48 protein-coding genes, 1 tRNA gene and 1 pseudogene are annotated in these 57671 nt (G+C 35.5%); 15 read left to right on the forward strand and 35 right to left on the reverse strand.

Annotation, left to right across the window (positions count from 1 at the left end):
- The 9 genes and pseudogenes from BOQ64_RS17085 to BOQ64_RS17125 form a co-directional block, all read right to left on the reverse strand.
- A partial coding sequence (locus BOQ64_RS17085) for a hypothetical protein (RefSeq protein WP_164975831.1) occupies window positions 1–2762 on the reverse strand: 2762 nt, incomplete at its 3' end.
- Between the two features lie 13 nt (window positions 2763–2775).
- On the reverse strand, window positions 2776–4395 hold the full coding sequence (locus BOQ64_RS17090) for a T9SS type A sorting domain-containing protein (RefSeq protein WP_129058393.1): 1620 nt from the start codon (window positions 4393–4395) through the stop codon (window positions 2776–2778).
- Between the two features lie 739 nt (window positions 4396–5134).
- Entirely contained in the window at window positions 5135–5548 is a 414-nt protein-coding gene (locus BOQ64_RS17095; protein ID WP_129058394.1) for a hypothetical protein, read from the reverse strand.
- Window positions 5549–5848: 300 nt separating this feature from the next.
- The gene (locus tag BOQ64_RS17100; protein WP_129058395.1) at window positions 5849–6238 is read right to left on the reverse strand and encodes a hypothetical protein; all 390 of its coding nucleotides are present in this window, start codon (window positions 6236–6238) and stop codon (window positions 5849–5851) included.
- Between the two features lie 96 nt (window positions 6239–6334).
- Window positions 6335–8661, reverse strand: a pseudogene (gene bglX / locus BOQ64_RS17105) (beta-glucosidase BglX).
- 77 nt (window positions 8662–8738) lie between these two features.
- The gene (locus tag BOQ64_RS17110; protein ID WP_228448436.1) at window positions 8739–9440 is read right to left on the reverse strand and encodes a prolyl oligopeptidase family serine peptidase; all 702 of its coding nucleotides are present in this window, start codon (window positions 9438–9440) and stop codon (window positions 8739–8741) included.
- Window positions 9441–9567: 127 nt separating this feature from the next.
- Window positions 9568–10959 carry a glucoamylase family protein gene (locus BOQ64_RS17115; protein ID WP_129058398.1) on the reverse strand — a complete coding sequence of 464 codons (1392 nt, stop codon included), beginning with the start codon at window positions 10957–10959 and terminating at the stop codon, window positions 9568–9570.
- 67 nt (window positions 10960–11026) lie between these two features.
- On the reverse strand, window positions 11027–12442 hold the full coding sequence (locus tag BOQ64_RS17120; RefSeq protein ID WP_228448437.1) for a RagB/SusD family nutrient uptake outer membrane protein: 1416 nt from the start codon (window positions 12440–12442) through the stop codon (window positions 11027–11029).
- Between the two features lie 12 nt (window positions 12443–12454).
- Entirely contained in the window at window positions 12455–15268 is a 2814-nt protein-coding gene (locus BOQ64_RS17125; protein ID WP_129058399.1) for a SusC/RagA family TonB-linked outer membrane protein, read from the reverse strand.
- 348 nt (window positions 15269–15616) lie between these two features.
- Between BOQ64_RS17125 and BOQ64_RS17130 the strand changes: the two genes are divergently transcribed.
- Entirely contained in the window at window positions 15617–16288 is a 672-nt protein-coding gene (locus BOQ64_RS17130) for a DUF4197 family protein (protein WP_129058400.1), read from the forward strand.
- A 42-nt stretch (window positions 16289–16330) separates the two neighbouring features.
- A complete protein-coding gene (locus tag BOQ64_RS17135; RefSeq protein WP_129058401.1) occupies window positions 16331–16636 on the forward strand; it encodes a DUF493 family protein in 306 nt (101 codons plus the stop codon).
- 122 nt (window positions 16637–16758) lie between these two features.
- On the opposite strand, the gene BOQ64_RS17140 is transcribed toward BOQ64_RS17135, so the two are convergent.
- The 20 genes from BOQ64_RS17140 to BOQ64_RS17235 form a co-directional block, all read right to left on the reverse strand.
- Window positions 16759–17109 (reverse strand): ArsC/Spx/MgsR family protein, encoded by a 351-nt coding sequence (locus tag BOQ64_RS17140; RefSeq protein WP_129058402.1) that lies wholly within the window; start codon window positions 17107–17109, stop codon window positions 16759–16761.
- A gap of 87 nt (window positions 17110–17196) precedes the next feature.
- Window positions 17197–17811, reverse strand: coding sequence for a deoxynucleoside kinase (locus BOQ64_RS17145; protein WP_068943809.1), 615 nt, complete (start codon window positions 17809–17811; stop codon window positions 17197–17199).
- A 27-nt stretch (window positions 17812–17838) separates the two neighbouring features.
- Complete coding sequence (locus tag BOQ64_RS17150; protein ID WP_129058403.1) at window positions 17839–18804, reverse strand: hypothetical protein; 966 nt, start codon at window positions 18802–18804, stop codon at window positions 17839–17841.
- Window positions 18805–18894: 90 nt separating this feature from the next.
- Window positions 18895–19917, reverse strand: a complete 1023-nt coding sequence (locus BOQ64_RS17155; RefSeq protein WP_129058404.1) for a glutaminyl-peptide cyclotransferase — start codon at window positions 19915–19917, stop codon at window positions 18895–18897.
- A gap of 35 nt (window positions 19918–19952) precedes the next feature.
- The gene (locus BOQ64_RS17160) at window positions 19953–20336 is read right to left on the reverse strand and encodes a VOC family protein (protein WP_129058405.1); all 384 of its coding nucleotides are present in this window, start codon (window positions 20334–20336) and stop codon (window positions 19953–19955) included.
- A 5-nt stretch (window positions 20337–20341) separates the two neighbouring features.
- Window positions 20342–20842 carry a GNAT family N-acetyltransferase gene (locus BOQ64_RS17165; RefSeq protein ID WP_129058406.1) on the reverse strand — a complete coding sequence of 167 codons (501 nt, stop codon included), beginning with the start codon at window positions 20840–20842 and terminating at the stop codon, window positions 20342–20344.
- 4 nt (window positions 20843–20846) lie between these two features.
- The gene (locus BOQ64_RS17170) at window positions 20847–21272 is read right to left on the reverse strand and encodes an SRPBCC family protein (protein WP_129058407.1); all 426 of its coding nucleotides are present in this window, start codon (window positions 21270–21272) and stop codon (window positions 20847–20849) included.
- Window positions 21273–21512: 240 nt separating this feature from the next.
- Window positions 21513–23123 (reverse strand): Na+/H+ antiporter, encoded by a 1611-nt coding sequence (locus BOQ64_RS17175; protein ID WP_129058408.1) that lies wholly within the window; start codon window positions 23121–23123, stop codon window positions 21513–21515.
- A 156-nt stretch (window positions 23124–23279) separates the two neighbouring features.
- The gene (locus BOQ64_RS17180) at window positions 23280–24284 is read right to left on the reverse strand and encodes a bestrophin family protein (RefSeq protein ID WP_129058409.1); all 1005 of its coding nucleotides are present in this window, start codon (window positions 24282–24284) and stop codon (window positions 23280–23282) included.
- A gap of 86 nt (window positions 24285–24370) precedes the next feature.
- Complete coding sequence (locus tag BOQ64_RS17185; RefSeq protein ID WP_129058410.1) at window positions 24371–25048, reverse strand: DUF2490 domain-containing protein; 678 nt, start codon at window positions 25046–25048, stop codon at window positions 24371–24373.
- 137 nt (window positions 25049–25185) lie between these two features.
- Window positions 25186–25581, reverse strand: coding sequence for a DUF1398 domain-containing protein (locus tag BOQ64_RS17190; protein WP_228448438.1), 396 nt, complete (start codon window positions 25579–25581; stop codon window positions 25186–25188).
- A gap of 134 nt (window positions 25582–25715) precedes the next feature.
- The gene (locus tag BOQ64_RS17195) at window positions 25716–26165 is read right to left on the reverse strand and encodes a VOC family protein (RefSeq protein WP_129058411.1); all 450 of its coding nucleotides are present in this window, start codon (window positions 26163–26165) and stop codon (window positions 25716–25718) included.
- A 42-nt stretch (window positions 26166–26207) separates the two neighbouring features.
- Window positions 26208–26579, reverse strand: a complete 372-nt coding sequence (locus tag BOQ64_RS17200) for a VOC family protein (protein ID WP_129058412.1) — start codon at window positions 26577–26579, stop codon at window positions 26208–26210.
- 30 nt (window positions 26580–26609) lie between these two features.
- Window positions 26610–27080 carry a hypothetical protein gene (locus tag BOQ64_RS17205; protein ID WP_129058413.1) on the reverse strand — a complete coding sequence of 157 codons (471 nt, stop codon included), beginning with the start codon at window positions 27078–27080 and terminating at the stop codon, window positions 26610–26612.
- 10 nt (window positions 27081–27090) lie between these two features.
- Window positions 27091–27546 (reverse strand): DUF1569 domain-containing protein, encoded by a 456-nt coding sequence (locus tag BOQ64_RS17210; protein WP_129058414.1) that lies wholly within the window; start codon window positions 27544–27546, stop codon window positions 27091–27093.
- Window positions 27547–27876: 330 nt separating this feature from the next.
- On the reverse strand, window positions 27877–29085 hold the full coding sequence (locus tag BOQ64_RS17215; protein WP_129058415.1) for an ABC transporter permease: 1209 nt from the start codon (window positions 29083–29085) through the stop codon (window positions 27877–27879).
- A gap of 77 nt (window positions 29086–29162) precedes the next feature.
- Window positions 29163–30119: an HlyD family secretion protein gene (locus BOQ64_RS17220; protein ID WP_129058573.1), complete on the reverse strand. Its 957-nt coding sequence runs from the start codon at window positions 30117–30119 to the stop codon at window positions 29163–29165.
- A gap of 11 nt (window positions 30120–30130) precedes the next feature.
- Window positions 30131–31549, reverse strand: a complete 1419-nt coding sequence (locus BOQ64_RS17225; RefSeq protein WP_129058416.1) for a TolC family protein — start codon at window positions 31547–31549, stop codon at window positions 30131–30133.
- Between the two features lie 559 nt (window positions 31550–32108).
- Window positions 32109–32597 carry a serine protease inhibitor ecotin gene (gene eco, locus BOQ64_RS17230; RefSeq protein ID WP_129058417.1) on the reverse strand — a complete coding sequence of 163 codons (489 nt, stop codon included), beginning with the start codon at window positions 32595–32597 and terminating at the stop codon, window positions 32109–32111.
- A gap of 43 nt (window positions 32598–32640) precedes the next feature.
- Window positions 32641–38544 carry an alpha-2-macroglobulin family protein gene (locus BOQ64_RS17235; protein ID WP_129058418.1) on the reverse strand — a complete coding sequence of 1968 codons (5904 nt, stop codon included), beginning with the start codon at window positions 38542–38544 and terminating at the stop codon, window positions 32641–32643.
- Between the two features lie 18 nt (window positions 38545–38562).
- On the opposite strand from BOQ64_RS17235, the gene BOQ64_RS24095 reads away from it, so the two are divergent.
- The 11 genes from BOQ64_RS24095 to BOQ64_RS24910 all read left to right on the forward strand — a co-directional run bounded on the left by BOQ64_RS24095 (window position 38563) and on the right by BOQ64_RS24910 (window position 45034).
- Window positions 38563–39051 (forward strand): hypothetical protein, encoded by a 489-nt coding sequence (locus BOQ64_RS24095; protein ID WP_228448439.1) that lies wholly within the window; start codon window positions 38563–38565, stop codon window positions 39049–39051.
- The gene (locus BOQ64_RS24100) at window positions 39048–39317 is read left to right on the forward strand and encodes a hypothetical protein (RefSeq protein ID WP_228448440.1); all 270 of its coding nucleotides are present in this window, start codon (window positions 39048–39050) and stop codon (window positions 39315–39317) included. Before BOQ64_RS24095 ends, BOQ64_RS24100 begins: the two co-directional genes overlap by 4 nt.
- Window positions 39318–39320: 3 nt before the next feature.
- Complete coding sequence (recF, locus tag BOQ64_RS17245) at window positions 39321–40400, forward strand: DNA replication/repair protein RecF (RefSeq protein ID WP_129058420.1); 1080 nt, start codon at window positions 39321–39323, stop codon at window positions 40398–40400.
- A gap of 165 nt (window positions 40401–40565) precedes the next feature.
- On the forward strand, window positions 40566–40940 hold the full coding sequence (locus BOQ64_RS17250) for a four helix bundle protein (RefSeq protein ID WP_089736874.1): 375 nt from the start codon (window positions 40566–40568) through the stop codon (window positions 40938–40940).
- 97 nt (window positions 40941–41037) lie between these two features.
- Window positions 41038–41331 (forward strand): hypothetical protein, encoded by a 294-nt coding sequence (locus BOQ64_RS17255; protein ID WP_129058421.1) that lies wholly within the window; start codon window positions 41038–41040, stop codon window positions 41329–41331.
- Between the two features lie 95 nt (window positions 41332–41426).
- Window positions 41427–42008, forward strand: a complete 582-nt coding sequence (locus BOQ64_RS17260; RefSeq protein ID WP_129058422.1) for a Crp/Fnr family transcriptional regulator — start codon at window positions 41427–41429, stop codon at window positions 42006–42008.
- A gap of 267 nt (window positions 42009–42275) precedes the next feature.
- Window positions 42276–43163, forward strand: a complete 888-nt coding sequence (locus tag BOQ64_RS17265; protein ID WP_129058423.1) for an MBL fold metallo-hydrolase — start codon at window positions 42276–42278, stop codon at window positions 43161–43163.
- An 82-nt stretch (window positions 43164–43245) separates the two neighbouring features.
- A complete protein-coding gene (locus BOQ64_RS17270; protein ID WP_129058424.1) occupies window positions 43246–43635 on the forward strand; it encodes a nuclear transport factor 2 family protein in 390 nt (129 codons plus the stop codon).
- Between the two features lie 224 nt (window positions 43636–43859).
- The gene (locus tag BOQ64_RS17275; protein WP_228448441.1) at window positions 43860–44486 is read left to right on the forward strand and encodes a DsbA family protein; all 627 of its coding nucleotides are present in this window, start codon (window positions 43860–43862) and stop codon (window positions 44484–44486) included.
- A gap of 142 nt (window positions 44487–44628) precedes the next feature.
- On the forward strand, window positions 44629–44793 hold the full coding sequence (locus BOQ64_RS23175) for a bacteriocin-like protein (protein ID WP_164975832.1): 165 nt from the start codon (window positions 44629–44631) through the stop codon (window positions 44791–44793).
- A 76-nt stretch (window positions 44794–44869) separates the two neighbouring features.
- Complete coding sequence (locus BOQ64_RS24910; protein ID WP_410494474.1) at window positions 44870–45034, forward strand: bacteriocin-like protein; 165 nt, start codon at window positions 44870–44872, stop codon at window positions 45032–45034.
- 55 nt (window positions 45035–45089) lie between these two features.
- Here BOQ64_RS24910 and BOQ64_RS17280 read toward each other — a convergent pair whose 3' ends face one another.
- The 3 genes from BOQ64_RS17280 to BOQ64_RS17290 are packed head-to-tail and all read right to left on the reverse strand — an operon-like array spanning window position 45090 to window position 48877.
- Window positions 45090–47129, reverse strand: a complete 2040-nt coding sequence (locus tag BOQ64_RS17280) for a recombinase (protein WP_129058425.1) — start codon at window positions 47127–47129, stop codon at window positions 45090–45092.
- 13 nt (window positions 47130–47142) lie between these two features.
- Complete coding sequence (gene mtgA, locus BOQ64_RS17285) at window positions 47143–47787, reverse strand: monofunctional biosynthetic peptidoglycan transglycosylase (RefSeq protein ID WP_129058426.1); 645 nt, start codon at window positions 47785–47787, stop codon at window positions 47143–47145.
- Window positions 47788–47830: 43 nt separating this feature from the next.
- A complete protein-coding gene (locus BOQ64_RS17290; RefSeq protein ID WP_228448442.1) occupies window positions 47831–48877 on the reverse strand; it encodes an ABC transporter substrate-binding protein in 1047 nt (348 codons plus the stop codon).
- Window positions 48878–48936: 59 nt separating this feature from the next.
- On the opposite strand from BOQ64_RS17290, the gene BOQ64_RS17295 reads away from it, so the two are divergent.
- Both BOQ64_RS17295 and BOQ64_RS17300 read left to right on the forward strand, forming a co-directional pair.
- Window positions 48937–49010, forward strand: a tRNA-Arg gene (locus BOQ64_RS17295).
- Between the two features lie 570 nt (window positions 49011–49580).
- Complete coding sequence (locus BOQ64_RS17300) at window positions 49581–50276, forward strand: leucine-rich repeat domain-containing protein (protein ID WP_129058470.1); 696 nt, start codon at window positions 49581–49583, stop codon at window positions 50274–50276.
- 358 nt (window positions 50277–50634) lie between these two features.
- Here the strand turns inward: BOQ64_RS17300 and BOQ64_RS17305 are convergent, their stop codons facing one another.
- The 3 genes from BOQ64_RS17305 to BOQ64_RS17320 form a co-directional block, all read right to left on the reverse strand.
- Window positions 50635–51954: an aspartate kinase gene (locus tag BOQ64_RS17305; protein WP_129058471.1), complete on the reverse strand. Its 1320-nt coding sequence runs from the start codon at window positions 51952–51954 to the stop codon at window positions 50635–50637.
- 657 nt (window positions 51955–52611) lie between these two features.
- On the reverse strand, window positions 52612–56220 hold the full coding sequence (locus BOQ64_RS17315; RefSeq protein ID WP_129058472.1) for a T9SS type A sorting domain-containing protein: 3609 nt from the start codon (window positions 56218–56220) through the stop codon (window positions 52612–52614).
- Between the two features lie 451 nt (window positions 56221–56671).
- On the reverse strand, window positions 56672–57463 hold the full coding sequence (locus tag BOQ64_RS17320) for a helix-turn-helix domain-containing protein (protein WP_129058473.1): 792 nt from the start codon (window positions 57461–57463) through the stop codon (window positions 56672–56674).
- Window positions 57464–57671 lie beyond the last annotated feature (208 nt).

The following is a 57671-nucleotide window of genomic DNA, read 5'->3' on the forward strand; positions in this document are numbered from 1 at the left end:
GCATCGTTTTGATTCTGTTTCTTGATAACCGTTGTCTCTAAAGGAATACCTATTATATTAGCATTGATCAGTTTTTGGTTGCCTTTCTCAGAAGCATACAGGTAAGATGTTTCTGTAGAAGAGCCATTATTAACATCGGTTGCAATTTGCTTCATCAGATTAATCGGTTTTTGGATATTGTCAGTGGAATAATTACTATTAACTCTTGCAATAACCTCATTTCCATTAATATAATCTTTTGTTGTACTTTCAGACAGTAGAAATTTCCCTGATTCTACAGGATATGATTCCTGTACTATTGTAGAATAAAAACTACCCGATGCTTTGCTTACATTTCTGTCAAGCACGATAAGCTTTCCATAGGGAACTACCATGAGTGGATTTCCATAAGAATTTGATGATAAAGCATTTTTAGAATACGTAAGCGTATAATTATAAATAATTTCTTTTATAGGACTTGTTCCGTTATCTGTATAATATTTTTCATTAATCAGGTTTTTGTTGACAAAACGAAACGGATTAAAGCCATATCCAATGTTGGATAAGTCAAGTTCACCACCCTCCGGGATAAACTGATAGACTTTTCTGCCTTTCCCCAAAGTATACTCTGTTACGTATTCATAATTCACTACATCTTTCCCAAGAAGACTGGAGTTCACTGCCTGATCTGCACTCAAACCATACATATTGCAGAATATTGATTTTCCATCAACTTCAAATGCTTTTGGGACAAGGTTTAAAAATTTTAAAGGTGAGGCAAGCGATGCTGAAGACCGTTCACCAGCAAGATTAGGGTTATGGTATTCAAATCTTCGTTTAGTGTATTTGGTTGTCCCGTCAAAGTCCTCTATGCTTTTTATTCGGAGTCCCCCTACAATCGTATTTTGATTGCTTATTTCTTTGATGTATTTTATTTTTGAAACTTTCAGCGTCGTAGAACAATTCCCCATTCTTCTTACCCGGATTCTTTTAGGTGCCAGAGGATTTTGAAAAAATTTATTGTTTGCAGGTGCTGCATAGCCATCTGTTAATGGTCCAATAACATCAGTACCACTAAATGTTGCCAGAGTATTCCATTGATTATTCACAAACTCATCAATGTAGGCCGTCCCCATGCTGCTTCCATTTTCAGGAATTTGATTAGGAATCTGATTAGAACATGAATTAAGAAACTCAACCCATAGCTTTTCATCAGGGTTTACGGGATTTATATCAAAATAAAAGTATTCATTGGAAGGAGTAGTCATCAGGATATTCTCATACTCGTCCTGATCACTGGTATAAGAATTGTTGATATAACCGTATATAACTTCCTGCTTTTGGGGAATAATCAACTTGCTCCATAGGGTATTGTTTTCATAGGAAAAAGCAGATGATCCACCTGTAGGATAAGTAATTTTCTTTAAAATATAGGTTTGGGTGTACGCTGGATCTACACTTCTGTCACTCCCTTCCGTATAATCTTTATTAAAATAATGCATATTGGGAATGAGCCCTATTCCCCCAGTCTTTCCATTAGAATATCCCCAGATATCCTGCGAATAGCTGCCTATAGACGGCAGGTCTTTTTCATTATATTCAAAAGAATATCTGTTGTTTTCCAACAGGTTTTCTACCCCAAGAAGTTTGAGCCTATAATGTCTATATTCCGAACTTGAAATACCCGGACGTGTAAAATAATCCTGAACTAATCTTAAGCTTCTTACTACCCTATCGCTTTTATTATCAATTACTTTAATTCCATCTAACGCATAAGTATTCTCAGGATTATCTGCAAAAATATCTTTTCTGCCAATTGTTCCATTAAGAGTATTGGTATAATTAAATTTTATACTTTCGTTGTTGTAAGTAATCTCTGTAAGCAGTTTATCAAGATAATGATTCGTGGTAGTAGAGTGAATATTCTTTTGTCCTGCTACGCAATTATCAACTGCTGTGGGAACGGGATAGTATATATCGGTATAACCATGAGTGATATTTTTATATGACATGTATTTATCATATTTAAATATAATTTCTTCTTTATTCGGAAGCGTAATTTTGTCTAATAAAAATGATGCTCTATAGCCAAAACTAAAAAAAGGTGTACTCTGCAAAAGAAGAGAACTTCCTACTTTCAAAGTATAAATAATCCCCTGGGGATCTGTAATGGTAAATTCATTATTAGCATCAGAATAAGAAATCTTGATATTCTCATAAGGAATGGTATGAAAGTTTCCATCGGTATCTCTTGTGAAGGAGCCCGAAATGGTAGGAAGACTGTAATGATAAATATCGGGTTCCGTATCTACTACATCATCTCTGAGGGCCTGTAACTTAGCAAGCATCTCTGTAGGAAAACTTTCAAAATTGACAGGATCAACATACTGATAATCATAAATGTTGCTGGGAAACCATCGTGCACTACTATTTAAATCTTCTTTTCCGTGCACTTCCACAGAAATACTGTTTGGAATTGATAATGCCCAACCCAAACCTACTGTACTTGATGTCTCATCTACTTTTATTCCACCGGTATTGTAGGTTAAGTTAATAGGAATGGAAACACCGAATTTAGTAGAAATGGCATGTAATGGTACAGAAATGTTAAGTTTCCCGGTTCTGTAATCTACCGGGAAGTCTCCAACTTTGAACATGCTGTAAGTTTCAGGTGTCGTTGGAAATATTTTCTGAATATCATTTTTAGCACTGGGATCTATAGAAGTTTGTCCCAATGTCATAATGCCTGACAATGCAGATGCCAGCAGTATTATTTTCTTCATGATTAATGTTTTTTTATTTTTTGATCAGCTTTGCATTCGCCGTTTTGTTATTATCTGTTTTTATAGTCACCAAATAAGCTCCCTGTATTAAAGCCTGGGTATTAATTTTAGTCACTCTGTTCTTGGTTTTGAAGTTCTGAAGCTGTCTTCCACTCATATCATACAGCATAATATCAGCTTCTTTGAAATCATAGCCAATTTCTATATAGGCATAGTCTGATACTGGATTTGGATAGATCTTGATGTCATATTTTTCTATCAGGTCATTCACCTGCTTATCTCCCAGCTTTACAATCTTCCAGTTCTCCTTGCCTAATTCTTTAGCACTCGTTCCGGCTAGAACAATAGAGCCGTCTTTATTTAATTTTACATCTGAAAGCCGTTCTTCTTTTTGTCGGGATTCTCCTGCTACATATTTTCGCCACTGTTCATTTCCGTTGCCATCTAAATACAGCATCCAGAAGGTTTCATCATCTTTTTCTATTCTTCCTTCTGCCTGAGTGTAACCACCTAATAAAATTCCTTTTGAGGATTTCCCATCTGCAGAATGAATCACGCTTGCTCCCATCAGAATGTCTCGGTTCTTGAAATTGTAGGACTTTTGCCACTGTTCATCACCTTTTTCATTTAAAGAAATCAGCCAAAGGTCTGTGCCTTCTTCAATCCCTACTGTTTTGTTTCCGGATCTTTCGGAGCGGGATTCGCCACCAATGATGTAACCGTTTGAAGTTAATGCCAGGGTTCTGATATGATCGTCTCCCTTCCCTCCAAAGTTCTTTTCCCACTCTACTTTTCCGGTTTTGTCCAGTTTGATGATCCAGTAATCACCTTCACCGAAATTTTCTGTGGATTTTGCAGTACGAGATGCGGGGTTCGGGGTGCGAGGATCAGAAGGTGATACATTTCCACGAGGGTTATCCCCGGATCCCGAAACACGAACCTCGGAACTCCTTGAATAAATTCCCAATAAGGCTCCACCATCTTTCGTTGGAATCATTTTCTCCACTTCATCTAATCCTTTTCCGCCTAAGACAAGTTGTGAAAGTTCTTTTCCATCTTTGTCAAGTCTGGTGATCCAGACATCTTTGGAACCATAACCTTTGGATGAGTTCTGTACATTTCCGGCTATAAAAAAGCCAAGATCGGTAGTCTGAATAACAGATCTTGCTTCTTCATCGGAAGTAGTTCCCAACGTTTTCTGCCACAATTCATCTCCAAACTCATTAATTCTGATGAGCCAGATATCTGATCCGCCTTTGGAATCTTCCTTTTTATCCAGTCCTTTTCCAGAATACGACGTTCCCGCCAATAGGAATCCTCCATCCTGAGTAGATACCGTAGCGGATAAATAATCATGATTATTTCCTGAGAAATACTTTTCCCAGGCTTCTTCTCCCTGTTGGTTCAGTTTAACAAGGTGGAAATCGTAGCCGTTGTTCTGTCTGCTTCCCTGTTGAAGTTTATCGCTCTGTATTGAGCTTCCCGTAATAAGATACTGCTGATCTATTGTTGTAGTAACCTGGCTTAGAAAATCCTGAGTTGAGGATTTGATATCTTTCTGCCAGAGAACTTCCTGAGCAGATAGCCCAAGAATGGTGCATACAGTACATGCACTGAGATAAAGTTTTTTCATTAACATTTGTTTTCCGAAGATAATATTATCTACTCACAATAAAGTGATATTAATTGTATTTTTATTGCAAATTGAAATATAATATTTGTACACATTAATCCTTAGTTTGAAGGAGTAATGAAAAAATGATGATTAAATAGTGAAGTTATGGTTGATAAGGCTTTCGTAAACCTTCTAAGAATGCTCTTTTCATTCATGTTGCTTTTAGTTTCTGTCATTAGTTTTGCTAATTTTTCGCAAATTTATCATTTTTAAAATCACGTTAATACGATTTAATATAAAATATTTATAAACATGAGGATATCTTTTTGCATTTTATGGTCTTGTATTGCCTTCTACAAAGCTAATAAAGCGGTACGACAGAAAGTGTCGTGTTATTTTTATGAAATGAGAAATACGGGTTTTGGCTAAAGCCCGGTCCTATTGATTTAACCACAAGATATTTAATACGAAAAAAAGTAGTTCAAATAGATTTAGAAAAGTATCTACATAACATCATATAGAATACGTAATATTGAATCTTAAAATTGTATTATCATTTATTGCCTATTCCTTATTACTCATAAAATTAGCCCCGATAGTAACGGTTACCCCGCAGCAGGTATGGAAAGCTTAGGCGCGAGGAGTATGAGTGGATAGCGGGTAAAGCTTCAAAAAAATAGATTTAATTACCCTCTGTGCATATCCATAAAAAAAGTCATTCTTTCGAATGACTTGCTTTTTCTTTGATAATCTGATTTTACTGATAAATGACTACATCATCTTTTTTAATCTGATAGCCTGTTTTCTTGTAAGGAACTAAAACATAGGTTTCTTTAATATAGCTTCCGCTTTTCCAGATTTTGTTTTTTCCTTCTTTTTCAAGAATAATGCTTTTGGCGTTGCCTTCTGGTATAAAAATTTCAGCTCGTTTCATGTCTTTACTAAAAATAACGGCCGTCATTGTATTATAGCTTTTATCCGAGCCTACTTCCTTTAATTTGATCTTCTGCTCGAAAACCCTCACACAATTATTTCTGATTTGTGAGTAAGTATACCCTGCTGAGCCTATACACCCATGAACATCCCGGTCTCCTCCCAAAGCCGGAGCTTTCTGTTGAGCAAAAACTAAAGAGCCAAGGAACATCGCAGTAAATAAAATTGGTTTTTTCATATTTAAATTATTAATGTTTTCAGTTTGGTAAAAGTATTTGGTAATAAAGATATTAATTTCATTTTGAGTTACAAAAACATTATCTCTGAATAACATATACCGTTTTATATTAGAATAATTTTAATAAAATACTTTTATGTCATTAAAATTAATATCAGCTATTCTGAATATCTATTGATCACTATAAAAATCCCAATAATGGGAACTATTGCAAATTAATACTTATTTCTTAAACTTCTTATATATCTACAAAAAAAGTCACTCTTTCGAGTGACTTAATTTTTATTTGAAAATCTGATTTTATTGATAGATTACAACATTATCCTTTTTAAGCTGATATCCGCTTTTTTTGTAAGGAACAAGTACATAACTATCTTTTTTCCAAGCTTTTGATTTTCCTGCTCTGGTAAGAATTACGCTACCACCTTCTGCATCTTTTACAAAAACCTCAGCTTTCTTTTTGTCTGTACTGAAAATAACCGCTGCAATATAATCTCCTTTTGTAGCAACCTCTTTTAATTTGATCTTTTCTTCAAAAGTTCTTACACAGTTCTTCTTGATCTGCGAATAGGTATACCCTGCAGAACCGATACATCCGTGAGCATCTTTATCGCCACCTAATGTTGGGGTCTGCTGTGCAAATACTAAAGTACCAAGGAACATTGCGCTCAATAAAATTGTTTTTTTCATGTTGTCTGTATTAATATGATAACTGGGCTGGGTATTAATAAAAATCATGCCAAAAAAACCATAAAACACATTACTGTGAAAATCTTTTTTACTTTTCTATTTTGTCCAGTTTACTTTAGAATGCTTCACCTCATCGGAGCTTGTTCCGATCATAATATCAAATTCTCCTGATTCCCAGTCGTATTTCAACTCTCCGTTATAGAATTTCAGGTTTTCCGGAGTGATATCAAAGGTTACTTTTTTCGATTCTCCTTTTTTCAAGAATATTTTCTGGAAACCTTTCAATTCTTTTACAGGTCTTGTAATACTTCCCACCATATCTCTGATGTATAACTGAACGACTTCAGCACCATCATAGTTTCCGGAATTGGTTACGGTTACTGATGCCTGAACGGTCTGGTTACCTTTCGGATTGGAATTGGAAATACTGATATCTGAATAATTGAACTTAGTATAGCTTAACCCATACCCAAATGCATATAACGGGGTATTACATTCGTCCATATAATTGGAACGGAATCTTTGGTACTCACATTTATCCGTAAGCTTCTGATCCAGCGGGCGGCCTGTGTTTTTGGCATTGTAGTAAATAGGGATCTGTCCCAGACTTCTTGGGAAAGTCATTGGAAGTTTTCCTGATGGGTTTACTTTTCCAAAAAGAACATCAGCCATAGCATTTCCTGCTTCTGAACCAGGAAACCATGCATTAACAATGGCATCAGGAGTATCTTTTACATTCGTTAATGCTAACGGACGGCCTGTGAAAAGAATCATTGCGATTGGTTTCCCTGTCTTTTTCAATTCATTTAAAAGGTCAACCTGTGATTGAGGAATAGTGATTTCTGATCTTGATGAAGATTCACCACTCATTTCTGCAGATTCTCCGATTGCCAGGACAATAACGTCAGCTTTATTGGCTACATCAACTGCTTCTTTTAATAGCTCTTCTTTTGAACGATTGTCTCTATCCGTTTTCTTTCCGTGAGCAGCATAGATTTCTTCCAGTTTTGCATCATAATCAATGTTAGCTCCTTTTGCGGAAAGGAATTTCACTTCTTTACCATAATTCGCCTGAAGCCCCTGCATTAAATTAACGGAAACATTATGCTTTGTAGCAACACTCCAGGTTCCGGACATATTGATTGAATTATTCACCAAAGGGCCAATTACAGCAACCGTTCCTGATTTTTTTAAAGGCAATACCTGGTTTTCATTTTTCAGTAAAACCATAGACTGAGCAGCAACATTTCTTGCAATGTTACGGTTTTCCAGATTGTACACTTCTTTGGCAGCCAGTTTTGCATCCCCATGTTTGTAAGGATTATCGAAAAGACCTAAATCATATTTTGCTTCCAGGATTCTTCTGGCAGCCATATCAATTTCAGCCTGTGTAACTTTTCCTTCTGATAAGGATTTTTTTAAAGTGGTTAAAAAACCTTCTCCTACCATGTCCATATCAACACCTGCTTTTAAAGCCAGTGCAGAAACCTGTTGAAGATCTCCCATTCCGTGGTCAACCATTTCATTGATTCCGGTATAATCTGTTACTACAAAGCCTTTGAATTTCCATTGATTTCTCAACACTTCGGTCTGAAGCCATCTGTTTCCTGTTGCAGGAACACCGTCCACTTCATTGAAAGAAGCCATTACTGAAGCTACACCTGCATCTACAGCGGCTTTATAAGGTGGAAAATACTCATTGAACATTCTTACGTGGCTCATATCAACCGTATTATAATCTCTTCCGGATTCTCCGGCTCCATATAAAGCAAAGTGCTTCACACAGGCTAATATATTGGTTCCATTAGCTAAATCTTTACCTTGATATCCATAAACCATATTTTTGGAGATCTCACTTCCTAAATATGGATCTTCACCGGAACCTTCGGAAACTCTTCCCCATCTTGGTTCGCGGGAGATGTCCACCATTGGAGAAAATGTCCAGTTAATCCCATCAGATGCAGCTTCTCTTGCGGCAACTTTTGCAGACTGCTGTACCAGATTCATATCCCATGAAGCAGCAAGTCCTAGTGGAATAGGAAAAGTTGTTTCATATCCGTGGATAACATCCATTCCGAAGATCATTGGAATTTTCAGACGGCTTTTTTCAACAGCTACTTTCTGAACGGCTTTAATTTTATCTGCTCCTTTTATATTGAATAACCCGCCTACTAATCCCTGTTCTACTTTTTTTCCGATATCTGAACTCTGAGCCATTCCGGTAGTAAAATCCCCGGAAGTTGGAAGGTTCATCTGACCGATTTTTTCATCTAAGGTCATTTTAGATAAAAGATTGTCTACAAAGGCTTTTCTTTTAGCCTGATATTGTGCAGTCTGATAGGACTGTACAGGCTTATCTACCATTCCTGAGCGGAAAACACCGGCGAAAGGGCCAGGGTTGCTAGTACAATTAACTTTTTCATAAATCTATCTTCTTATATTATTGTTTTGATTTCGTTTCATTTTATTTTATTTTTTGCCACTACACTTCTGTTGCTATCTATTTTTCCTTCTTTTTAGAAAGCATCCATTCATATAACTGTGGATTTGAGTAGGCTGAATCCCATGAATTGTGATTATCATTCGGGAAGATCACCAATTCTGCTGTTGGGTTTACAGGGTGAAGCTTCTGGTAAAATTTAAAAGCATTTTCCGGCAATACGATATCATCCATTCCGCCGTGAAATATTTTCATATTCAAATCTTTAAACTGCTGTATATTGGCCGTCATCACCTGATCTGTAGGCGCACAAACCGAAGCTACAGCTGCAAACATTTCAGGATGTTCCATAGCCAGTTTCAAAGTTCCCCAGCCGCCCATAGACAGCCCTGTAAGATAAATTCGGGAGGCATCTATTTTATATTTTTTCTGAATTTCTTTAATCAGATGATATACTGTAACAGTATCCCACCAACCATCTGCCGGGCATTGCGGTGCCAAAATAGCGACCGGTTCCTTGATCAGATTTTTATAAGTGAACGGGCTGTGTGCTTTTACCAGTTCAAGGTTATTTCCTCTTTCTCCTGAACCGTGAAGAAAAACAATCAGAGGAACATTTCCTTTTGTATTTTTAGGATAGTCCAGGATATAAGACATTTTCTCCTGTCGTTTAACTTCTTTATTCAGTTCTGCTTTTATTTCCTGAGCATTAAGCTGTAAGGAAAACGGAAGCAATAAAAGGGGAAGATGTTTTAATTTCATAGTGATATCAGGTTTTGGCTAAAGCCTTTGGTTTTTATTTTTTTCTCTCGCTGATTATTCAGATTGAGCAGATTATGGTGTTTGAGTTATCCTATAAATTCTGCAACATCAGTTAAATCAGTGAAAATTATTTTATTCCATATTTAGTAGATTGAAAGCTCAGTTTTTTCAGTCCCTGTTGAATTTCAGGAGCATTCATAAACAGCTTCCATAAGAACCCGGTTCTGTAATTTTCAATCATCGGAGCTATTGTTCCCTGATCAATGGCCAGGTATCTTGGGGTAAACCAATTGTTATAATTGATGGATGTTGCATCATAAGGACCTGCTGATCCTATGAATTCAGGTTTTTGAGTATACATGAATCTTAAAAAATCCATAGATTCTTTTGGAGTGTATGGGAAACTGCTTAAAGCAGCTGTAGGTGTTATTACTCCATTGTCATTTCCAGGCATGTGAGCAGTGTAACCTGTACCTCCGTCCTCGTTTCTTGTATATCCGGCTGTTAATCCCCAATAATTTGGGCCATAGCCTTTCCATTGTTTAGGGTTTTCAACACAGTATTTGTAATCAATAAGGGTTTGATTTTTATTGATATCAAAATAGTTTTTCACTAACTTGTCTGATAGTCCTGTCGGATCAAGTCCAATGTATGAATATTGAGCCCAGAAAAGCGGCCCGCCGTATTCTTCGGCATAGTTGTGTTTTACATACAGAGGTAATCCGTATTTAGTTTTGTCTGTAAGGTAAGTTCCATTTCTGGTCCAGCCTTTATAATAGGTTTCAGCATCTATAGAATAAGTTGGTGAGGATGCTGCAAGAATATAAGTGATCAGACATTCATTATAACCTTCTAATGGAAAGTTCATTTCCCATTGATATTCCGGTGACCAGTGCCAGTACAGAACTTTTTCTCCGCCTTTGGTATACCAGTTCCATTGAATTCCTTTCCAAAGTTCATCACATTTTGCAGCTAAAGCTTTTTCTTCTGCATTTCCGTTTTTAAAGTACTCACGAACCATCAGTATCCCTGAGGTAAGGAATGCTGTTTCTACAAGGTCTCCACCATTATCTTTCTTTCCAAAAGGAACTGTTTTTCCAGTTTCGCCATTGATCCAGTGTGACCAGGCACCTTTATGACGGTCTGCTTTTGCCAGAAAATCCATGATGTGCGTCAATCTTTTCACTGCTTCTTTTCTTGGAATAAAGCCTCTCTCCACTCCTACCAGTAAAGTTGCCAATCCAAATCCTGAACCGCCTGTTGTAATTACATGTTTATCATTATCAGGATAAATATTGTCCTCATGATAACGTTCTCTCCCCAGCATAGAATTAGGTTCAGCATAGTCCCAAAAGTATTTTAGAGCATCTTTCTGCACTTTATCCATCAGCTGTTCATCAGTAATGGTATTTTTTACAATACTATTTTTTACGGGTTCCTGTTTTGAAGCCTGAACATTTTTGCAGGAATAGGTAAAGAATAAAGAAGTTACGGCAATTGACAGTAGGGTCCTTTTCATTGGTATCGGGTTACGGGTTATAAAATTAGAGGAGAATTTTCACTCTCCTCTAGCTTATGGTTATTGATTAATATCCTGGGTTTTGTGTAAATACTCCGGCACTTTCTGTGATGGCATCAAATGGAATTGGAAATAATTCATTTTTTCCCGGTTTGAATCCATAAGAAGCAAGTACAGTTGCAGCCTGTCCTGTTCTTACAAGGTCTACAAAACGGTCTCCTTCCATGGCTAATTCTACTCTACGCTCATGCCAGATTGCATTTCTAAGAGCTCCTTGAGTTGAAGCAGTAGTTCCAGCAAGCTTAGCTCTGGTTCTCACTCTATTAAGATTAGTAGTAGCTACAGAAGTATTTCCTAATTCATTAGCTGCTTCGGCATTAATTAAAAGAATTTCTGCAAATCTTAATATTCTGATATTCTGGATAGATCCATAGCCACATGCACTCTTGTTCAAAGCTTTTGGCACATATACTTTTTGGTTATAAGTAGTTACAGACTGAGCATCTCCCATAGCAATTAAATCGCCCTCCGGAGTTGTTTCCCCATTTCTAAGAATGGTAAGCTCTTTTCTGATATCACCAGGTTCAAATGCATTTTCAAGAGCACTGGAAGGCGTGAAGAAGCCCCATCCAAACTGATCTCTTACTCCCTGTACTTCCGCATACTGACTTCCTTTCAATGGAGGAATACAATCACAGTTCACTTCAAAGACAGATTCTTTTCCAAATTCGCCTGATGGTCTGAATACATGGTTGAAGTCCGGATCTAAATCATATCCCATTGCCATTACCTGGTTAGAGGTGTCATAAGCTTTCTGCCAGTCTTTCTTATAAAGATATACTTTTGAAAGTAAGCCTAATGCTGCCCCTTTCGTCACTCTTCCCAAGTCTGAAGCAGGATAACTCTGCGGAAGAATTTCTGCTGCACTGGTAAGATCAGAGATAATAAAGTTATATACCTCCTCTACTGAGTTTCTCGGAATATTATAATTGCTCTGAAGTCCGTCAAAGATAGGAACACCACCATATATCCTAACTAAATTAAAATAAAGATATGCTCTCAGCATTTTTGCTTCTGCAACGAGTCTTGTTTTTAATGCAGCATCCATATCAATTTTTGGAACATTCGTAATCACCTGGTTACAGCTATTTAAGCCTTGCCACTGCCCGATCCAATATCCTCTTACTCCCTCATTACTAACTGTATACGTGAAGTTGTCATATTCATTGATAAAAGAAGCATCTCCGGGGTTAGATCCTTTAACCACATCATCAGCAGGTACTCCAAATACAAACTGATATGGGAAAGCTGAATTCTCCCAACTTCTCAAAAAACTATAGATAGCACTGGTTGCCTGTATTGCATCATCCTGAGTCTTAAAAAATGACGCAGCCTCTTTATAACCTTCCTGCTTTACATCTAAATAATCATTGCAGCTGGCTGCAAGTGACAATAATGCGATTGATAAAAATATCTTTTTCATAATTCTTTCTTGTTAAAATGTTAAATTAAGACCCATAGTATAAATGGCTGAAATTGGATAGATGTTATTATCCACCCCCATTTGTACTCTGTCAGTATTTAAGATTTCAGGTGAGAATCCATTATATTTGAAACTCGTCCAAGGATTCTGTGCACTTACATATAATCTTAATTTGGTAATTGACATCGATTTTGCAAATGATGTAGGTAAAGTATACCCGACCTGAATATTTCTAATTCTTATATAACTTCCATCTTCTACATAGAAACTGTTCGGTAAAATAATAGCCTGGTTGTTGGTTGCCATAGGATAAGCATTAGATGTTCCTGCACCATGCCATCTGTTATTATAAAAATCTAAATCCCAACTTTCATTTCCATAGCGTTGTTCTCTGTTGTAATTGTAAATTTTGTTACCAAACACTCCCTGGAAATCAATAGCGAAATCAAAATCATATACATTCATATTCACACCAAATCCATAAGTTCCTTTAGGAATTGGGCTTCCTAAGAATGTTTTATCTCTAACATCTATCACCCCATTTCCGTCAAGATCTGCAAATTTAAATCCACCAACCTGAGATCCATTTTGAATTGCAGCTGCATCTACTTCAGCCTGATTCTGGAAAACACCTGCTACCTGATAACCATAATATGAACCTACTGCCTGCCCTTCCTGCAGCCTTATGATTGAATTACCAAATAAGCTTGCTCCGGCATTTAAATAGGAATTATTAGCAACGGAAGTAATTCTGTTTTTAAGGGTAGTCATATTTCCATAGATACCCAACTTTATATGATCATTGATCTTAGTATCATAACTGATTGAAAATTCAAATCCTTTATTATTAAAAGAATAAGCATTCGTAACATAATTATTCCAGTTAGAAGCTCCAGAAACCATCCCCTGAACAATACCGTATACTACATCTTTGGTATCTTTATCAAAGTAAGTAGCATCAATTTTCAGTTTATTATTGAACATGGCCATTTCCAATCCGAAATCTTTACCTGTAGTTGTTTCCCAGCCGATATTCGGATCTATTACCCTGTCTATTGTTTGTGCAGGAGAACCTGAGTTTCCAAAATATGCACCAGCATCCAGGATCGTTGTATTTAATGTATAAGCTCTCTGTACATCCGGATTCCCCAATTTACCCCAGCTTGCTCTTAATTTTAAAAGATTAACAACATTCTGCTCACTCATAAAGTTTTCTTTGGAGATTACCCATCCTGCACTTACTGCAGGAAATACACGAGATCTGTCATTCGCAGAATATTTGGAAGTTCCATCTCTACGAACCGAAGCATTCACTAAGTATTTCCCATCATAATCATAATTAACCCTTCCGAAAAAAGATTGAATTCTATCCTGGTATGGAATAACATCTCTACCGCCCAGTTCAAAATCTGTTCGATAAATATCTGTTCCCTGAGAAATGTCCAGAGAAGCATTGTTTCCGTTGTAGTTTACATTTAATGCTTCTGCATACGCCTGAGAGTAAGAGTTTCTTGTTCTGGAAAAACCAGCTAATACTTCTACATTATGCTTACCAAAATCTTTTTTCCAGCTTAATGTATTATCCCAGATGTAATTTCTGGTTCTGGAATCTCTCGTTATTAATTTATTTGGTTTTTGATCAGCAATAGGAGCATAAAAGAATGTTGGAGTATATTCGTACTTATTCGAATTAATATTGTCCGTACTATAACTGATTCGTAAAGTAAAATCTTTTAAAAATTTATATTCTCCCCAGATATTATTCAGCATTCTTTCTTCTCTGGTTTGAGATCTGAATAAATCCATTTTTGCTCTGGAATTAGGAATTTTAAAATATTGATAATCTCCAGTAGCCGGATTGATAATTGGATAAATTGGTGGTGATGAATAAGCATCTAATAAAGTATTCTGTACATAATCTGTACGCATTTTGGAAAAAGTGAAGTTATTTCCAATAGTGATATTATCCGTAATTTTATAACTCAAATTCACTTTGGTCGTAAATCTGTTAAATCCACTTCCTGAATTAATACCTTGTCCGGCTGCCAAATTTCCTTCATCCTGAAGATTTCCGGCGCTTAGATAATAATTCAGTTTTCCAAGAGTACCTGAAGCCGAAATATCATTTGAATTAATAATACTAGTTCTAAAAATCTCTTTGAACCAGTCTGTATCGGCAGGATAATCTGATCTGTTTAAAAATACAGGATCCTTTACCTTATCATTAATTAGTTTTTCATTATACAACTGGATATACTGATCAGAATTAACCATTTTAGGAACGTTCGTTACTGTTTTAATCCCTAAATAAGAGTTAAAATTGAAAACCGGTTTTTTACCTCTTCCTGCTTTGGTCTTAATGATCACAGCACCATTAGATGCTCTTGCTCCATAAATTGCCAAACTTGAAGGATCTTTCAAAACACTCATCGATTCAATATCCTGAGAGTTTAAGAAAGAAATATCATCAGTAATCATTCCGTCCACAATAAAAACGGTTTTACCAGTCAATGAACCAATACCTCTGATATCGACTCTTGGAGAGCCTCCCGGTGCTCCAGAGTTTAATATCTGTACACCTGCTACTTTCCCCTGTATAGAACTAAGCGGGTTAGCATTAGGTTTATTCGCTAAATCTTTAGCAGAAACGATCCCGATACTACCGGTCACGTTTTCTTTTTTCTGAGATCCATATCCAATCAGGACAACCTCATCGATCTTCTGCTCTTTGGCAACAGTATCTTTTGGTTGTGTCTGAGCATTGACATTCATACCGAAGTATAAAACAGCAATGAGACATGAATATTTCAAATTACTTTGTTTCATATAGTTTCAATTTTATTCGTACAATCAGATTTTCAACATTGTCTCATTTTGAAGCAATTAATTTCTCAAATGAAGACATTAGCCAAAAATAGAAAAAAAACCGAAACATGTTAATATATCTTAAAAATTCAAAAACAATTATATTTTATTAAACAAAATATTCAATAAAATCACATTTTATAAATTTAAAACCAAAATAACCATCAATTCAATATCATATCTCCAATAACAAAAACGTGTTTTTAACAAAAAAATCACCAAATAATTCACTAATCATTAATATTTTGTTAAATAGATAATAGTATTTACCTTTGGTGCAGTTTTTGAAAAAAGCAATAAAAAAGATCAATGAAAAAATATATCATTGCAGCGGCTCTTATAATGGGAACCGGTGCCGTTATTACCACCACTGTACAATCCTGTACAACGCTTGCCACTTCGGACATGGGACTTTCCATTATTAAAAGAATGTTGCTTAATGGTATTGACAAAGGAATGGGTGTTTACACTAATAAAGAAGCTTTTTTACAGAATAATATGGTAGATAAGGCTCTTCCCAAACAGCTTAGAGAAATCAACTCTATGTTAGAAAAAATTGCTCCGTCACTGGTTGCTAAGGAAAGAGATTTCATTGCCCAGACAGCTGCTTATACTGTAAATACTTCGAGACCTATTCTACAGGGCGCTGTAAACAGCCTAAACGCTCAGGATGTAACCCGAATTATTGAAGGCACTACTGCTACACAAATTCTAAAAGAGAAAACATCACAACAGCTTATTGCAGCCATTGCTCCCAAAGTAGATGAAAAACTGAATGAATATGGTATTGTAAAAACCATCAACACTGCTTTAGCCGGAAATAATTTCCTGGGAAGTCTTTTAGGGGGTAATCAAAATACAGTTAACGCAGGCGGATTAAGCCAACTTGCTTCTGAACAACTGGTAGCCGGACTCTTCAATATCATTGAAGATTATGAACATCAGAACTCCAAGTCTCTATTAGGGCCATTTGGAAAATAGGAAAAATTTCGTTATATTTATATATTATATTAAGAACTGCAGATGGATATATTACAAGGAAATCAACACGCAAGTCCTGAAGATTTCTATAAATCTTTAAAGGAAAAACTGGAAGGTCATCATGATTTTCCTGAGGATTATTTATTTAAATTTATTATTCCTACAGACCAATCAAAACTTACTGAAATTTACAAAGTTTTTGATGGTATTAAATTTACATTAGGAAACCGCGAAAGCAAAAATGGGAAATACACTGCCTGCAACATTAATGCATTTGTTTTAGATGCTGATCAGGTTGTGAAAATTTATCAGGAAGTAGCAAAAATAGAAGGCGTAATTCTATTGTAAAATAAAAAAAGGCTGTCAGATGACAGTCTTTTTAATTTTAACCCTGATTCCCAATCAGGGCATCTCTAAAAATAAATCTGCGGCTGTTTCTTTGAAACAGCCGCAGATTTTATGTATATTTATTATTTCTCAATAAAGAACTTTACATTCTCAATAGGTCTTCCTAACATGGCTACTGAGCCTTTTACCAGAATAGGTCTCTGGATCAGGGATGGATTTTCAGAGAGAATTTTGATCCATTCTTCTTCTGAATAGTTTTTGTCTGCATAGTTTTCAGTGTACAGCTTATCTGTCTTCCGAATGATATGAAAGACACTCTGATTAAGCTTTTTCAATACGGTTTTGATCTCCAGAATACTTAACGGATCTTCAATAATATTAATAATCTCGAAAGACACTCCGTTTTCATCAAGATACTCCAATACTGCATTTGATTTTGAGCAATTTCCGTTATGTAAAACCTTCACTAACATTTCTAATTATTTTAAAAATTAAACTTGCTTATCACAAATGTAACAAGAATTGAATGGACGTTGTCTTAATGTTCTGATAAAAGTTTGTTAAAACAATCCGTGCAGTTCTGTTTCAATTTTTTCCAAAATTAATCCGAAGTCTTCCGGTTTTTCAACGAAATCCAAATCGTCCACTTCAATAATCAACAGTTTTCCTTCTGTATAGTTGGAAATCCATTTTTCATATTTCTGATTCAATTTTGAAAGGTATTCTATGCTGATAGACGCTTCGTACTCACGTCCTCTTTTGTAAATCTTTTTTACCAGGTTCGGAACGTCAGATTTCAGATAAATTAAAAGATCCGGTGCTGAAACAAACGATTTCATCAGATCAAAAACAGATGAATAGTTATTAAAATCCCTGTCTGAAAGAAGATTCATATCATTTAAGTTTTCAGCAAAGATGTGTGCATCTTCATAAATGGTACGGTCCTGAATAATGTTTTTACCACTTTCTCTGATCTCTTTTACCTGGCGGAATCTGCTTCCCAGAAAATATACCTGCAGTGCAAAACTCCACTTGCTCATATCTGAATAAAAATCTTCAAGATAAGGGTTGTGATCTACGTCTTCAAACTGTGCATCCCATCCGTAATGCTTAGAAAGCATAGTGGTTAAAGTTGTTTTTCCGGCTCCAATGTTTCCTGTAACTGCAATATGCATAATAATCTTTTTCCTTGTATTTACTGATTAATTGATAAGTTTTTCTACGCCTGCTGCCTGAACTTCGGAAGTTTCTTCAATCAGTTGTTCCAATGTATTATCAGAAGGTTTCTTGTCTACCTCTGTTTCGTTGGACTTTTCTTTCACATTTTCTAAAGGTTTCCCGCTAGATTGTTCTATGATTTGAAGTTCAAGTTCCTGTTGTTTTTGCTGTCTGGCTTTCTTTACTTTTTCAAGGCTGTAAAGATAGAGCTTGTTTCCCTTGATTTCAAAATAAGAAAGGATGTTTTTATCCACAATTTGCGCTTCAGGATCGTCAAAAACAATACTCAGCCCTTTCTCAGGAACATATTTTAAGATGGAATTATTGGCAACAACCAATATATTATCATTCTCTCTTCTGAATCTTTTTCCGTTATCCACCGGGGCTTCAAACAGTTTTTCAAACTTCAGATTATAAATTCTGATATGTTTTTTGGTAAGAACATATACCTTGGTTTCATACACCAGCAAATCCATCAGATCCTCGAAACTGATGTCAAAAGGAAAAGAATTGATGGTTGTATCATTTCTGAAGTTATATTGTATCAGACGTTTTGTACTGTCGTCCAATAACCATAACTGTTGTAAATCTTCAGCATAAGCCATTCTGATAAAGCCAAACTTCTGTTTGAAGTCAATCTTTTGGATTTCATTCATATTCTGATCCACAAACTTCATTTCCTGAGCATTTTCAGAAAACAAAGGTACATTTAATGGATTTTGGACCGTTTGTACTTTATAGGGAACGGTAAGCATCATTTTCCCGATTTGCTTCCCTAGAGAGTCATATTTGGTAAAGCTAAAATCTTTATTTTTATAGATGTACAGATTTCCGTAGTCGTCGGCAAGCATATCTTTGGCCTCTTTTAGTTTCAAAGTATCCAAAGGCAGAACGTTCTGCGCCGCAGAGGTACAGAAGATGAAAATGCATATCAGGTAGATTAATCTCAAAATTCTTTTTACTAAGATAGCGCTCCTCACGGAACGCTACCAATTTACATACTTTATTTTATTCGGATAGAAATTGTTATGAAACTTTTCTTATTTGATAACAACTTCATAAATCTTCGGCCAGTTCTTCCCTGTCACCAACATATTTTCTCCTTTGAAAGCAATACCGTTCAATACATCATCACTTCCTTTGGTATTTTGTTTTGCAATTTCAGTGAAATCAAATGTACCCACTACTTCTCCGGTTTTAGGATCAATTTTCAGAATGATTGGTTTTTGCCACACGTTAGCATACACAAACCCATTGTGATATTCCAGCTCGTTAAGTTGGTCATAAGCTTGTGAGCTACCTGCTACAGCAATATATTTGATCAATTTTGAAGGATCATTAGCATCCAGGAAATATAATAACTTACTTCCATCTGATGCAATCAGGTTTTTCCCGTCATAGGTAAGTCCCCAACCTTCTCCTAATACATTTGGGTAAGCAAATTCTGAAAGTAATTTCAGGGAACTCTTATCATAAATGTATCCTTTTTTACTTTGCCATGTCAACTGATACACTTTGTCTCCAACAATAGTACTTCCTTCAGAAAAATCTTCCGGAGCCTGCTTAGTAGAAGCAAGGGGTGTAGTTGTTCCAAGTGTATATTTTAAAATCTGTGAAGATCCGTTTTGCCCGTCACTTTCGTAAATTGTATTTCCATCTGCCTGAAATCCCTGCACAAAGTTTTTAGGATCGTGAGGATATTCTGCTACAATCTGGTACGCAATATTTTTTTCAGGATTTTTTGCAAAAACATTGATGGTTGCATCCTGGTTCAATACTTCCCCACCTTTGGTCTTAACATTAAAAGTTACTGCATTATCTCCTAAAGTAAAAAACTTAGGATCAATAGTAAGGTCTGTAGTTTCTTTATCTCCAAAGCTGATGGTTATGCTTTCTGCATTTTCCGTTACCTCTTTCGGAAGCTGAAGTTTATCCCCAAAATGATATCCCTTTTCCACCATTGAATTATTATAGGTGTTTAATGTATCAAGAATCTCTTTATTCTTGTTACAAGATGCCAGTAATAAAATGGCTGCGAAACCCGCTATTATATTTTTTTTCATTGACTTTCTAAATATTTCCCCAAAAATAGCAAATTTTATTCCGTATTGCCAATATTATCCACGGGTTCACTAAATTGTAGGATATATCCGTTGTTATCGTATATTGCAAACTCTCTCATTCCCCATTCAAAAGTCTCAATTTTATAACAGATTTTGGCCTTTGTTTTAAGATCTTCCCATAATTCATCTACTTTATCTACATTAAAATAAAATGATCCGGTAAAACCTATAGCCACTGGTTTTTCATGCTCATTAGGCCGAGCAAGCATAATGTAGACCTCATTTTTTTGAAGTGATGCCCACTGCCATTCATCGTTTCTGCTCAGTAATTCAAAGCCTAAAATATGTGTATAAAACCCTATGGTTTCATCCAAATTTTCAGTCCAAAGCATGGGACGAAGCCCTGTAAATCTGCTCATGATTTCTATACTTCAAAAGCTTCTTTTTGAATCTTCATATTGATTGAAACCCAGGTTTCATCATCTATTTTCACTTCATTCTTTACATCCGGATCAATAGAGAACCCTACTTTTTTATAGCATTCAATGGCTCCGGTATTCCAGTCGTATACATTAAGTTCTGCCAGTTCTCTGTTTAAATTACTGAATCCGTATTTCAGGAGTTCCTGCATTACTTTTTTCCCATAGCCTTTTCCACGGTTGTTTTCATCCCAAATAAGGATTCTTCCCAACAGAAAGGTTTTTTCTTTTAAAAATATCTGAGCATGACCAATTGTATTTTGATTTTCAACATCAACTATTTTGAAAAGGGTTCTGTTTTCATCAGATAAATCTCCTTCAAGCTGTTCTTCCGTTAAAGGAAAACAGTACATAGGCCCGGCAAACTGAAGCAGTTCCCTTTGATCTTTAATGTTTGAAATTAATGCCGATGCGTCCTTAATATGAAAAGGCTGTAATGCTATCATTTTTTTATTTTTCTAAATATTCTTTTAAACTTTGACCTACAATTGAATTCCAGCCACCTGTAAAGTTTTCTCTTGAAAAGCCTTCTCCCAGCTCTTTGAAATTTTCAATATCATCATGAGTGAGTCTCACCAGAATTCCGTCATCTTCAGGTTGAAGCTCCCATGTAACAGTTGTTTTTTGATCTGAAAAATCAGGATAAGACCAAGTATGCTTTAGTTTTTGATTGGGAATAATCTCTAAAACTTCACCCTGATGATGGTATTTATTTTCACCTCCCGGTTCGTAGAAATTAAATGTTTTGCCTACCGTTGGTTCAAAATCCTGAATATCAAAATACCAGGACTTCATTTCATTTCTATCAGTTAATGCTTTCCAAACCTTTTCGATGGGCGCATTTATTTTGTATTGAACGGTGATTGGTGTATTCATAGTATTAAAGTTTGAATGAACTACTCTATTATTTTTAACCGCAAAAGTCACAAAAGAATCTGAATACTTAAGTTATTTTAAAGTTAATATTCTTACTACTGAGAAGAGCACTTAAGTTTGAAAATCTACAGATTTTCCCTTCGTGAGTCTTATGCAAGTTAACCTTAATTTCAGACTTAGGTTGAATTCTTTTGTGACTTTTATGTCTTTATTTTACTTTATCGTAAAAGTTCCAGTTTATCAATGAGAAAAACCAGTAATCTTGGCTTCATCAAAATCCAGCTGCATTTCAATGGTTCTCATCACATGATCGTCAAATATTTTCTCTTTTTTCATTCTGTGTAATTCATTTCTCTGAGCCTGAATGATCTGACGCAATACATCTTTATTCTGATTAATCGCCGTAACATAATCTCCGGTAGAAGCCATACATTGGGCTTTATCTGCCATCAGCATCATTTCGTTTTCCAGTTTATGCTTTTGGTGACGAACAAGGCTGTTAGATACGGCCAATTCAGAAAAATCATTATCCAGTTTATGCAAAGCTGTTTCTTTAAGCTTACGCATCAGGATAACTTCTTGTTTTTCTTCAGGCAGTTCACTTCCTGCATCCTGGATATTCAATAATTTAAGAATCGGAGATAGTAATAGACCCTGTCCTACCAAAGTAATCAGAATGATAACGAAAGTTACAAATAGAATGATATTTCGGTGTGGAAATGCATCTCCGTTAGGTAAAAAAGCAGGTATTGATAAAGCTGCCGCCAATGATACCACACCTCTCATGGCTGCAAAACTGATGATAAAAGGTTCTCTCCAATCCGGTTTTGGGACTTTTAACCTTAATTCTTTAGAACAAAGCCTTGGGAAATACATCAACGCATAACTGTAGACAATCCTGGTTCCGATAATAGCTCCACCAATTACCACACTGTAAAAAATTCCTTCTGAAATGGTATAATCTGTTAATCCTTCTACAACAATTGGTAATTCAAGGCCGATGAGGATAAAAATGATGGTATTCATCAGAAATATAAGGACACTCCATACATTTCCGGACTGAATTCTTGAGGTATGACTTAGATAACAGTGTGAATTGTAAGACATCAATAATCCCCCGGCAACTACTGCCAATACTCCTGAAAAATGGAAGTGTTCTGCTCCTACATACATAATGTAAGGAACAATCAAGGTAATTACGGTATCTATATTGGAATTAGTAGGAATAATCCTCAACAGCGCCCCAAACAGAAAACCTACTGCCACTCCTACTGCAATTCCGCCTATAGCCATGGTAAAGAAATCCTGCACTGCATCTCTCCAGATAAACTGGCCAGAAATAACAGCAGCCAGAGCAAATTTAAAGACAATTAAACTGGATGCATCATTAATCAAACTTTCTCCTTCCAGGATACTTGTTATCTTTTTAGGAATTTTCATATGTTTTAATACTGAAGTAGCAGCTACAGCATCCGGTGGAGAATTCACTCCACCTAACAGGAATCCCATTGCTACGGTAAGCCCGGGAATAATGGAAGATGAAAGGTAAGCAACAACTATTGATGTTAAAAACACCAATCCAAAAGCCATGGAAAAGATCTGCTTTCTCCATTTATGAAAGTCCTGCCATGAGGTAAACCATGCCGCTTCAAATAAAATAGGCGGAAGGAAAATAAGAAAAACAAGATCCGGTTCTATCTCTACACGCGGCATTCCTGGAACGAAGCTTATCAGTAATCCTGCAATCACCAGGAAAATAGGATAAGCCACTTTCAGTTTCTGCCCGATCATTACTAATATCATTACAGACAGTAAGACTACAATGGATATTATAACATAACTGTGAATCATTTCGATTTAGTTTTTTTAAGTATTATTTTTTGTTACAACTAGAAAAGCTAACTTATGTGGTTTGCTGTTTATCTCAACCTGTAAATTTTTATCTCACGCAGATTTTGCAGATAACGCAGATTTCAATTTAACTTCGTTATTTCTCAGTCTTTTAATTTAAAGTACAATATTGTTTTTGGGAGTAATTGCTGGCGGAAGATCGGTTTCATCCAGCATATCTCTCATATCAATTTCAATGGTACGGCTAATTTGGGTAATAGGAACATCATTAGCACTTCCTTCAAAAGGGTTTACGGATGCCTCTCCTACACTGTCTAAGGTATGGAAACACCAGGTTACCAATAATGAGAAAGGAATATTGAACCAGATGGTCCATCCTTCCACTATGGAACCTTCTCCCAGCTTATCAAATTCTTTTAATAATCCAAAAGGGACAAATACAATGAACAACAACAAAAGATAGGTTGTAATGGATGAAAAATTCCTCGGATAAGGAAAGTTTTTAATTCTTTCTGCTTTTCCCTGGCTGTCGGTAAATTTTACCAACTGCTGATTAATCTGAGTCCATTGAAAATCATTAATTTCTCCTTTTTCATAAGCTTCAGACAATTCTTTACTTTGGCTGGCCATCAATTGGGTCGCTCTGTTTTTTTTGCTCAGAATATACTGAAGTTCTGTTTCTGAAAGGTATTTTTTAAGCTCATCATCAAGTTTTGAAATCCTTTCCGGAATATCATATTTTTTTGCATATTCATCAAACTGAGCGGTTCCGGTATTCTCCCACACTCTTGGTTCTCTGAGTTGAAATCTTAATGCCGTAAGCCATGCATAATGACGAAGGAACATTTCTTTTACTTTACCTGTATCTTTTCCTCCAAGAGAGTCTCTTAAAATATATCCAAAACTGCGACTGTCATTGATAATAGCTCCATAGATCTGCCTGGCTTCCCAAAGTCTGCTGTAACTGGCATTGTTCTTAAACCCTACAATAAAAGCTACTGCAGTTCCCATAATAGCAATGGGCTGCCAAGGTACTGAAAGAAATTTCCAGCCTAAAAAATATAAGATGGTAGGTATTGCGGCCAATACAATTAAAGCGTAGATACTGCGGCGTGTCCAGCTGATAAATTCCCTTGCGCCAAATCTTTTTCCTGAATGCATTATGTGTTGTTTTTTGTGTTAATTTTTAATCAATATCTTTTAAATAAAAGCTTTTCCATCAGCGCATTCATCAGAAACAGTCAATATTAGTTTTTCGTAAACGGGATATTGTTATAAAAACCAATCTGAATTTGTCCTCTGTTTCTGTTTTCCTGAATCTGATTCATATATCCGGCCTCAATTCTCATGTTTTTGTTAATCACATAGCCTAAAGCACCATAGACTCTGTTTCTATCAAAAACAGGACTGTTGAAATGCAGGAAAACCTCATTATATACAGATGCGTACAATGTTTTCGGCAGCATTTCTTTTTGAGTAATCGGAATATTCAGTCCCAGCATATAGCGAAATCTCATTCTAAAATCATCTTCCAGGAAACGTTCTTCCAAACGATAACGGTGTTGAAGATTAAAACGCCCAAACTTCTGCTTAGTAATGTATTGCTGGAAAATTCTGTGTTCTATATTTTCCTTTTTTTCTCCGTTCACATACGGCTGGCTCAGGATGAAACCATATCCCAATAACACGTTATTATTGTTTTCAGTAAGATCATATCCAATTCCGGTACGGATTAAGAGTTGTTCCAGATCTCCAATAGCATCAAAATTTCTGTACTGAACTTCATTGTGCCAGTTCAGTTTTTTACTGATCTTATTATTTCCAAAATACATATACCACGCACCCAGATCATTTTTTTGTGCCCATGTTAAAACCGAGCCCAAGCTCAATACCGTGAATGCCAACTTCGTGAAAACCTTTCTCATGCTTATTACTATTATCTATCGTTTTTAACAAAATTAATATTTTAAATCAATAATAGCAAACGATATTTTAGGATTGTCCTGATCGAGGTTTAATTTTAAGACACTTTAAATCTGGCATCTATCCAATTCCGGCAGTTTTACCCAGGAATCTGTTCTACCAGAATTTCTTTCCCGTCTCTATCAAAATAAGTACAGATCATTGCCTCCAGATTCATCACCCAGCCATCAATTCCATTTTCTGCACAGTCTTTACAGAATGTCATATAATCAGTACCACCCTGCTGATGAAGTTTCAATCTTGTTTTAAAATTCTCAAAATTTACCTTCTCCGCAACAGTAAGTTTTTCATACTTATCACCTGTATGGGCAGATTGATTATTGTTATCAAAATATTCGGTATTCCCATTTTCTACATAAGTTGTATAATGAGATACACCAAGGTTTTTAATAGCTTTAATATATCGAGGAAAGTCTGCTCCACTTTTTACTTTCTGATGTTCAGTTTTAATATCTTCAATGGTAAATTTCATCATTCTATCTGTAATTAAATATTCTTATCTTTATTCAAATTTAAAAAATTTCGGGATGCAAATATATCATCAAACAAAAAACCGACAGTAAAACTGCCGGTAACTTATCACTATATCTCAGATACAAAATATTAATATTATGGATGCTGCTGCATTTTAGCAGGGTCATCATAGTTTACCATCCAGTTGATCCCAAATTTATCGGTAAACATTCCGAAGTAAGCTCCCCAGAAAGTGTCTGCCAATGGCATTGTTACCTGACCGCCTACAGAAAGTCCATTAAATAATTTCTCTGCTTCTTCTTTAGATTCTGCATTAATAGAGATGGAAAAATTGTTTCCTTCTTTAAAATTAGAAGCCCACTCTCCACCTGTATCACTTCCCATTAATACGGTTTCTTTGGAAATAGGAAGGGTAACGTGCATAATTTTGTTCTTATCTTCTTCAGGAAGCTCTTTTCCTTCCATTGGCGGCATTTCACCAAAAGTTCCGATATAAGGATATTCTCCTCCGAAAACCGACTTATAAAAATCGAATGCTTCTCTGCAATTCCCGTTGAATGTTAAATAAACGTTTACTGATGCCATGATTGTTTTTTTAGTTAAGTTTTAAATTGTTTTGAATTTTGTTTATCTGTGCTGATCGATCAGGATCATATTTCCATCCGGGTCTTTAAGGTAGATATGTTCCGGTCCTGAAGTAGTTTCATCTGCTTCTTTATCCAGCTCTATACCACTTTCCTTTAATCTTTTCTGAATTTCACGTACATCATCAAAGGATTCAAGATTTTGGGCATTTTCATCCCATCCCGGATTAAATGTAAGCATATTCCCGTCAAACATTGCCTGAAACAGACCTATTAAGGTAGATCCGTTTTTCATAATAAGATAGTTTTGCTCAGTGGCTCCGGCCATAGTTGTAAATCCCAATTTCTCGTAAAAGTCTTTGGATTTCTGAAGGTCTTTTACACTCAGACTGATTGAAAATGCTCCTAATTTCATATTTTTTACTATTGAATATTTGTTTTGGATTTATTGATTTTTCAGATGGGTTTTGAAGGTAAGCGTTCCATCGTAGCTTTTCCAGTCGCCAATCAGTTCAATATACTGTCCTTCTACTTTTTCAGTCTTCCTGTTCCATTTGAAATTATAAACAAATCGTCCTTTAAAAACACCTGAATGTTTCCCTTTATTCTCCTCAGCCAGTTCATATTCTCCAAATACAGTTCCCTGCTTTTTAGAATCCTTATATTTTGAAATGGTAATAGTTCCTTCAAACTTAGCATAATTGGTATCTACAAGAGAATATCCTGAAACAAAATACTCCTGATCATTCTTTTTGTTCTGTTCAGAAATATTGATTTTAAGCTTCAGCTCCTGTCCCTTATTTCCAATAGTCCCAATATAAGGCTTGCTATTATTCAGCCAGGTGTTTGAAATATCCGGCATTTGGGCCAATACAAATTGGGTTGCCAGAATGAAGAGCAATAAAAGTTTTTTCATATCGTGATTTTTAAACTCCGAATTGAGCCAGGTGGTGGTTCAGATGTTTTGCAAACATATTGTTCCATTCCTGAGCTTTTAATTTTCCGAAAGAGAAAGATTCTTTGCCATCAAAAGCATCTGCTCCCAACTGTTGGGTCTTTTGAATAAAACCAATCAGTCTTCTTTTTTCTTCTTCAAAGTTTTTTCTTCCTGTCACTAAAAATTGTGGTGCTGTAGGAGAATCTCTGGGATAGGCTTTTTCACCTACCACTTTAGATTTCACAAAAGTTTTTAAAATGAACTTTGCAATAGATCCCGGCTTTTTATGTTTTTCTGGCTCATAAACCATTTCATAAGTAATAGAACAGTGCGCCAACATCTGATCCACCGTCATCTTTCCCCATAGTCCATGGGTATCTTCTACCAGTCTGTTTATTCTATCAATATAGTTTTGAGCGTCTTTTGCGTCAAATACATTTTCCATATACGATCTGTTTTTTACTACAGACAAATATATCAGTTTTTTTGTTTGATTTTTATGGTGGGAGATTTTTTTGTTGCGGGGTACTACGGGTTTGAGAGTTTGAGGGCTTTAGAGTTTGCGGGTGTTTTATCTCTTTCCACAGCTATTCTACCTTAACGACATTCGATGCGTGATAATTCCCCTCTTCTGGAGGGGTGGCTAAAATTCAAAGAATTTTTGACGGGGTTGTTTTAAAAATGTTAAGGTGTTAGGATTTTAGAATATAAATGCAAATACCGAATGAAAACCATCGTCATCATTCGGTATTTGTACTTTTCAAACTGATATAATTTATTCAGTCTCCTCTTCAGAAGCTCCTTCCAGAGCAATTTCCTGCGGTGCTGCTTTTTTGAAAATAAACCAAAGCTTAATCTTTAAAGCAATCCACCCTATGATGGCATATACTACTAAAAGAATACTTAAATGTTCCAGATATGGGAAAGTAAGTTCTACAGATCCTTTCTGAATCAGAAGAATTTTAAAAGCCTGTAAAAATGGAGTTAATGGGATGATATTGGCAATAAACTGTACGAATGCCGGCATTGCACTTAACGGCCATGTAAAACCACTAATAATAAAGGCTGGAGAAGCAATTACCATAAGAATCTGTGTAGCCTTTAAGGCATCCGGAATCAATATACTGATGAATACTCCAAGGAATGATACGGAGCCTACAAAAACGGCTGTCAGAAGAATAAAATTAAGTATTCCTTCCGGCATCGGAACCCTGAATATCATGTGCATGAAGTAATAAATACCTACAATAAGAATAGAAGATATCCAGATTGGAATTACTTTAATCAGCATGGTTGGGAATGCCCATCTTTTCATTTTCACATATTCCTTCACAAAAGATCCTCTTTGGAATTCTGCTGCAAAACTTACCGCCATCGCTAAAAGAATTACCTGTTGTAATACTACAGCCAGCATGGCAGGCCACATAAAGATCAGATAGTTTCCAGTAGTATTGAAGAGGGTAATATAATTGGCTTTGAAAGGCTCATACTGCGTTGCGGCTTTTGCTGCAGGCATTCCGGCTTTCTGTAAAGCTTTGATGGATGCTCCGGCTGAGAATGTTCCTATGGTCAGCTGAAGTGCTTTGGATGCAAAGTTAGCCGTTAAAACGTTTCCTGTATTGATGTAAACATTCAGCTCAGGATATTTTTTCTGAAGCATATCGCCTTCAAAACGGGATGGAATAATAACCACCGCTGCTGCCTCATGCCGGATGACTTCATCTTTTATGCTCAGAGGCTCCTGGATATATTTGATGATTTTAATACTCTTATTATCATCAAGCATTTCTGTTAATTGGTTAGATAAAGGGGTATTATCTCTATCTACCACTAATACAGGTGTGTTTTCAACTTTTCCGCTTTGGTAGACAAACCCCAGCAAGGTGGCATAAAAGATCGGTGCCACAAAGAACACTGTTCTTAAGGTTGAATTGCTGAAAAAAAGCTTGAACTCGCGTTTTAAAAGACGGAAAAATTCTTTCATCTGTATATTTTAATATTTTAAATAACCGGACGGAGCTCAGCAATTATTGAAGGTAACCGTCCTGTTTCATTTCATAATTATTTAAGGATCACATTGGCATTTACCAAAAGACTTTTAGCCTTATTCATATCTGTTGGCTTTACTTTAATCTCGTAAATAGCGTCCTGTAACTGATAATCCGGGTATGCTGTAGTAATATCTGCATATCTTGTTAACTGCTTGATATAAACAACAGTTCCCTGAAGACTTTCTTTGTTGTAAACGATCTGCATATTCACGTTCTGCCCTTTTTTATATTTTGAAATAGCACTTTCAGGAACGGTAAATCTAAAATAAGTACTTTCCGGAATATATCCATTGAACAAAGCAAATCCTGCTGTTGCCAATTCACCTGTATTTAAGCTGATGGTTTCAATCTCCATATCATTGGTAGCAATGATATATCTTTCCGAATAGGCTACATTCGCTTCCTGTAATGCTCCTTTTGCCTGGGAAGCCTGCCCTGCTGCCATTTCCACTTTTTCAAAACGGGTTCCTCTGTTCACATCATCCAATTCTGCTACTACAGCATCATATTGTGCTTTTGCCCCCTGAAGTTTAGCATATACTTCATCATGTGCCTGTGGAGACATTAAGCTATCACGGAACATATTATTGGCTCTTCTGTAAGATTTCTGTGCAAATTCATATTGCTCTTTCAATCCTTTATATTTTGCCTGAAGCTGTCTCAACTGATCGGGTGTGGCTCCGTTTTTAGCCATCTGTTCCTGAGCTGTTGCAGCACTTACCGCTCCCTGAGCCTGGGCTATTTTTGCAGAAACTTCCGGCACATCAAGCTGGGCCAGAGTATCTCCTTTTTTTACCGTCTGCCCTTCAGCAACATATATTTTTAAAATTCTTCCGGTTACTTTAGGAGCGAAAGAGATCACATCCTTTTTGGTTTTCCCTTCAGGTTCTTTAATTTTTTCGTTTTTCTTATCACAACTTCCCAGTAAAAACAGAGAAGCAAAGACTATAGCTATATTTTTATGCATCATTTTAATTTTTATGGGATTAAATAAAATTTGGTAATATCCAGTTCCTGAGTAGCTCTCATCAGCTCTATCCCCGCTCTTCTCTGATTGAAGATGGCGTTCTGATATTCCAGTTCTGAAGCTTCAAGATCATTTTCCGCATCAATAAGCTGGGATGATTTACTCATTCCGTATCTGAATTCTTTTTCAGCCTGCACCAATGCATTTTTAGCCAGCTCTTTTTCTTTAGCTTTTAAAGTGATCTGAGCGGTTGCAATATCATAATTGGTTTGGTTATTCGCCAGATTCAATGATAGTTTTTTTAATGCATCTTCTTTTTGATTCTGCAGTACTTCTTTCCCCACTTTAGCTGTTTCTTCAGCATGTTTCCCTTCTTTTCCGTCGAAAATTTCCCATTTAAATCCAACTCCTGCTGTAATCAATGGAAAGACATTAATATTATTTGGGCTCCAATCCAGTTTTTTCCCTTCATATCCAAGTAATGGAACAGCCGGAACTACATTTTCTGAACTTTTAATACGGTTTCCATATAATCCGATATAATAAGCAGAGGCCATCAACTGAACTTTAGGAATCATCCAAGTTTTCTCTGCCTTAATTTTGTAATCTGCAGCAGCAATCCCATGCTCAAGGGCACGAACTTCTGCTCTCTGCTCTATTCCTTTTTCTGCGGCCAGAAGTTCTACAGGAGACAATACCGGATCAATCATTCTCAGACGCTCCTTGTCGATTCCCGTTAAAATATAAAGCTGGGTAAGAAGCAGTTCTTTTTTCCCCTCATATTCTACCACTTTTGCATTTAAAGTAGCTTGTGCCAGTTCAATTTTTTTATGGTCATAAGGAGTAATTAATCCGTATCCTAATGCCTTATCGGCTGTTTTTTTGTTGATGTCCAGTCTTTTTTTACTTTCATCCAATACCTTTTTAGACTGATGGATTAATGCCAGCTGGTCATAGGCTTTTGAAATAGTAGCCATCACTTCATCTTTCGTTTTTTCCAACAGAATATCTTCGGATTTCTTTTTTTCTTCCACTGCCTTTTTCAGGTATTTTACCTTACCTCCTGAATACAGAAGCATTTTGGCATCTGCTTTTGCAACGCCAGAAAATCCTGATACATTGAAATTGTTGTTAAAAGTTCCTTCCGGGATATTGATGAAAGGGGCCAGATTAATTTCCGGTGACGTAAGTCTTGCTGTTCCGTTAAGGTAACCCGCTTTACCGCTTAATTCCAACGTTGGAAGAAAAATATCTTTTAACTTGTGCTCGTCAAGATCGGTAAGTTTGTTTTGGGTAATCTGCATCTTCAGGCTCGAGTCGCGAACCATTGCACTATCCAGAAGTTCTTTAAAGTCCGGCGCAGACTGTGCCCAGCCAAAAGCAGGAAAAGCAAAAAAACTAAACGTAAAAATCAATAAATTGTTTTTCATGGTTTATGTTTATAACAAATATAATGCAAAAAATGTTAAAATACTCAAAGATAATTTAACAAAACCATGAATTTACAATAAGTTTAAAATGTGTTTAAGTATAAAAGTCTTTAAAATAAAGTCTTATCAAAACCGTTTAAAAGTTAATTAAAAACTAAAAAATCTTGAAAAAAAATTTAACTCCACTTTTCTCTCTCTTCTTTTAAGGTTCTTTTTAATAGAATACAAAGGCATTTAAAAACTCTGAGCTGGAAATTCAAAAATATAACATGCAACAAAAACTACTATCAATCTGAGTTCCGGTGAATGAAATATTGATTCTTTTAACGCGAAGATCGCAAAAAGCTTTAATCTACATTGAAAATAATTTCGTTCGCAAAGGCATTTCATTTAACTAGGAAATTTACAACTTCATCGTTTAGTGAAAGGTCTTTGTGATTGGCTGTCTTCAAAAACCTTGCGACCTATTGCGTTATAATAATGTACATAAACATATATAAAAGCGAAAACTCCCCACATCACTGTGAGGAGTTTTCTGTTTATAATAAGCTTGCAAATTTTACTTTTGAACTGCTTTTTTCATTCCATTATCAGGTCTTAGAACTCTGTAACGAACTTCAATGTCTTTTGGCACATAGAATACCAATGGCAGTTTACTGTTGTATCTTACGATTTCCGGCTTAAGAGTAACAAACTTTTTAGTCATTTTTTTATCCAGACAACCCATTAATGTTCCTGCTGTTTCTCCTTTGGATTCTACTTCATAATAGTTGTATCCCCATCCCTGAAGATCCTGACTTTTCATTTCCCCCATTAAAGCGTAATTGTTGCAGTCTAACATTTTTTCAGCGCCTACAAAAACTTCTACTTTTAAATCGTTTTCATTTTTTGCTACAGGAAGCTGAATATATACTTGTTTGTATCCTTCTTTAGCTTTTGGGAACATTTCAATCTGTAGTTTTTCAAACTTTTCAGCTTTCTTTTGAGCGAAAGCACTTACCCCAGCCATCAATACCAATCCAGTAATTAAAGTTTTTGAAAATTTCATTTTATTTGGTTTTAAATTTTACGTATTTGCTAATAGCCAAAAATCATTCCAAAATCTGAATTCCGGTTCCTTTTGTGTGCGAATTCATCTGTGGAGCATAGTAATTCTGCATTGTAGTAATGCCGTTTGAGAACTTTCCGGACGCATTGGCAACTACATCATATTCAAACACATATTTACCTTTTGGCATATATTGAATATAGAAATTTGTGGACGCATCTTTAGTAGATTGATAATATCCTAAATTATTTTTCCACTGGTATCCTGATAAGGCATCAAGAGGTTCAAATCCTGCAGCTCGCATATCTTTAATATGGATGAACTCCATGGGTCTGTCTGTATTCAGAATCATTCTTACGGTTACTTTATCTCCTACTTTCAATGGTGTTTCCGGTGAAATCTTCTGAAGTTCTTCTCCGTTTACCGTTTTCACTTTTTTATACAGTTCTTTGGTTACAGAAATATAGTTTTCGGATGATTTAATTTTATCCAGATCTTCATAATACTGCCAGAATAAGCCACCCTGAACAATTCCAGGTCCTGGTTTGGTCACTGTAACCGTTCCCAGGTTCTTATCTATTGCATCTGTTTTCACTGTTGATTTCACATATCCTGTTGCCTGAGTCTGAGGAACGATTTCTTTTCCACCCCAAACGATAGTTGCTTTATCACTTTCAGCACCGGTCCATGATTTCCCTGAATTTAAGATCGTAAAGATCACTTCAGCAGTTCCTCTTGAGCTTCCCCATGAGTTCACTTCTTTCTGAGTTACCAGCCAGATCTTCATATCTTCAATAAAGTTCTGATCATTAGATTTCAGTTTATTGAAAGCTTCTAACGCCCCTGCATGGTTCACGACTTTAGAACTGAACCAGCCCCAATCATTTAAGTTCTGTTTCCAGTATATACCTTGAGTTTTGGTATCTGTTGAAGTTTCTTTAAGGTAAGTCATCAATTTATCAGATACATCTTTCACTCCGTAATCATTCATCAATAATGCTGCACGGTGCAGTCCGAAGAATGTAAAATCAGTAATTTTTGCCGTTTTTGCTTTTTGTTTTACCAATGTCTTCAACGTGGCTCCTTTTCCTTTTAAAGGATATTGTTTTTCCCAATAGTTTCTGGTATCTAAATAATCAAGAACCCAGTTGCTCCATACATTATCTTTCTTCGTATCCGCATATTTACTGATCTCATTATCTACATACTGGATCAATTTCGCTACTAAAGCATTCTGTCCTGCACTCTGATATTCTTTTGCATTGTCTTTTAACCATAGATTAATCTTTCCAAGGTTTTTAAGAATATATAATGAAGTACTGAAAGAACTTGGATATCCTGCATACCATGAGAATCCACCATCAGGATTTTGAAGCTTGCTAAAGTCATCCCAATTTTGGTTAATTGAATTTCTCATCGTGTTGACATCAAAAAGAAGTGCCAGTTTTTGCATCTGTTCAGCTTCATTTTTACTTTCCAGTACCCATGGAGTTTCATCCAATAACAGCTGTTTTAGTTCCTGATTTTTCTCAAGGTTTGAATTTAATAATCCTTTCCCCTGATACTCATCAAACACCGTTTTCATTTTAGGATTTGCTTTGAAAATCTCAGAAGCCAATACATCTGCAAACCATTTGTTGAAAATAACATCTGCCGAACTGTTCTGGTCGTTTTTCAAGCTCGGAAGCGCAAACATAATTTCCCAGATCGGGTTGGTTGTTAATTCTAGCGTGTTGGAAACATTTGATGCTGTTGTAGAAGTGTTATTTTTAAGGTTATCTAATACAAAAGTTTTTGTTTCTCCTTCTTTTACAAATACCGGTACAGCATCGGTCACCAGCATTCTGTTTGGCAATACTGCCACTGCCTGTTGTTCTCCGTCAGAATAAGCTCCTGCTTTTGCTACTACTTTTAAAATGATAGAAGATACGTTGTTTGGAACTTTTAATTTCCAGGTTAACGCACTGTTTCCGTTTTCATTTAAATCAAAGTTCTGTGTTCCAGAAGTAATTCCGAATTTTGAAGAGATGTTTTCATTGGTGAAGGCATCTAAAATCTGCAATTCGGCAGAACCATTCATTTTTTTATTGGTAAGGTTGGAAAGTTTTGACTGTAAATTCAGTTCATCGCCTTCTCTTAGGAATCTCGGATAGTTTGGAGTAACTGAGAATTCTTTTTGAGTTACCACTTCTTTTTCTAATGTAGCAGCTCTTGCATCTTTTGTGTGAGCAAGGAACATTAATTTCCATTTTGTTAATGCTTCCGGAGAAGTGAATTCGAAGTTAACGTTTCCTTCTGCATCTGTTTTCAGATCCGGATAGAAGAAAGCGGTTTCATTTAAATTCTGACGTACCGGAACTTTTTCCAATGATTCGTTGGATTCAGATTGATTTACAACTGCATCAGCTTCTGCAACAGCAGCTCCCATTACCTGACTCTCCTTTTTTACTCCATATGCTGTCACTACCACTTCCTCAATCGCAGCTGAATTTCTAGCAATAGGGGCTGCCGGCGTTGCACCTGGCACACCTTTACGACGTAATTTAGGAGATATTCCTCCATTTCCTCCAAGGCTATAAAACAAACTACCATCAAACCAGTTAAAGTTAGGAACTGCTACATAATTTCCATTGAAATATTTCAATCGTTTCTGATAGCTTTTCTGCAACAGATATTCTCTCACATCATAAGAAGTGATTATATTGAATGGTGTATATAATTTATCCCAGCCATAAGTATTCACAGCAAACTGATCTAACGACATGTCATACATATTGGCCAATACTTCTGCATTCACCTTTTCTTTATCATTTCCGGTAACTTTTACCGTCCATTTCTCTTTTGAATTCGGTTCCAGCTTATCTCTGAAAGTAACCGTTTCAATTTTTAAAGGTTTCTCTGTATCCTTGATCTTCAATGCAGCAGTTTCTGTCTGTACATCATTAAATGCTACTAACTGGAATTGCAGATTCAGTTCAGAAACACTTTTATCTTTTGGAATCTCTGCCGTATATTCAAGAATCCCCTTTTTCAGCTGATGAGTTTCTGTTATCGTTTTACCAGACCCATCCTGAACAAAAACATTCACTAATGCATCAGGAATGGCAGAATATACATATACTTTAGCTTTTTCACCTCTTGCCGTTTCATTCTTTGGGGCAATTACCGTTAAGAATGTTTTCTGTGCAGGTTTCAGAGAGCTTTTATCCCAAACACTGAAATACTGAGCTGCTTTTATAGTATCTTTTCCTTCAATATTAAACAGTTCCAGCTGATAATCTCCTGCTTCCAGTTTTCCTAAGTCCAAATCAGAAGCCTGAGTATCAGAAGATGGCTGCTGTTGTCTTTCTACAATTACTTTTTCTGTTTTCCAGTTTTTGATCTCATCATTTTTATCAAACAAATCATGTGGGAACTTGCTGATAAATTCTGTTTTTGAATATTGAGGCAGATTCTGAACTTCAGCTTTGAAATTATCTCTGAAAACTCTATCCGGAACCACCAGTTTTGACAGTTTCACCTGATAAGCTTTTTTAAGAGCCTGTTCGTTGTAATTCTTAGTTTCTACTTTTAGTTTTGCATTTTCATCACTGAATATATTTTTGATTTCATCAGCTTTGATGTAGTGAGAAACAGAAGCAACTTTCAGATCTGTATTGGCCGTTTGGGTTTCCCCATTAATATCCGTAACAGATGCATTGATCTGGTAGTTATCAATCTGAATTCCTTCCAGTTTTTCATCTTTCTTAAGATCCAAACGGATCACAAATTCTCCTTTTTCATTGGTTTTGGCTTCACCTAAAATTGAGTTTTCATTATCGTTTCCTCTTGGGTACCACCAGAAATATCTCCAACGGATGTTTTGTTTTTTAATCTCGTAATTTACCGTCGTATTGCTTAAAGCTACTCCTGAGAACATCATGGCTTTCCCTTTCAGTTCTATGGTCTGTCCGTATTTATATTCGTCTTTTACCGGATCAAAGGTCACTTCAAACTTTGGTCTTTTATACTCTTCTACTCTGATATCTTTATATCCCTGACTATCTCCATCTGTATTCAGATAAAAAGTACCATTCAGCTTTCCTTTCGGCAACATAAAACTTCCATGATAAGAACCAAATTCATTGGTAGTAAAGCTTTGAGAAGAAACTTCCTGATTGTTGGCATCCATCAGCGTAATTTTCTGCTTTAATCCAGAAGTTACAGACTCCGTTTCATTATTTAAACGGGTATTTACTACTTTGAAATACACCATCTGCCCAGGTCTGTAGATGGCTCTATCTGTAAAGATCTGTGCTTTGGAACGGGCTTCTTTATTAGGGTTATAATCTTCACGCCCATTATTTCCGTATACCTGCATAATCTGGAAATCATTGGTTTTAGGCTGCTGAATCAGATAGGTTCTGTAGTATTCTTTATTAGCCGTTGTAGGGAATTTAAAAACTCCTTTATCATTGGTTTTTCCTTCAATTTTATTGATTGAATTGTTATTGGTAAATTCATAAAAACGAAGGTTTTCATTAGCTATTGGCTTCCCGTTTTCACTGTTAACCAGCTTCAGATCATCTGCAAGTGAATTTCTGGAAGATCTGAACTGATAAATAATTTTGTTTCCAGAAACCAGAAAGTAGAAATTCTTTTCAGGATTATTCTCTTTTGTATCCGCTCCAGCCACTGAATATTCTGCAACATATACTCCGGAAGGAAGCGGTTTAATTTCCAGTGAAGTTTTATGAAGCTGATAATCTTTCGGATCAGAAAGCTGGTAGGTTTCCTTTCTTACCAGACTCTTTTTTACATTACTGAAATAGTTATCAGCATAGGAATTCTGTGCATATTTTATGAAGGACAGAAAATCTTCTTTTACTTCATAAATATTGATCGAAAATTCAGAAAGATTCTTAGATTCAGCAATAAAGTGAATCGGTAGATTATTCTGAGTCTGCTTTTCGTATTTGATGCTCAATACCGGATTGGTGATCTGATTCTCCTTATTTTTTATATTTTCAATAAAAGGAGATTTTGGATATTCACTTTTAGCCTGAGCTGCAATAGTAATAGCTTCTTTTGCCTTATTTTTCATCACCAGCTCATCCATAATAGCTTCCATGATGATTACTTTATAATCTCCCTGCACATCAGATTTAGCTAATTTCTGAAGCTGTTCCAGTTTATCTTTACACTGATTGAAATTACAGTTATCCTCCAACTTTTCCTTCATGAAATAAAGCTTTGGATTACCATTATTCTGAGCAATCAGTTCATCAAAAATGGCATTAATGGTCTTTCTGTTCTCTGTAAGTTCATTTTTGGTGAAAATATTATTCTCAGATAAAAAGGCAATCTTTTTAAGAGAATACCAATCATACAGACTTTGGAAATAAGCAATATCTTTTGTCTCTGAAAACAGGTCTTTATATTTTTCCAATGAAGCTTTCTTCATATCCTGTTTCTGCTGATCCAGTTCCTGATAGCTTTTGGTTAAATAATTTTTGAAATCAAGCTTGGTCCAGGTCTCAATCTGTGCAAGATCCTGCTTATTAATATTCGTTCGTCCATTGATCTTCCAATAGTTTTGATTGTAATAATCCAGGAAAAAGTTATTCAGCAGAACTTTATAGACCAGTTTTTCATCTCCTTTCAGTTTTGCTTCTGCTTCCTGAAGTTTTTTGAAGAATTTTGAAGCCGCATCATTTTGGTCATCATCTACAGTTTGATTTACAATACTGAACTCTGCTTTCAGAGACCTGATCAACTGAATGGTATTATTTTCTTTCATAGCTTGGTTTTCTAGGTCTAAAATAATGGGTAGATTAGATTTATAAGCTCCTTTCTGACTGTTTTCCGCTATTTTTTTCCACTGGTCATCATAATATTTCTGTGCGATAACCGGTGAAAAGCCCAATGATAGCAACGAAAGCATAAATATCTTGGAAAATCTTTTCATATATATTAATTTTGATAAATGAACATTATAAAAATACTGAAAAAAACCGTCATAGACAGTCAAATTTATGTCTCCATAATGGGAACTCTTTTTGCAGTATTTTTCATGAGAGAGCAAAACACATTCCGTTTCCCTACTATTCTTCTTATTTTTATCACGTATTTCAGTGGTTATATTTATACTAAGTATCAGTACACTAAATATTTTTTCAGAATATTGGTTCTGAATGCTATTGCCGGGATTATCTGTTCATTTTTAATCATTCATAATCACAATGAAATAAGGTTACTGAAATGGTTTATTATTGTTGTCCTGGGATTGCTCTATAACAGCTTTTTCCTGGATGTCTATATCCGGAAAATCCCTTTATTGAAAGTATTTTATGTTGGGCTGGTCTGGGCACTGGTAAATTGCTGGCTTACGCTTCCTGAATTCAGTATCCCTATTTTTTCATCAGCTTCTTTTATATTACAGCATTGGTTCTTCCGTTTGATATCCGGGATATGAATAGTGATACAGTAAAGACTTTCCCTATGCTGATTGGTATTCAGAATACAAAATATATTGCATATGGTCTGGTTTTCATCAGCAGTCTTATTGGAATTTTCTACCTGAAGCCATTATATGCTGTTGCATTTTTTTTGTCAAGCATCATCACTTATATTTTTATTTATTTCTCTGAAAACAAAAGAGATGACTCTTATTTTTCATTTGGAGTGGAAACTTGTTCGGCACTTCCTTTTTTATTTTTACTAATAATGGAGTATTTTTGACGAATGATTATCAAGAAGCTTTCCCTATATAATTTCAAAAACCATTCTGAGAAAAAGTTTGAATTTTCACCGCAGATCAATTGTTTTGTGGGCAATAATGGTACAGGCAAGACCAATATTCTGGATGCTTTACACTATTTATCAGTTGGAAAAAGCTTTTTGGGGAATACAGATCTGAACAATATCAAAACAGAGGAAGACTTCTTCACCATTGATGCTGAAATTCAGAATGAAGATGGTGAAGACAATATCAGAATCACCCAGCCTAAAGAAGCTAAAAAGGTGATTAAAAAGAATGATAAAAGCTATGACAGGCTTGCCGATCACATTGGATATCTTCCGAGTGTCATGATTTCGCCTTACGATTCAAACCTTATTTCCGATTCCGGAGAAAGCCGAAGAAAATTTCTGGATGCCATGATCTCCCAAACGGATTCTGAATATCTTTTTGATCTGATTCAATATCAGAAAACCATTCAGCAGAGAAATGCTTTACTGAAGTATTTTGCTAAAAACAGAACCTGGGATAAAGATTCGCTGGAGATTTATGATGATCCGATTACAAGATTCGGAACCAAAATTTTTAATAAAAGAAAGGTCTTTGTAGAGCAATTAAATCCCATTGTTCAAAACTTTTATCAGATTATTTCGGGTGGAAAGGAAACCGTTTCTGTGATCTATGAATCTCACCTGCTGGAAAATACTTTTGAGGAACTTTTAAAGGAAAGCATTGAAAAAGACCGTATGCTGACGTATACTTCCAAGGGAATTCACAAGGATGATCTTCTTTTTGAAATGGATCATGTTCTGATCAAGAAAATAGGTTCTCAAGGACAGCAAAAGTCCTTTCTGATCTCTTTAAAGCTAGCCCAGATGAGTTTGGTTAAAGAACTGACAAAGAAAACACCTATCCTTTTATTGGACGATATTTTTGATAAGCTTGATGATACAAGAGTTTCACAATTAATTGAGTTGGTTAATAAGGAAAGCTTTGGACAAATTTTTATCACAGATACTCACAGAGAACGTACTGAAAGTGTTGTAAAGAAGATTAATGAAGAAAGTGTAATTTTTGATATTTAGCGGGTTTCGAGATACGTGATACGGGTTTCGAAATACGAATTATAATGTGTAAAAATACTTTTAGTTTATTAAATTTAAATTATGTAAAGAGGAATGATAAATCCAGAAATAACTTGTAAATAGTTATTTTTTTATTACCTTACCTTTCATAAACACACAAATGATATGAGCTATAGAAATTTAGACATTTACAAAATAGCTTTTGAGCTGTTTTTAAAAACACATAAAGCATCTTTTCTTCTTCCCAAATACGAGTTATTTGAACTAGGAAGTCAATTGAGAAGATCATCTGACTCCATCATTACTAATATTGTTGAGGGATATGGCAGGTCAATCTATAAAAATGACTACATTCGCTTTCTCGTATACTGCCACGCCAGTAATGACGAAACAATTAATCATCTCGAAAAGCTCATCATCCTATATCCGGATATTTCTAATGAATTTGAAACCTTAAGAAATGAATACAATATATTAGGTGGAAAAATCAATGTATATAAAAAATGGGTAAAAGAAAACTGGAATGAAAATAAACAATAGAATATTAAAACAATTTTTGTAAAACTACTCTAAATAGTATATTCCGCCTTATAAACACGAATCCCGAACCGCGCATCTCGAACCACGCAACACGACTATGAAAAAGAAAAAACGCGAATACCAATCCTCTGAACTTGTAAAATCATTTGCAAGAATCTATGGTTTTGAAGATAAGCTAGTGGCTTTTGATATTAAAGATTTTCTTGAAGATTATCTGGACCAAAGCCTTTTCAATGAAATCAGAAGTGTAAATATTGAAAACAAATGCATCATTATTAAAATAGATTCTCCCTTGCTTAAGAATGATTTTAAAATGCGTAAAACTTTCTATCTGAAAAAGTTTCAGGATAAGTTTGGTGATGATAAATTTGATGATTTGCAGATCCTGTAATTTGGATTTATTATTGAACCGAATACAGAATCAAAATATAAAATCAATATTATTTTAATAGTTTTGTATCATCCTGTTCACCAAACACATTCCCAATGATTGAAGCCCTACATCTCAATATTTCGCGCCATATTTCAAGTTCCCAAACGGATATTACGGAGTTTTGTAATTTATTTACTTCAAAAACCATCAAAAAGAAGGAGTTTTTACTGAGAGAAGGTGAAGTGTGCAGATTTGAAGCCTTCGTTACCAAAGGTCTTTTTAAGGTGTATCATATTGATGCGAAAGGAACAGAACAGATTCTGTATTTTGGAATGGAAGACTGGTGGCTTACGGATATTGACAGTTTTGCCAGCCAAAGCCCATCACAGCTTTTTATAGAAGCTATTGAAGATAGCGAGGCACTTCTAATTTCAAAAAAGGACAAGGATTTTGCGTATGAAAACTTCCCTTTTGTAGAAAAGCTTTTCCGAATCATGACCCAAAAGACCCACAGTGCTTTGCAACGCAGAATGATTGATAATCTCAGCAAAACTGCCGACCAGCGCTATCTGGATTTCATTGAAAAATACCCATCGCTTAATCAAAGACTTACCAATTTACAGGTGGCGGCCTATCTTGGTATCAGTCATGAATTTTTAAGTAAAATCAGAAGAAAAACAACCAAAGGGAAATAATAACATCTCAGTTTTTCTTGTTTCAAAGGCATCTTAATAGCAAGAATCAACATTTACATCAGTAGAAACTCTCAACCTCTTTCTCCAGGTTTCTAATCTATTCCCCTACTCCAAGCTCAAATCCTTTCATTTATTGAACTTGTTCAATACTTAAGCCAATAAGTATTGAGAACTTTGCCTGTATAAATCTGACAGATATTTATTGAACTTGTTCAATGTTCAGCAAAATCAACGTCCATAATTTTGTACTCATAAAATGAACAAAAAATGAAATCATTATTAAAAACAACAGTATTAACATTCATAACATTATTTAATATGTCACAAGCACAAAATTTTAAAAGAATAGAAGCAGGAAAATTTACATTAGATGTTTATAACGCTTCAGAAAACAGTTTCGGGGTAGCTTCTGTTATTATTTCCGGATCAACGGATGCCGTTTTGGTAGATGCACAGTTTACTTTAGCAAATGCAGAAACTGTAGCACAGAAAATTAAAGATTCCGGAAAAAATTTAAAGGCCATCTATGTTTCTCACAATGACCCTGATTTTTATTTCGGACTGGAAGTTTTCAAAAGACATTTTCCGGGAGTAACTGCTTATGCAACACCAAAAGTGGTAGAAGCAATTGCAAGAACAGCACAGAAAAAGCTTGATGTTTGGGGTGGTCAGTTAGGATCAGCAGTAACCAGCAATGTTGTATTACCACAGGTATTGAAAGGAAACAGCATTGAACTGGAAGGCGAAAAACTGGAAGTGATAGGTTTAGAGGAATTCCCTGCAAGAACATTCATGTATATTCCCTCTGCAAAAGCAGTGGTAGGTGGTATCAATGTATTCGGAAACACCTTCAACCTTTGGATGGCCGATGCACAAACCACTGAATCCCGTTCTCAATGGATTAAAGTATTGGATAAAATAGCATCATTACATCCTTCCATTGTTATTCCAGCTCATGGAAAATCAACTGATGCTTCAGACTTAACTTCTGTGAAACACACTAAAGAATATATTCAGTTTTACGAAGAGGCTTTGAAAACAAATACAACTTCCGAAGCTTTGGTAAAAGCGATTAAAGCTAAATACCCTAATCTGACTTTTGAAACAGCCCTTCAACTTGGAGCAAAAGTGAATACCGGAGAAATGAAGTGGTAATCTGAACCGTATGAAATTAATCATTTACAGTCTGATGGCCGTACTGCTGCTATCAGGCTGTTCAATAAAAAACAACACAACAATGACCAATTTAGAAATTGTAAAAAGTACATACGAAGGAAAAACATCTGAGGAAAACGGAAAAGCATTGGCAAGCCATGTTGCAGATGATGTTCAATGGACAGAAGCTAAAGGGTTTCCTTATGCAGGAACCTATGTAGGATTGGAAGAAATCACCCAAAACGTGTTCAGCCGTTTAGGAAGCGAATGGATTGATTATAAGTTCACCCCGGAAAATTATGTTGCCGATGGTGATAAAGTAGTTGCTTTTGGAACATATACGGGAACCTATAAAGTAACCATGAAGCCTTTCTCTGCACGTGTTGCTCATATCTGGCATCTGAAAGACGGTAAAATTGTGAAATTTGAACAATTCGTAGACAGCAAAACAGTTGTAGATGCGATGAAATAGAATCTTAAGATTTTTAACTCTAAGTTCGCAAGGTATTTTTAATAAAACTTGAAAAAATCGTTCGCAAAGGTATTTCATTTAGCTAAGGTATTCCCAGCTTCATTGCTGAGTGGAACGCCCTTGCGATCCTAAAAACATAAGGATCTAAAAAAATTTTGCGAACATTGCGTTATAATAACATACATCATTTAAGCTTAGTTATATCAACTTTTAAAAACAAAAAAATGAAAATTATATATATTATGGATCCCCTTTGCGGATGGTGCTATGGGAATTCCGACAATATGTTAAAACTATACGACCACTACAAAAACGATCTGGATTTTGAAATCCTTCCCGGCGGAATGTGGACAGGTTCCAATGTTCGGAAACAATCATCACAGATGGTTAATTTCTTTATTAAACATGATGAAGCTGTAGCAGAGCGTACAGGAATAACATTTGGGGAAGGTTATTTTGAATTGCTGAAACATGAAATTGTATTGGACAGTGAAATCCCATCCAGAGCAATGGTTTCAGTAAAAACAATTGCCCCTGAGCAAGATATTCCTTTCATGGCAGCTGTTCAGAAAGCAAGATATTATTGGGGAAAAGATCTCAATCTGGAAGCCACTTACCTTGAGATTTGTAAAAACTTGGGTATTGACCAACAACAGTTCTTAGAGGTTTTTCATTCCGAAGAAATGAAGCAGACCACTTTACAAAACTTTCATGAAGCAGTACAATATGCCCAGTCTTTTCCAACGATGCTGGTTGAAAAAGATGGAAAGTATACTGTTATTGAACAGGGTTATGCTTCTTTTACAGAATTGAAAAAGCATATTGAACTCCTAAAAAATAGAGTTGGTTAACCAGGAAACTTTCGGTCAAGTTTTATTTCAGATACGTATAGAGAAAAATAAGCTTGATGACTTTCAGAGAGTATAATAAAAAAATAGAATATTTCAAGGATAATTGATATATTTAACGCTTCATAAATAAAATCAAATTACCATGAAAAAAGTACTTACACAAAAGAAAGTATCAAGAGAAAATTTAAAAAAAATTCAAGGAGCGGGGCGAATGGTATGTTGTGCTTTATCCTGTGCAGATCTTACAACATGCGCTTTTTGGGAAGAGTTACCAGCAGAATGCCCAGATTTACCTTACTGTATATAATCAGTGTTATTTATTTTTATAAAATATTTCAACAAAAATTGATACATTAAAAGTCTATTAATAAAATCAAATCACCATGAAAAAAGTACTTACACAAAAGAAAGTATCGAGAGAAAATTTAAAAAAAATTCAAGGAGCAGGACAAATGATATGTTGTGCAGTAGTCTGCTCAGATCCCACAGTCTGTGCCGTTTGGACACAATTACCAGCAAGGTGCCCTGAATCACCTGATTGCGCATAATCATCTACACCATATATAGAAGAAAGCTACCAAATGGTAGCTTTCTTATTTACTATTAATGTTCTTCTGATTTTTCCGACTTATTAGAAATCGTACTGCTCATCAGATCATCTGCTTTTTTATCCAAACCTGAACTTAGTGGCAGGAAGAATTTCAACGGATGCTTTACAAAATATCTAAAAATTTCTTTATAGATCTCACTTACCTGTCCGAAGTTCATCTTTCTGGACCTGAATGCCAGGAACATGGATAAGCTGAAGCTTACCAGGAAGTTGAAGAATCCAATTAAGAAAACCGTCACAAAGGACATCCAGAATGTATAGGAATCTACGGAGAAATCTTTTCCATAAAGTCCTAATGCAAAGTTTCCGGCAGCAAACGTAATGTGTCTGATATCAAGATCAAGTCCGAAGAACAATCCTACAGGTGCCGTTGCTCCAAGGAAAACCCCAAACCAAAAATTGGAAACAATTCCCGGCCAATTTTTAGCATAATATTTTGATAACCCTTTCGCGAATTTCTTTCCAAAAAAGCTTCTGATAGAAAGGTTTTTGGCAATTCTTTCCGGGATCTGATAGAATACGGAGTTGTTTCCGATATTTCCTGAGATAATTCCTGAAATGAAAAGGTAGAATCCAGCAATACTAGCATGTAGAATAGCTTTGGATTTAAAAGGATCTAAATCTTTTAATAATTTATCTGATCTTTCAACAGCCAGGTTTTGTGAGAAGAATACATCTAATCCATAAATAATGGCAAGCGCTACCGGAAATGCCAGTAAAACGTTTCCTACAAAAGCAATAAACTGGCTTCGGAAAAGCTTGGATACAAGGTGGGCAAATTCGGTATTGTTTCTTTGACTGTTTCCTTCTTCGGATAATACTTTGGTCATCGTTGCAGCAGTCATTGCCGGCTGTTTCGTGGCCAGTGTGAATCCCATCAGGTAGATCATTACAAATCCCATCGCATAGTTCATGGAGTATAAGAATGCGTGTGAAAAATCACTTCCGGGAATGTATCCGTATAGCATTTTCAGAACACATAGCGCTCCTACGATAATTCCACCACCACTCGCCTTATAAAACATGGTCATATATTCTTTTCTTGTGGAAGTAATATAATGAGTCCCTGCTTCTGCTGTGTGATTGGTAATAAGGTGGGAAATTAATCTTGTACTGTCATTAATGAGATCAGCAATATTATTCTTGTGAGATTTATAGTTCAGAATATTAAAGATCAGCTGTTTTGATTTTACCAGAACATCTTCATCATTGTCAATAATCAAAAGCTGTACGATCTCGTAAATTCTTTCGGTCTGCTGACGAATTTTTAGCAGTGATTGGTTAATCTTCCCTGAAATTCCATACTTCGCTGAGTTTTTAAAGGCGATGTTCACAAATTCAAGACATTGCTCGGAATAAATCTTAATCTGCTTATATCGGCTGTCTTTAGAATGCAGCTGTAACTCCGGATCTTTAACCAAATCATCAGCTAAAGCTTCCAGTTCGTTCTGAAGAGCTAAAAAGGGATTGGAAAGATTCCTGTACTGAGGAGCCATTCTTACCACTTCCACTTCCATCGCCATCCCTGTTACCCTCCATGAAAGAATATTCATTGAGAAGATCAGCTCCTTCTTTACATTGGGTTTAATGATAAAATCTGCAGCTCCAATGAGTGTAAGAAATTCATTCACCTCATTTTCAGGAAGGTTATGAAGATATTTCAAGTCTGTTTTAGGTCTTAGACTTACATTATCAATCATATACCACACTGTTTTTTCGTTTTCAACAGGTGGTAAAACCTTATTCAGTATTCTTTTTTTAAGTTCTGGAAAAAAGGCGTTTTCAGAAAGAATATTGGCTTCCGTTAAGGATAGATTGAATGGTCTTCCTTTAAAAATATTATGAATGTAATACTTGAAGTTTTCCGTAAAATTCGGATTGCTTTTGAGAAAATTAAGCACATCTGTAAAGTCTGCCCTTTTTACACACTCTAACAACTCTGCAAAGGGTTCCAAAGAAAGGGTTTCGTTCTTAAAAGAAAAATATTTTTTAAGAACTGACTCAAAATTTGTGCTGGAATTAAAGAATTTCATTAGTACAAAGATACTATTTCAAACTCACATTCCTCATCTGTCTCATGATCCAATTGTGTTTCTTTCTTAAATAAGGAGATGGATTCTTTGGATCGTATTTCTTTGGATTCGGCAATACAGCAGCAATCCAGGCAGCATCTGATGTGCTCAGATCTTTGGATGATTTACCGAAATAATATTGTGCTGCTGCTTCTACACCAAATACTCCCTGACCCATTTCAATGGAATTCAGGTATCTTTCAAGGATAATATCTTTACTCCATACTTTTTCAATAATGAAGGTATAAACTGCTTCAAGGCCTTTTCTTACCCAGCTTCTGCCCTGCCAAAGAAAGACATTCTTAGCCGTCTGCTGGGAGATAGTACTTCCTCCTCTTATTTTTTTGCCTTTCTCGTTATACTTCATTGCTTTTTCAATAGCTGTATAATCAAAGCCGTCGTGGTCAAAGAATTTCTGGTCTTCTGAAGCAATAACTGCTTTCTTCACATTGTTTCCCATTTCATCATAAGAAATATAGTCCCGGTGTAATTTTCCATACTCAAAAAGACCTCCTATCTGAGTAAAGGTAATGGGTGGATTAAAAAATCTTCCCCAGATGATGAAAACTACGTTCAGAACAAGAACGATGAAAATAAACTGTTTAATTTTTTTCCACATAACTTTATAAAAAGGAAAGGCAAAAATAAGCAAATAGTCCGATTTACTGCAATTCTTTCAGATAAGTAAGCTGATAATCCGGTAAAAGTTCAGGATGGAAGATTTTAATGTAATCTTTAAGGATTAAATCTGCTCTTACCACACCACTTTCAAAGAAGTCGTTGGCCATTTTTCGTTCTTTTCCTGCTATTGTATACAACTTTCCTTTATTGAATACATTCAGTTTTCCGTAAAAAGGATTTACACCCAGCATTTCTTTTTTTGAGGTATGATTTCCTACATTTACCCAATACTGAACGTCATTTGTTTTTGCATATACTTCCTCAAAGCTCATTGTTAAAGCTTTTTCATCCTTATTATCTTTCATAATATAAGTAGCGTTAGCATCTGCAATATAATGAGCTACTGAAGTATTTCCGCCTGGAAGATACCAGACATCACCATACATTTCATTAGCCAGTACAACAGGTTTTTCTTTTGCTGTTAAGGCCAGTTTCTTCAGGTCATTATAATTTTTTTCAACTTCCTGGTATTTAGCTTCAGCTTCTTTTTCTTTTCCGAAAAGTTCTCCGAACAGCTTTACATACGCTGTCTTCTGTAATGGCTGTTGTTCCATATACTCATCCAGGAATATCACCTGAATCCCGTTGTTCTTCAATAACTGATAAGCATTGTCGAAACTTGCAATATAATTGGTAAAAATGGCATCTGGTTTCATGGAAATAATTTTCTCCACATCATATTTCTGATCACTTCCTACATTCTGAATTTTTCCTTCTTTAATCAGATTCTGGATCTTTTCCGAATAAATATACTCAGGACTTGACACCCCAATGATTAAATTTTCTGCTCCAAGCTCTGAAATATACCCCGCCATACTTGCATTAAGCAGGATGATTTTCTTGAAAGGGGTTTGATTTTGCTTGAAATTATAGGTAAAATTCCCCGATTTCAGCTCCAAACTTCCATCTTGTTCCTTGTATTGGGTGCGATTTGAGATATTTGTCCAATCTGAGGACGAAATTTTTGTTTCTCTTTTACAGGCAATTAGCGAAAATACCGTAAATAAAAGTAAAATTTTCTTTTTCATGTTTCAAAGAACGGAAAAAAGTGGTATATTTGCAACCGTTAAACAACAACAAAACAAACGGGCTCGTGGCGCAACTGAATAGCGCATCTGATTACGGCTCAGAAGGTTACAGGTTTGAATCCTGTCGAGCTCACAAACAACAAAAAATCGTTACTTTTTAAGTAGCGATTTTTTTATTATTAACCATGATAGGATTAATTTCTGCCATACTATATAGTTCTGTACATTTTTTCGGATAAAGCGAAAATTTAGGACTAGTACAAAATCTATACTTTTTATGGAGCCAACAGGTCTTTTTTTTAATTGCAAAGAAAGATGATTCAAATGTTTTATTTTAGGGATTATTACAACAACATGATGTAAAAGGCTTTGATTGGCTTTGAATAGCCTTAGTATATAAAAGAACTTCCCAAAGAACAACCTCCTTTATCCCCCACATTTAATGTATAGCTACTATATTTCCTGAAGATTCTTATCAAGAGTCTTTGATGAAGGAAAATAATCTGGAAACAAAAATCAGAAGATTTTGGGAATCACCGTCTGACCGTACTCGATTATTAATAGAAACACTATAGCTTAACAGATCTTTACTAAACGAAAATCTTTTAATGGAAAGCAATGAATGAGATATTTAGATTTAAAATTTGTTAAGCTGTTGGAATGCATTAATTTTACTGGTTTAAAAAAGACTGTCAGCAACTAAATGACTAAAATTATATCCACCCTTGCAGTTATACTATCCATCGGCATCACTGCGCAAGAAATATCAATAAAAGACCATAATCTCAAAACGGCTTTATTACAGCAATTCGATCAAAACCATAACGGAAAATTGGAGCTTTCAGAAATTAACACTGTAACCGAGCTGAAACTGGACGAAAAGAATATTTCCGATCTAAGCGGTCTTGAACACTTTCAGAATGTAACAGAACTTAATCTATACAAGAATAATATTTCAGATTTCACCCTGATCAACAACCTTACAAAGCTTGAAACTCTTTATATTGGCGACAACAATAAAATTGGAATTCTGGATTTAAGCAGTTTGGTTAATTTGAAAGATATTTACGCTTTCAGATTAGGATTAACTAAAATACATTTAAACTCACAAAATATAATGTATATCCATTTACAGGATAACTTATTTACCGACTTTGAGACCAGTAAATTTCCAGCACTTCACACCCTTAATCTTGACGGATGTAAATCACTTGTCAATCTAAATCTATCAAAAAATAAAGAGCTCGTACAATTGTATCTGCTGGAAACATCCATCAAGGAACTGGATATTTCAAATAACAAAAATCTAAAAACGTTTTATATAGAAGATTCCGTAAAACTGATTAAAGCAGCTCATCAGAAAACAACGAAGCATCCCCCTATTATGACCGTCAAATAATTTTGGTCTAAATAACAATTAATCAGCCATCCCATATAAATCTTATTTCAGGTTCCATACATCAATCGATTCCAACATCCAAATTGAAAATCATTATCTTAATACAATTTCTAAACAATATCAGGCAAAAACACTTTTTCAATCAGCCACTATCAAGAGTTAAAATTTGCTAAGTATTCAGTTCTAATTTTTTATAAAACAAAGTAATAAATGTCATATTAGGTTTTATCGAAGTAGCAGCAATACATCGATAAAACCTAATTGTTAATTCTGATTTAAAAAATCTTCATTAAAAACCCGCTTTTAAAGCGGGTTTCTCTATAACTATCTTTTACATTCTTAATTACCTATAGATTTTCTAAAACAGTCTGTTATGCAGTGATCTCAAAGCTTCTACCTTAAAAACAGAGGGAACTAATAATGAGATATTATTTTCACTTCCTCCATAAGAGATCATTCGTATCGGAATATGTTTTACCGCTTCCGATACAATGGTTGCGTATCCGTGGTTATTTTTCCTGAAGTCTCCAACAATGCATATAATAGACTGTTCACTGTCAATTTCAACTGCTGAAAAGGAGCTCAGTTCTCTAAAAATATCAGAAATGTTATCCGTGTGATCAATGGTAAGGGAAACAGCTACTTCCGAAGTGGTAATCATATCTATAGGAGTTTTGTAGCGTTCAAAAACTTCAAAAACCTTTCTCAAAAACCCATAGGCCATGAGCATACGTGAAGATTGAATACGGATAGCCGTAATTCCATCTTTGGCAGCAATTGCCACAATCTGATTTTGATTGGTTATTTCTCCCGAAATCAATGTTCCTACTGCCGATGGATTCATTGTATCTAATAATCTAACAGGAACATTGTATTTTCTTGCAGGAAATACACTTTGCGGATGAAGGATTTTAGCTCCAAAATACGACAGCTCTGCTGCTTCGTCAAAACTCATTCTGGCTATAGACTTCGTATTTTGTACATATCTCGGATCATTATTATGAAATCCATCGATATCTGTCCATATCTGGATTTCTTCTACCTGCAATGCTGCTCCCAGTAGCGAAGCAGTATAATCAGACCCACCTCTTTGCAGATTGTCAATTTCTCCTTGAGCATTTCTGCAGATGTAACCTTGCGTAATAAATAAGGTTTCTTCAGGATATTTTGCAATTTCAAGAGCTGCCTGTTTTTTGATTTCCTCAATATTGGGTTCCTTATCTTCATCAATTACCATGAAATCTAATGCTGATAATAACACAGAAGAAACTTCTTTTTCCTTTAAATATAAATGAAACAGGGTTGTTGAAATAATCTCTCCCTGTGCAAGGATAATACGTTCTGCACTGGAACTGAAATTTTTATGTTTAAACTGATAAAAGAGATCAAAAATTTTGTCAATAAATGCTAAAGCTTCTACGATTCCGTTTTCTGTTTTAAACAATTCATTTACAAATTTTATATATTTCTGATGCAGTCCATCAATATGTTTATAGGCAGCTTCAATATCCTTACTTTCATAGAGTTCCGATAATTTTACTAAATCATTTGTGGTACCTGAAACAGCAGATAAAACCACCAGATGCTTATCTGATTCCTGAGATCTGATGATGGGTAATAACTGTTCGATGCGCTCCGGACTTCCTACTGAAGTGCCTCCAAATTTCAATACTTTCATACTATATTAAATTGTTAAATTATTATCAAAAAAAAAGAGCCTGTCATGATGACAAGCTCCCTGTTTATTTAATTTCTAACTAATAGGAAAATGACTCACGACCCTGGACGTAAGTACTGTTTCTTTCCTTTTTTTAAGTTAGATAATATCATTTTCTTTTTTTGCTGGGCAAATATACAATTTTTTGATAATCTTTATAAAAAATGTGATTTAAATTTAAGATTCACAACATATTTTTTTTAGATAGAGACAATGAAATACAAATAATCTCAGTCAGATCGATCTTTAAAGATCCATGCTGCACACGATTCCGGAGAAAGTGAAAAGCTATGTCAAAGGATTAAGGTCAGAGCTTTTTTCTCTTTTGAATTATTGTAGTTTTTCGCCACTACGTATAGAAATTCTAATATAATTTTAGCTTCATTATCATTTAGCTGAACTCCATTTTTGGACAAAATAATAATTGCTTGTTACGCTTAGAAATTCTTCAATGAAATATGTACTAGATATAACTGCATGTAAGACATCGCTTTTATATGGTACATTGAAATATATAGTTTCCTATTTTAAAATAAAAACAGCGTACACATATAAATGTGCACGCTGTTTTTTTTCAATTTTAGTAAATCTACTTTAGCAGAAATTAATTTATATTATCTATTTCTTAATAAATTTAACTGATTTCACTGTATTGTCAGCCCCAACAACTTTAATTATGTAAACTCCTGATTGTAAATCAGAAAAATTCAAAATCTTTTTAAAATCATTGACTTCCTTGGTTAATATAAGCTGACCTGAAATAGTAAAAACCGTAACAGAGATAATTTTTTCATCTGATGAAACAGTCAAGTAATCTTGTACAGGATTAGGGTATACCTTCAGATTACTTGAGATTGATGATATTTCCTGAGATTGCAAACTTCCACTGACACAAGAGATTGGAAGTAAAATTGTTCTTCCAATATCGTTAGTACCGTTACCTAATTGCCCATCCAAATTCCACCCTGTTACAGATAAAACTCCATCATTTGCTATAGTATATGTATTATAGTTGCTTAGCGATACGCTCTTCCTATCGCCAGAAGTTCCTATCTGCACAGGATTTCTTCTGCGTACTAACGTACCATCTCCTAATGTACCATCTCCGTTTGCTCCCCAAGTCCACAATGTCCCATCATTTTTAATGGCTGCTGATGAAAAATTTGATGTTTCAACAAGCTTCCAGTTTGTGTCTGTGCCCACACGATAAGGGCTGGCGCTTGAGCCTAATCCTGTTCCCAATGATGAACCTGAAGTTCCCTCTGTTCCTAATTGCGAATGAATATTGCTTCCCCATCCATAAAGGGTACCATCTGTTTTTATTGCCAATGAGTGACTACTTTTGGCAGCAATACTTTTCCAAGTTGTCCCTGTGAGTATCTGTACAGGAGTAGTTCTATTCGTCGTAGAACCAATTCCTAACTGCCCATCGTAATTTTCACCCCAAGCCCAAATAGTTCCATCTGTTTTTAAAGCTAAAGAATGATTATCTCCCGCTGTGACTGTTTTCCAATTTGTTAGGGTTCCAATCTGTGTAGGAACATTCTGATCATAAGTAGTTCCATTTCCAAACTGACCATAGGTATTACGACCCCAAGCCCATAATGTTCCATTGGCCTTTACTGCTAGAGTAAAATATGCGCCTACGGCAACACTTACCCAATCTGTAGCCATTCCTATTTTTACCGGGATTGTCCTGTCAACAGTATTACCAGTTCCCAGTTGTCCAAAATTGTTACGCCCCCAGGTCCAAAGTGTTCCATCTGTTTTAATCGCTGCAACGTGTTTATCTCCGGCAGACATTTTCCAGATGTTTGAAATTCCAACCTGCACTGGAGTCGTTCTATTTGTTGTAGTTCCGTCTCCCAACTGGCCAAATTCATTTTTACCCCAAGCCCATACTGTATCATCTGACTTCATGGCTATTGCATAGGTAGAACCACCAGCAACGATACTCCAGCAACCGGAATCGGCAAGTGTAGTAAATGCACCTCCATAAATCCAACGGCTTTGGCTGGAACCACAATGAGATGCCACCCAATAGTAGTAAGTAGTATTTGGTGCTAAGTTTGATAAATTAACCGTATTTGATAAGGTAGTACCATTTACACCTCCGACAATCTGATTTGTACTGTAAGCATACATATAACCGTTAGCAGGTGTCGTTGTTGCTCCCGCCCAATTAATGGTAGCAGTTGTAGAAGTGATGTTTGCAACAGAAAGTTGAGTTGGAACACTGCAACTTGACGGACAGACAATAGGAGTGAAAGTATTTTTTTGAACAAGTGTATTATCTCCTAATTGACCACTACTGTTCAGCCCTGACGTTCTTAAAGAACCTTCAAAATTTACTTCAAGACTGTGACTATCCCCAGCAGACACCAATAAACTATTTGCCGAAGTACCTACTTGAGTAGGAGTATTTACCGTATTACCGCTTGTACCGCTACCGAGCTGTCCATAAGTATTGTATCCCCATGACCAAAGAGTTCCATTTGTTTTAATTCCTAATGCGTGCCTTGCTCCTGCACTAACGATACTCCAATTTGTAGCTGTTCCAATTTGTACTGGTGAATTACTGTTACTCAATGTTCCGTTTCCTAATTGCCCTGATTGATTAGATCCCCAACCCCAGAGAGTACCATTAGATTTTACAGCTAGTGTGTAGTAAGATCCTGCAGAAATTTTAAGCCAGTTTGTAGCTGTTCCCACTTGCTTTGGCGAAACATCATATATTGTTGTAACATTTGTTCCATTACCCAACTGCCCAGATGTATTGTTACCCCATGTCCAAAGAGTTCCATCAGCTTTTATACCTACAGAATGATCGCTGCCTGCAGCAATTTTCACCCAATTTGTTGCGGTTCCTACTTTCCAGGGAATAGGTCTCAGAATATCTGACCCATCTCCCAGCTGTCCATAATAATTATTTCCCCAAGACCAAAGGGTACCATCTGTTCTAAGTGCTAATGAGTGGTTAGATCCTGCACTCACGTCTTTCCAGGTAGTAACTGTACCGATTTGTATCGGAACAATCCTGTTGGCGTTAGTATAATCTCCTAATTTACTACTTGAGTTATCTCCCCAAGACCAAAGGGTTCCATCATTTTTAATAGCCAATACATGACTACTTCCTGCGCTCACGGTCTTCCAGTTGCTTGCTGTACCTATTTGAACTGCAGCATTTCTTGCAACGGCTCCCCCATCTCCTAATTGGCTGTAGTTATCATTTCCCCAAGTCCATAAAGTTCCGTCTGTTTTTATTCCTACAGAATAAGAAGATCCGGTACTGATAACTTCCCAGCAACCTCCAATGTTTTGTGGCGTTGCTTTTACTAATCCATTTTGAGAATAGCCTATCCAAACAGTACTTTTATTTTGGGTTTTAAGTGTAGTTAAAATATTGCTTGGAAGGTTTGAATTTGAAGCAGTATAAATTATACAATCGGTAAAATTCTGCACTCCACTTCCACCCAGTGCAATCCACTCTCTACCGTCATCATCAACATCAAGAGCATTTAAAGTACTTCCACCAAGACAAGAATTACTTTGAGTGTAACTACTAAGTAAAGTTCCAGAATTTGTATACGTCAACATACCATCAATACCTTCAACATATACTTTCGTATTTGAGGCATTTAATAGTTTTTTCACATTCTGCCCAATAAATGTAAAGTTAGTTCCATCAAATTTATACAATGTACTGTTATTTGTAACCCAGACTCCGTTGTTGCTATCAACCTTTAAAGAATTTATGTTTGGAAGTGAAGAATACGTAGTCCAAGTAGTACCGTCAAATTTAGTAAGCCCCCCTGATGTGATCACCCATAAATTATTGGTACCATCTACTGCGATACCCTTAATTACATTATTGGGTAGTCCTGAGTTTGAGGCTGTATAATTCGTCCAAGTCGTTCCGTTTAATAAAATAATCCCGTTGTTTTGCGATGCCATCCATTTTCTTTGTAAACCATCGATTTCTATTTCCAGGATAGCATTTGATATAATACCTGAATTGCTTGTGTTGTAATTTATAAATGCAGTTCCATTGAATGTTGAAACACCATTGCTTGTTGATAACCATAACAAACCGTTATTATCAATTTCAATGTCCCTGACATTATTGCTGCCGATTCCTGAATTTGAGGTATTATAAACCTCAGATGAGTATTGCCCAAAGGCAATTACAGAAAGGAAAATAAGCAACATTAAGTAAATTTTTCTCATGTTGAATTTATTTTAAAAAAGTTTTAAATGTTTAATTGATAGCAACCGCTAAAAAATATAATTAGGTGCTTTCTTAGAGTAAAAAAGCAAAATTTTATTGCAGAAAAAGAAAGAATTATTTTAATGCAATTGTTTTAATCTAATAAAATTTATTAAGTATTTCATGGGTATTAGTTTAGTATTATGAATGAATAATAATTACAATATGAAAATTGTATTTTATTGCTTGCAAAAATATACTTTTTGCACGGACTACCAAAGACTTAAAGTAATCTATCAAAACAAAATGAATTTTGTAATTCTTTTTAATTTGGCCCAAACCAATCAAATCATCGATAAAAGTGTTTGAAGATAGGCTCGTTGAGGTCATAAAAAGCCAAACGGCGCCAACTAAAGACAGTTGACGCCATTTTTTTACTTTATTTTCCTTATAACTTGTACATTCAGAATTTTAAGATTTCCCGATAATTTTTGCTTTTTCTTTCATAATTCCAAAGTAGGAATTGGTAAAAGCTGATAGACTTTTATAACCAATCATAAAAGCGATCTGGCTTAAAGTATATTCTCCTGTATTAATGAGTTCAATACTTTTTAAAATACGGATCAGCTGCATATATTTTTGGATCGTAATCCCTGTTTCCCGCTTAAATATACGCTGAAGGCTTCTTACAGACATTAAGGATAAATCAGCTAAGTCATCTATACTCACCTGTTCCATGTAATTCTTATTAATATAATTGCATACAGGCAGTAATCTTGGATCTACCGGAATCGGGATCTGTAAACCTACTTTCTCTGTGCAGAAATGAGGAAGGCTATTCAATAAAGCGGTAAGGAAATATCCCTGCTCTTCATCTTCTTCCAATAATTTATTCCACTTTGAGGCATATTGCAACATTTCTCTCAAAACCGGAGGCGCTGCAAAAACATGTACTTTATTATAAAAATCATTGTCGAAAACCGTTTTGAATAAGATCACCATGAGATTAACTGTACTGGCTTCCGACTGAGTATGATGTTTTTTGCCTGAAGGAATCCAGATTAAGTGATTTTGTGGAACCAGATAGATTTTATTTTCAATGTGAAAATACTGATATCCCTCTTCAACATAAGTCAGCTGATATCTTTGGTGGGCATGATCATAGTCATCATGGGTCCAGTCTTTCTCATACCAGACATAAGCATCGATATTAATTTCATCATCAAACTCCCCTTTTCTTTTTTCTGATAATCCACATTTCATTTTGGCGTTTTATATAATAATTCTGGCAAATTTAATAAAAATACCAATTGTAAATTTGTATTATCAAATAGATACAACTCCTGTTTTTCTATAATTAGATGAATTTATAGTAAGCATTTACTGTTAAAAGATAAAAATTTATCAAAGGAAAAGGCATAGGAAGGTTATATATTCAATACCTGGAAACTCATCTGTTGAAATTCAAACT

Source organism: Chryseobacterium sp. CH25 (assembly GCF_004119455.1).
Classification (GTDB): domain Bacteria; phylum Bacteroidota; class Bacteroidia; order Flavobacteriales; family Weeksellaceae; genus Chryseobacterium.

Excerpts from the sequence above, each read along its gene's own strand:
- BOQ64_RS17090 (WP_129058393.1), bottom strand. The coding sequence starts at position 4,395 with ATGAAAAAACTTTATCTCAGTGCATGTACTGTATGCACCATTCTTGGG.
- BOQ64_RS17095 (WP_129058394.1), bottom strand. The coding sequence starts at position 5,548 with ATGAAAAAACCAATTTTATTTACTGCGATGTTCCTTGGCTCTTTAGTT.
- BOQ64_RS17100 (WP_129058395.1), bottom strand. The coding sequence starts at position 6,238 with ATGAAAAAAACAATTTTATTGAGCGCAATGTTCCTTGGTACTTTAGTA.
- BOQ64_RS17110 (WP_228448436.1), bottom strand. The coding sequence starts at position 9,440 with ATGAAATTAAAACATCTTCCCCTTTTATTGCTTCCGTTTTCCTTACAG.
- BOQ64_RS17115 (WP_129058398.1), bottom strand. The coding sequence starts at position 10,959 with ATGAAAAGGACCCTACTGTCAATTGCCGTAACTTCTTTATTCTTTACC.
- BOQ64_RS17120 (WP_228448437.1), bottom strand. The coding sequence starts at position 12,442 with ATGAAAAAGATATTTTTATCAATCGCATTATTGTCACTTGCAGCCAGC.
- BOQ64_RS17125 (WP_129058399.1), bottom strand. The coding sequence starts at position 15,268 with ATGAAACAAAGTAATTTGAAATATTCATGTCTCATTGCTGTTTTATAC.
- BOQ64_RS17130 (WP_129058400.1), top strand. The coding sequence starts at position 15,617 with ATGAAAAAATATATCATTGCAGCGGCTCTTATAATGGGAACCGGTGCC.
- BOQ64_RS17135 (WP_129058401.1), top strand. The coding sequence starts at position 16,331 with ATGGATATATTACAAGGAAATCAACACGCAAGTCCTGAAGATTTCTAT.
- BOQ64_RS17140 (WP_129058402.1), bottom strand. The coding sequence starts at position 17,109 with ATGTTAGTGAAGGTTTTACATAACGGAAATTGCTCAAAATCAAATGCA.
- BOQ64_RS17145 (WP_068943809.1), bottom strand. The coding sequence starts at position 17,811 with ATGCATATTGCAGTTACAGGAAACATTGGAGCCGGAAAAACAACTTTA.
- BOQ64_RS17155 (WP_129058404.1), bottom strand. The coding sequence starts at position 19,917 with ATGAAAAAAAATATAATAGCGGGTTTCGCAGCCATTTTATTACTGGCA.
- BOQ64_RS17160 (WP_129058405.1), bottom strand. The coding sequence starts at position 20,336 with ATGAGCAGATTTACAGGGCTTCGTCCCATGCTTTGGACTGAAAATTTG.
- BOQ64_RS17165 (WP_129058406.1), bottom strand. The coding sequence starts at position 20,842 with ATGATAGCATTACAGCCTTTTCATATTAAGGACGCATCGGCATTAATT.
- BOQ64_RS17170 (WP_129058407.1), bottom strand. The coding sequence starts at position 21,272 with ATGAATACACCAATCACCGTTCAATACAAAATAAATGCGCCCATCGAA.
- BOQ64_RS17175 (WP_129058408.1), bottom strand. The coding sequence starts at position 23,123 with ATGATTCACAGTTATGTTATAATATCCATTGTAGTCTTACTGTCTGTA.
- BOQ64_RS17180 (WP_129058409.1), bottom strand. The coding sequence starts at position 24,284 with ATGCATTCAGGAAAAAGATTTGGCGCAAGGGAATTTATCAGCTGGACA.
- BOQ64_RS17185 (WP_129058410.1), bottom strand. The coding sequence starts at position 25,048 with ATGAGAAAGGTTTTCACGAAGTTGGCATTCACGGTATTGAGCTTGGGC.
- BOQ64_RS17190 (WP_228448438.1), bottom strand. The coding sequence starts at position 25,581 with ATGATGAAATTTACCATTGAAGATATTAAAACTGAACATCAGAAAGTA.
- BOQ64_RS17195 (WP_129058411.1), bottom strand. The coding sequence starts at position 26,165 with ATGGCATCAGTAAACGTTTATTTAACATTCAACGGGAATTGCAGAGAA.
- BOQ64_RS17200 (WP_129058412.1), bottom strand. The coding sequence starts at position 26,579 with ATGAAATTAGGAGCATTTTCAATCAGTCTGAGTGTAAAAGACCTTCAG.
- BOQ64_RS17205 (WP_129058413.1), bottom strand. The coding sequence starts at position 27,080 with ATGAAAAAACTTTTATTGCTCTTCATTCTGGCAACCCAATTTGTATTG.
- BOQ64_RS17210 (WP_129058414.1), bottom strand. The coding sequence starts at position 27,546 with ATGGAAAATGTATTTGACGCAAAAGACGCTCAAAACTATATTGATAGA.
- BOQ64_RS17215 (WP_129058415.1), bottom strand. The coding sequence starts at position 29,085 with ATGAAAGAATTTTTCCGTCTTTTAAAACGCGAGTTCAAGCTTTTTTTC.
- BOQ64_RS17220 (WP_129058573.1), bottom strand. The coding sequence starts at position 30,119 with ATGCATAAAAATATAGCTATAGTCTTTGCTTCTCTGTTTTTACTGGGA.
- BOQ64_RS17225 (WP_129058416.1), bottom strand. The coding sequence starts at position 31,549 with ATGAAAAACAATTTATTGATTTTTACGTTTAGTTTTTTTGCTTTTCCT.
- eco (WP_129058417.1), bottom strand. The coding sequence starts at position 32,597 with ATGAAATTTTCAAAAACTTTAATTACTGGATTGGTATTGATGGCTGGG.
- BOQ64_RS17235 (WP_129058418.1), bottom strand. The coding sequence starts at position 38,544 with ATGAAAAGATTTTCCAAGATATTTATGCTTTCGTTGCTATCATTGGGC.
- BOQ64_RS24095 (WP_228448439.1), top strand. The coding sequence starts at position 38,563 with ATGAACATTATAAAAATACTGAAAAAAACCGTCATAGACAGTCAAATT.
- BOQ64_RS24100 (WP_228448440.1), top strand. The coding sequence starts at position 39,048 with ATGAATAGTGATACAGTAAAGACTTTCCCTATGCTGATTGGTATTCAG.
- recF (WP_129058420.1), top strand. The coding sequence starts at position 39,321 with ATGATTATCAAGAAGCTTTCCCTATATAATTTCAAAAACCATTCTGAG.
- BOQ64_RS17250 (WP_089736874.1), top strand. The coding sequence starts at position 40,566 with ATGAGCTATAGAAATTTAGACATTTACAAAATAGCTTTTGAGCTGTTT.
- BOQ64_RS17255 (WP_129058421.1), top strand. The coding sequence starts at position 41,038 with ATGAAAAAGAAAAAACGCGAATACCAATCCTCTGAACTTGTAAAATCA.
- BOQ64_RS17260 (WP_129058422.1), top strand. The coding sequence starts at position 41,427 with ATGATTGAAGCCCTACATCTCAATATTTCGCGCCATATTTCAAGTTCC.
- BOQ64_RS17265 (WP_129058423.1), top strand. The coding sequence starts at position 42,276 with ATGAAATCATTATTAAAAACAACAGTATTAACATTCATAACATTATTT.
- BOQ64_RS17270 (WP_129058424.1), top strand. The coding sequence starts at position 43,246 with ATGACCAATTTAGAAATTGTAAAAAGTACATACGAAGGAAAAACATCT.
- BOQ64_RS17275 (WP_228448441.1), top strand. The coding sequence starts at position 43,860 with ATGAAAATTATATATATTATGGATCCCCTTTGCGGATGGTGCTATGGG.
- BOQ64_RS23175 (WP_164975832.1), top strand. The coding sequence starts at position 44,629 with ATGAAAAAAGTACTTACACAAAAGAAAGTATCAAGAGAAAATTTAAAA.
- BOQ64_RS24910 (WP_410494474.1), top strand. The coding sequence starts at position 44,870 with ATGAAAAAAGTACTTACACAAAAGAAAGTATCGAGAGAAAATTTAAAA.
- BOQ64_RS17280 (WP_129058425.1), bottom strand. The coding sequence starts at position 47,129 with ATGAAATTCTTTAATTCCAGCACAAATTTTGAGTCAGTTCTTAAAAAA.
- mtgA (WP_129058426.1), bottom strand. The coding sequence starts at position 47,787 with ATGTGGAAAAAAATTAAACAGTTTATTTTCATCGTTCTTGTTCTGAAC.
- BOQ64_RS17290 (WP_228448442.1), bottom strand. The coding sequence starts at position 48,877 with ATGAAAAAGAAAATTTTACTTTTATTTACGGTATTTTCGCTAATTGCC.
- BOQ64_RS17300 (WP_129058470.1), top strand. The coding sequence starts at position 49,581 with ATGACTAAAATTATATCCACCCTTGCAGTTATACTATCCATCGGCATC.
- BOQ64_RS17305 (WP_129058471.1), bottom strand. The coding sequence starts at position 51,954 with ATGAAAGTATTGAAATTTGGAGGCACTTCAGTAGGAAGTCCGGAGCGC.
- BOQ64_RS17315 (WP_129058472.1), bottom strand. The coding sequence starts at position 56,220 with ATGAGAAAAATTTACTTAATGTTGCTTATTTTCCTTTCTGTAATTGCC.
- BOQ64_RS17320 (WP_129058473.1), bottom strand. The coding sequence starts at position 57,463 with ATGAAATGTGGATTATCAGAAAAAAGAAAAGGGGAGTTTGATGATGAA.